Consider the following 57671-nt stretch of genomic DNA (forward strand, 5'->3'; position numbering starts at 1 on the left):
AGAATCTTTTGATCGGGTAAGAAGAAGATAATTTCCTCCTGCCTTTGTATTTTCAGTATCTATTAAATAGGATTCTACTAATGTTTCCCCTTCAACGTCCAACGTTCCTTTAGGTGTTGTAGTATTGATTCCTACTTGTGCATTTATACTTAAAGCAGCAAAACCCGTGAAGAGTATTGCAATAATATTTTTCATATAGTTTATGTTTTTATTGAATTAATGGAGCTGTTGCAGCACCAGTAGCTGCCCCACTAAGGCTTTGTGTTGAATTAAAATCTTTGGCATACGATCTGTCAAACACCAATAAGTTCAGTGTCCAGACACCTGTAGGGAAAGAATTATCAGGGGCGAATCCCTGGTAATCTGCTTTAAGCTTCCATGTTCCTCCTGACGAGTAGGCAAAGATCTGAGGCATTGGAGTAAGCCAGTCAGCAGAATACGTTCTTGTAGGCTGTGTAAATCCAAAAGAAGAGATTACTACCAAAAACTTGCTGGAATTGATCTTTGTGTCAAATTGATTTACCCAATCTTTGTCTGTAGGATCACAGGTAATTTTGAACTGAATAAGATTAATAGGTGCCGGTGAGTTAGGTACAAAAGAATCATTGTACGCAGTAATTTTGTTTTCCGGTGCTGGAGACTTGATAATGAAAGTGTAATTCTCGTCCGCTTTCAATTTTTCCAGGGGTTGTTTAAAAACAATTCCTGATGTCTTCATTGTACCGTTCACGGTAAGCTCCTTTTCTGGCGTCGCAGTATTGATACCAACCTGCGCACTCACGAGCACAGATGTGCTCACCAGAGTGATCATCGAAATAATTTTTGTCATAGGGTTATGTGTTTATATAAAAAGCTTGTGTTTTTGAATAACTGATCCGAATTTTATATTTATTTAATAACATAAATTAACCATACCTCTGTTACCAGTGCATGAAATAAAAAATATATAAAATTTTATGGAATAGTTAACAGCTTGGTTGCAAGAAGTATGCCATCTGAAGGTGAATTAAGCAATTAAAAAAAACTCAATACTTAAAAAGAAAATATTATCACTAAATGGTGATAATTAAATTAAAGCAAAGTACACTATAGAAGTAACCAAGAGAGGTATGAAAATTGAAAATCAACAAAATAATATTAATAAACTTAAAAAAACTCTAACAACAGGGAAAAAATATAAAAACTAAGTTTCAATATTTCATTATGAATTAATAGTATTATAGAACTACTTAAAATTCATCACCAAAGAAAATTGAAAGAGAATATATATGAAAAAAGACCGCTTAAAAAGCAGTCTTTTTATATTTTATAAGTAATGTATTATACTTTTTCTACTTGCATGTAGCTTAATTCCATTGGAGTTTTTCTACCGAAGATCAATACAGAAACTTCAATTTTCTTTTTGTCTTCAAGAATCTTCTCAACTGTACCATTGAATCCGTTGAAAGGTCCGTCGATTACTTTAACGTTTTCACCTACTACATAAGGAATTTCAACATCGCTTGCAAATTCAGAAAGTTCATCCATTCTTCCAAGCATTCTGTTAACCTCTGATTTTCTCATTGGAACAGGATCTCCTCCTTTTGTTAAACTCAAGAAAGAAATAACTCCTGGGATATTTTTAATAACGTGAGGAATCTCTCCCATCAGGTCAGCTTCAATCATCAAGTAGCCAGGATAGTAAGGTCTCTCTTTAGGAACTTTTTTACCGTTTCTAATTTGGATCACCTTTTCCATAGGAATAACCACTTGAGTAACGTACTGCTCAAACCCTAGACGTTTGATTTCTGTCTCAATATAGTTTTTCACTTTATTTTCCTGTCCGCTGATTGCTTTCAGCACATACCATTTCAATTCGCTCATTATGGAAAATACTTAATTATTAATTGAACAAGTTGATTAGCATTCCTATTATGTTGCTGATTGCTTTTGAAAACAATTCATCAACTCCAAAGGTAAATAAAGCCAGAATAACTGTCGCAATAGTCACTACAATTGTAGAAGACTGAAGGTCAGCCCATTTTGGCCATTCAACTTTATGTCTGAATTCGTTATAAGAACCTTTTAAAAAATCGACAAATGAACTCATAATTTATATTTGCACGGGCACAAGGATTCGAACCCTGATCAACGGTTTTGGAGACCGGTATCCTACCATTGGACGATGCCCGTAGTTAAAAAAAGCTCCGTAAAGAGTGTTCCTTACGGAAGCTTTTTTATATTGTTTTAGATGTGGATTAGTCGATGATTTCAGTTACCTGACCTGCACCTACTGTTCTACCACCTTCTCTGATCGCGAATCTAAGACCCTCGTTAAGAGCGATTGGCTGAAGTAATTCAACAGTGATTGTTAAGTTATCACCAGGCATTACCATTTCTACACCTTCTGGTAAGAAGATCTCACCTGTAACGTCAGTAGTTCTAACGTAGAACTGAGGACGGTACTTGTTGTGGAATGGAGTGTGACGTCCACCTTCTTCTTTAGAAAGGATATAAACCTCAGCTTTGAATTTTTTGTGTGGCTTAACTGAATCTTTCTTAGCGATAACCATACCTCTCTTGATGTCAGTTTTTTCAATACCTCTCAACAATAGACCTACGTTATCACCAGCTTCACCTCTGTCTAGGATTTTTCTGAACATCTCAACTCCTGTAATAGTAGAAGTTAATTTTTCATCACCCATACCTACGATATCAACTGGATCACCAGTGTTGATAACACCAGCCTCGATTCTACCAGTTGCTACAGTACCTCTACCTGTAATAGAGAATACGTCTTCGATTGGCATCAAGAATGGCTTATCCTGATCTCTAACAGGCTGCTCGATCCATGTATCAACTGCATCCATTAATTCTTCAACAGTCTTAACCCACTTCTCGTCTCCGTTAAGAGCACCAAGAGCAGATCCTTGGATCACTGGAGAGTTATCTCCGTCATATTCGTAAGTAGATAATAAATCTCTAAGTTCAAGTTCAACAAGCTCTAAAAGCTCAGCATCATCCACCATATCAACTTTGTTCATGAAAACAACGATTCTTGGTACGTTTACCTGACGGCAAAGTAGGATGTGCTCTCTAGTTTGAGGCATTGGTCCATCAGTTGCAGCACATACTAAGATCGCTCCATCCATCTGAGCAGCACCAGTTACCATGTTCTTAACATAGTCGGCGTGACCTGGACAGTCAACGTGTGCATAGTGTCTGTTTTCAGTTTCGTACTCGATGTGAGCTGTATTAATAGTGATACCTCTTTCTTTTTCTTCTGGAGCAGAGTCAATAGCAGAGAAGTCTTTTTTCTCAGCAAGACCTTTGTTCGCTAATACACTACTGATAGCTGCAGTAAGTGTAGTTTTACCATGGTCAACGTGACCAATAGTACCAATGTTCAAGTGTGGTTTGTTACGATTAAACGTTTCCTTTGCCATGATTTAAAATTATTTATTTATTGTTTTTCAAATTTTCGGTGTGCAAATATAATGAATTTTTAAATACCAAAAACTTTTTATTAAAAAAACTTTCAATATTCTCATCCAGTGAAGGACAAACCTTATATTTAACGTATTGAGACTGCAAATTTACACATTTTTCCGAATAGAAAAAATCCTTAGAAACGTTTTATTAAAAATATAAACTATCTCGTTAATTATGAATAGGATATACAGAAAAAAAAAATATTGATCATTACCTGTATACATAAATCCTAGTGCAATATTTTCTCGTACATATAAAGATAACAACTAAAATTAATATTATGAGAAAACTATTACACATGTATTTAGCCTTGTTTGCTATTACAACATTATTTTCATGTGATCATTCAGATGAAAACACTATGTCAGAAAATATACCTCAAGGCCCGGATCTTATGGTGTATGGAATAACAGCAATGAACGAACTTGTTTATTTTAATGCCAACAACCCCAAAATGTTTACATCAAAAACAGCTGTAACCGGTGTTGCCTCAGGAGAAAAATTATTAAGTATAGACTTCAGACCTGCAACAGGGGAATTATATGCATTATCCAATGCCAGCAAATTATATATCATCAATACCTCCAATGCTTCGGCAAGACCGATAAGCTCAACAGCATTTACGCCTATGATCTCCGGAACAATAGCTTCTATTGATTTCAATCCTACCGTTGACAGAATTCGTCTGGTGAGTAATTCGGGACAAAATCTGCGTTTACATCCGGAAACCGGAGCTGTTGCTGTTACTGATATTCCTATTAATGGAACAGGAAGCGCTTCAATAACAGGATTAGCCTATACCAACAGTAAAGCAGGAGCTGCTACGACTATTTTATATGATATTGATCCGATGCTGGGAAAATTATATAAACAGGATCCACCCAACAATGGAACTTTGGTAGAGATTGGAAGTCTTGGCACTACTTATACAGGACAGGTTGCCTTCGACATCAAATATGATAACAGTACTGCTCTCTTGGCTTTCAATGATAAACTGCATATTCTGGATCTGAATAATGGAAAAGCAACTTCCATAGGATCTCTCCAGCAGGGAATAATCGATATTGCCATTCCTACAGAACCGGTAGCGTATGCCATTGACAATTCGAATAATCTTCAGATTTTCAACCCGAATAGTCCAATGCCTGTTTCCAAGACTGTAACAGGATTACAAAGTGGTGAAAATATTTTGGGAATAGATTTCCGTCCTGCCAACGGACAATTGTATGCTTTGGGCAGTTCAAGCAGAATTTATACAATTAACTTGGGAACAGGTGCTGCTACTGCTGTGGGGACCACTCCTTTTACCACTCTGCTTTCAGGAACTGATTTTGGATTTGACTTTAACCCAACTGTTGACAGAATAAGAGTAGTAAGCAATACTGGACAAAATCTCCGACTCAATCCAAACGATGGAACAATTGCTGCTGCAGATCTCGCATTAAATCCGGGAAGTCCAATGATAAGTGCAGCTGCCTATACCAACAATTTTGCAGGGGCTACTACAACAACCCTGTTTGTCATTGATCATAATACGGATAAATTATATCAGCAAAATCCACCCAATAACGGAACTCTAGTTGAGACAGGATCTTTAGGAATCAATATTACAAATGCTAATGGTTTTGATATTGGAAGTATGAGCCAGAAAGCCTACTTAATGGCATCGGTAGGTTCATCTACAAAAATTTATACTGTTAATACAACAACAGGAGCAGCTACTTCTGTTGCTGATTACCCCAATACTGTAAAAGCTTTTGCAGTGGGGTTAGGATTTTAAACTCATCCTTTTTTTATTTCAATAATGGAGAAGCGCGGAAAACAAAGTTTTCCGCGCTTCTAACTAATATATAAATGAAAGATTAATTAAATCTGACTGAGCTTTTTTGTTCTGTTGAAGATCCAGAAGATAATTGGGAAAATAAGCAGGGTAAGCACAGTGGCGGTAATCAGTCCTCCGATAATGACAATGGCCAATGGTTTCTGAGACTCCGATCCGATTCCTGTAGACAAGGCTGCCGGCATCAGTCCGATGGAAGCCATAAGCGCTGTCATAATGACGGGTCTTGTTCTGGATTTCACTCCATTTAAGATGGCGGTGTCTATATCCATTCCGTCTTTAACATTCTGATGAAACTCTGTGATGAGAATAACCCCGTTCTGAATACAAATTCCCAGAAGAGCAATCATCCCTACTCCGGCAGAAATTCCAAAATTAATTCCGGTAACATGCAAAGCAATAATTCCTCCAATCAAAGCAAAAGGTACGTTTGCTAATACCAGAAGAGAATCTTTCATATTCCCAAACAGAATAAACAACAGGAAGAAAATCATCAGAATACTCACGGGTACTACCTGTGCTAACCTGTGCGAGGCACGCTGCTGGTTTTCAAACTGCCCTGTCCATCCTACAGAATAACCATCAGGAAGGTCAATAGTTTCCACTTTTTTCTGGGCATCCGCAATGGTGCTTCCCAAATCTCTGTCACGAATGGAGAATTTAACTCCGATATATCGTTTGATATTATCTCTGTAAATAAATGCAGCTCCGTTATCTTTAACAATGGTACTTATTTCTTTTAACGGAATTTTTGCTCCATCCTGTGTAGGAACCATCAAAGCAGCAATATCATTTTCATTGGTTCTGTATTCCTGAGAATAACGAAGACGGATCGGGAATTTTCTTTCCCCGTCAAACATTTCAGAAGCTGTTTTTCCTCCAAATGCCATTTCCAGCACAGCTTGTGCATCCGCAGGCATTACTCCGTAAGCAGCCATTTTATCTCTATCTAAAACTACACTTACTTCAGGTTGGCCGATATTTTTAATAATTCCCGGGTCTTTTACTCCTTTCACATCTTTAATCTTCAGTAAGACTTCATGGGCTAATTTATCCAGAGTTTCCAGGTTATCACCATAGATTTTGATTCCGTTTTCAGCTTTAAAACCTGCTACAGCTTCTGCTACGTTATCCGAAATCGGCTGAGAATAGTTGAAGGTAATTCCCTGATAACTTCTAAGTTTTTTGTCTATTTCATTGATCAGTTCGTCATAAGTAATCTTACGTTTCCATTCTTCTCTTGGCTTAAGATTCACCGCAAACTGTACAAAACCAAATCCGTTGGGGTCGGTTCCGTCATTACTTCTTCCGGTCTGCGCAAGAACATCTGTTACTTCGGAGAAGCTCATAATATCCTTCTTTAAAAGGTCAGCAGTTTTCAAAGATTCTTTTAGTGATGAGCTCATCGGCATTTCTGCAGTGATCCATAATGAACCTTCATTCAACTGGGGTAAGAATTCTGTTCCTAAAAATTTACCGGAAAACAGAGTGACTGCCAGGAAAGAGATCGCCACGATCATACTCATTTTTTTGTGCCTGAATGTTAAATTAAAGCCTTTCAAAACGATTCTGTCCCAGAAATTAACAAATGGATTATTTTTTTCTCTTACATTTTTATTTAAAAGGATATGAGAAAGAACAGGAACTAATGTTAAGGTAAATATCAACGCTCCCATTAATGCAAATCCTAATGTAAATGCCAGAGGAGAGAACATTTTTCCTTCTACTTTCTGAAATGAGAAAATAGGAATCAGAGAGGTGATGATAATTAATTTCGAAAAGAAGATTGCTTTTCCTAATCCGGTTCCGGTCTGCTTGATCCAGCCTCCTTTTGCGAGTTTATTAAACTTCTCCATTCCGTACCGCTTCGCTTTATGATCGAGCATTACGAAGAGACCTTCCACCATGACGACGGCTCCGTCTATGATAATCCCGAAGTCTACAGCACCTAACGAAAGTAGATTGGCACTCATCCCGGCCAGTTTTAAACATAAAAAAGCAAATAGCAAGGACAGAGGAATGATGATGGAAACAATCAGGGTTGTTCTCCAGTCCGCCATAAAGATTAAAACGATTACCGTTACCAAGACAATTCCTTCAATAAGATTATGCATTACGGTATGTGTAGTAAAATCCATCAGATTGTCACGGTCATAGAAAGTGACCATTTTCACATCTTTCGGAAGTACTTTTTCGTTAAGTTCTTTAATCTTTGCTTTCACTCCTACCAGAACTTCCCTTGGATTTTCTCCTTTTCTCATCACAACGATTCCTTCTACTGTATCGTCATGATGATTCAAAGCAGCCTGTCCTACTCTAGGCATAGAGCTTTCATGAACTTCTGCTACATTTTTTACCAAAACAGGGTTTCCACTGTCATTCTGAATGGTAATATTTCCGATATCTGCTACAGATTTCACCAAACCAATCCCTCTTACCACATAGGCCTGACCATTTTTTTCAATAACATCACCTCCTACATTCAGGTTACTCTTTGTTACTGCATCATATACCTGAAGAGGTGTCAGATTGTATTTATCCAATGCTCTAGGATCAATACTGAGTTCAAAAACTTTATCCTGTCCTCCGAAAACGTTGATATCTGCTACACCGGGAACTCCTCTTAGAGCACGGTCTATCACCCAATTTTGCAGGGTAAGCAGTGTTCGGGAGTCTTTTGTTTTACTTTCCAGCGTATATCTGAAAATCTCACCGGTTGGCCCGTAGGGTGGCTGTACTTCAGGGTCTACCTCATCAGGAAGGCTAATGGTTCTTAACTGGTTATTGACCTGATTTCTGGCAAAAGTATCATCCACCCCGTCGTCAAACAGAATTTTAACAATGGAAAGTCCAAACATGGTCGTACTTCTCACACTTGTTTTTTTCTGAACCGGGCTCATCGCCAACTCGATGGGTGTCGTGACAAAACGTTCTACTTCTTCTGCACTACGTCCATTCCATTGGGTGATGATTACAATCTGGGTATTGGTTACATCCGGAAAAGCCTCAATAGGCATATTTTTGAAACTTATAAAACCGGAGATGGCTAAAATCGCTACCCAGATAAAGGTAAATGCTTTATTTTTTAATGAAAAAGCGATTATATTTTTTATGAATTTATTCATGATAGATACATTGATGACCTAAAAAAGCCGTTAAAGAAAAATGCAAACATTCTTAATGGTTTAATAAGACTAGCTGTTCAGCGAGCGGTATATCAGCAGCTGATTGTTGGTAATCACTTCTTCTCCTTCTTTAAGACCGTCTGCTATATAGGTGACATCACCCACCTGCTTTAATACTTTGATTTCTCTGATCTTTACATCTGTTCTGGATTTAAAAATCACCACAAAGTTTTTATTATCATCAAAAATCACAGCTTTGGACGGAACAGCTAACGTAGTATTGTTTTCAAGGCTGGAAACTTTTATCGTAGCTTTACTGTCCGGGATCAAAAGTCCGTTGGCGTTGTCCAATACTACTCTTGCCTGCATGGCGTTAGTCTGCGGATCAATTATCTTGAATATTTTGTCAATTTTTCCATCAAAAACTTTGTCCGGATAAGAAAGCGTGGAAACCTGAGCTCTCATTCCAAGGCTGATTTTATCAATATCGGATTCATTAACGTTCATAATCGCCCATACATTGGTAGTATTGGCCACATCAAAAATATTATCACTTCTGTCACTTCTCAGCTGCATATCTTTATTAATACTTTTCTGAACAATATAACCGCTGATAGGTGCTACCACACTGTATATATTTCCGGTCTTCACATTATAAACCGTACTTACCGCAGCAGCTCTCTGCAATTGGTCTTCAGCTTTTTGTAACTGACTTTTAGCTTCCAGAACATCTCTTTCTGTATTAAGCTTTCCTTCGTAGAGCTCTTTGGCAACACGGAGGTTATTTTTGGCCACTACAAGATCTGTTTTTGCATCGCTTACATCCTTTTGAATCTCTGCAAGCTCTGTACTTCTGATGGTTGCCAGTACCTGTCCTTTTTTCACATAGTCACCCAACTCTACATTGACACTCATCACATTTCCTCCCACTAAAGGATAAACATCTATGTAACTGTTTTTGTCTGCTGAGATTTTTCCGTAAAAGCTGTATTCATCTTCTATATTCTTTTTTTCAACTTTTGCCAGGGAAATAGAATTCAGCATCGTATTACTGAGTTCAAATCCTTTTTTTGCGTGAACATTTTTCTCTTCCTCTTTTTTAGAACAGGCCATTAATGAAAGGACCATCAATGCGGGGATAATATATGTTTTCATCATTTTAATAGAAGATTTTCGTTTGTACTAATTGATTAAGCTGTTCTGCAGACTGCATGATTTCATTTTTCATATCATAGAGCTGAAGAGCTGTCTCCCTGTAGCTGTCCATAAAGTCTGTAAATTCAATCAGACTGACATTTCCTTTTCTGAAATTGGTTAACATTCCGTTGTAAACAAGCTCCATATTCTGAAGGTCTGTCGTTTTCACATCCAGAAGTTGGTCGTATTGTACTTTCCAGGTTTTATAGGCAGACTGAACTTTAGTTTCCAGAGTCAGTTTTTGAAAGTCTGCATTTTTCTGATTCTGCTGAATGGCATAGTTTGCTTTTACTACATTTCCCTGATTGGCTTTCCATAGCGGTAAAGGAATTCCCAGGGTCAGATTCGCTTCGTTATTGAAGGTTCCTCCTGCCTGATCCCATGCAGCACCTACTGTAACGTCCGGTACATTCAATGATTTCTGCCACTGTGCATACAACTTACTGTTATCAATAAGTTTCAAATTATATCGGTAATCTGCATTATTTTCCAGGGCTTTGTTTTTCAGTTCTTCTTCATCACCGAAAGGCTGTGCCGCCAAAGCTTCTTTAGCTTCGGTTTCAGACATCGTAGGCTCTATTTCTTCGGTAACCCCTGTCAGAACTTTCAGATTCTGTTCAAAATCAAGGATATTTTTATTGATCTCCAGTTTATCATGATTCAGCTGGATTACAATACTCTGCAGCCTTACTGCGTCTTTAAGGGAAACATTTCCTTTTGCCGACTGTACACGATAGGCATTTAAAAGATCATTCATATAACCCAACTGCCTGTTGGTATTCTCAAGCTTTAGTTTTTCGTAATAAAGATTGAAATAGGTAGAACGGAGCTGAGATCTTAAATCTACCAGCAATTGTGAAAACTGAAGTTGAGCAAGCTCTTTATTGGACTTGGCAAAAGCAATTTCATTTTTCTTTTTACCACCCATGTAAATCAATTGAGTAATACCCGCTCCTTTAGAATGTCCTACATCAAAAAACTTTTTGTCTTGAGGATTATAAGCGTTGAATTGCCCGCTTAATTGTGGTAACTCCCAGATTTTAGCCTGCAGAATATCCGCATCAGCCATATTGATGTTGTATTGTTCGGCGAGCAGCTGGAGGTTGTTCTTCTGAAAAGCTTCTTCGCAATCCAAAAGAGACATCTGCTGTTGTGCCGCCATGAATGAGGAAACGGCGAGGCACAGCACTGCAATTCTGTTCATTATTTTTCTTTTTAAATTACAAAATTGCTTTGATGCTATTAAAAGAAACTTAAAGGACGCTTAAAAAAATATTAAAATAGGCTTGAACAGGCTGTTTCTACAACAACCCACAACGTGAAACCAGTTGATTTTTCTCCAACTATTGAATTTTTATTAAAAAATTTAATCAGAAGTTTAACAAAAAGCAAACTGTTTTCGTATCAGTTGCTTTTCATTTTATTTTTTAAAAAATAGTGTAAACTTATTCATATACTCTTCAGGTGAAGAGTATATAATATCTGCATCATGATATTCCAGAATCCTTTTGACAATTCTAAGACCTAATCCTGACCCTGCTATATTCTGTGCATTATTTCCTCTCGTGAAAGCTTCAAACAGTTTAGTCTGTTCATCTTCTGAAATAGTATTACCATGGGAAATAACTTCTATGGAAAGATTATCATTGGTTTCAGTAATCAGAACATTCACTTCTGTATTATCTGAGTACACCGCTGCATTTTTAAACAAGTTGATAAATACAATTACCATTAGCGACTGAATTCCTTTTATAGTCAGAAAAGCATTTTCAGAACTTTCTTCATTAATCAGAAAATCCAGCTTAAGTTGTGGATAGCTTTTCTCCACTGCTTCAAAAGCTTCAAAAATAACTTCATCGATTCTTACTTCCTCATAGATGCTCTGGATATTTTCTTTATCGAATTTTGTCAGCAGTAAAAGGGAATTTGTCAGATCAGACAGCTGGTATACATCCCTCTGAATTTGCTTTAAAGATGATAGTGTTTCCGGAGAATGCTCTTCAAACTTAATAAGGTTTTCCAGCTGAAACGCCATTCTTGTAATAGGAGTTCTGATCTCATGCGAAGCACTGGCAGTAAAATCTTTTTGTGACTGAAATACATCATCCAGCCTTCCAATCATGGTATTAAAAGATTTGGCAAGAACACTTACTTCATCATTGGATTGTTCTACCGGAATCTGTGTGGTGAGTTTATGAGCCGTAACTTCAGAGATTTCTTTGTTCAGGTCTTCCAGAGGACGGAGGAACTTTTCCACAAAATAATAGCTGAAGAAACCAATAAGCATGGTGCTCATCACATAAGCTGTAATCAAAAGATATTTAAGATACCCCAATTTGGATTTCCCATTGGTATCAAAAGCACTTGTAAGGATATAATAATTTTCACCGTTGATATTCCTAAGTGCTGCATAGATTTCCGGAACAGTTTTTTCTGTATAGATAATCTTCTTTTTATCCAGCTCCTTAAGCATCGCACTATCCCAAATGACATTTCGGTCTTTAATTGTACTGTAGATCAATTCTTTTTTTTCATTGAAAATTAAAATCTTTTCATTCAAAAGAATGTTATCTGAATTTTCATTAAAAAAAACGGGGGCTTCCTCTTCAAAGTCTTTGGATTTTGAGATGAAATGAGAAGTAAACTCAAGTCTCTGCCTGAATCTTTCTTTAAACTCGTCTCTTCTGAAATCATTAAAGGACAAATAAATGACCGCCATCACCATTCCAAATAATAATGAAAAGGCAATACTTATCGTTAAAGCAATCTTTCTTTTTAAAGACATTTATAATGGGCTTAGATAGTATCCGAAACCGGAACGGGTGTGGATCAGTTTTATTTTAAAATCTTTATCGATCTTCTTCCTCAGGAAATTGATATAAACTTCTACGGTGTTAGTATTCGTGTTAAAATTATGTTCCCACACATGTTCTGTGATCTGTTGCTTGGAAACGGTTCTTCCTTGTGCTTCTGCAAGATAAACCAGAAGTTGGAATTCTTTTAATGTAAGAGCTATTTCATTACCTCCACGATAGACTTTCTGTTCGGTTTTATTGATAATAAGGTCATCAATTCTTAAAATATCCTGATCAGAACTATCAGAAGGCGCTTTTCTCCTTAGCAATGAATTGATTCTTAGCAGAAGTTCCTCAAACTGGAATGGCTTTACAAGATAATCATCAGCCAGCCTGGTGAAGGCATCTTTTTTATCAGAGATATCTCCATAGGCAGAGATAATAATGATCGGAGTATTTTTGTCAAAAGAACGGATCGTTTGACAGACATCCAGTCCATTTATTTTAGGAACATTAATGTCTAGTAAGTACAGATCATAAGTACTATTTTTTATCTGACGAAGAAAAGTCTCTCCGTCATAGATCTTATCACAGTTAAAATTATTTGATTCTAAAAATCTGCACAATTCTGCAGACAGAATGAGATCATCTTCCAATAAAAGAATATTCATCAAAAATTTATTTTACACGAATTTAAAGAAAATTTTATGATTGTGATTCTAAAGGTGAGGGAAAAGTTTTCATGATAGCACTATCAGCAAGAAACGCATCTAAAACAAGATTGAAGAAGGAAATAATTTTAGGATTTATCTAAGCAGATGTTTAACTGTAAAATGATCAGATAATAAAATTAAATTCTTTTGGGCATAAAAAAATCCCGAAGAAATTCGGGAAAATCAAGAGCCAACTACGGGACTTGAACCCGTGACCTCTTCCTTACCAAGGAAGCACTCTACCGCTGAGCTAAGTCGGCATCAACTAAAAAAATCACACTAAGTAGCATGATTTTTTGTTGAGCGGAAGACGGGGGTCGAACCCGCGACATTCAGCTTGGAAGGCTGACGCTCTACCAACTGAGCTACTTCCGCAATTTTGTTTCCAAAATTATTGGTAAACGCTGTGCAAAACTAAGAAAATTTATTTAATCTTGCAAGTTTTTTTATAATATAAAATGTGGGGAGAGCAGGATTCGAACCTACGAAGCCGAAGCAACTGAGTTACAGTCAGTCCCATTTAGCCACTCTGGAATCTCCCCAGATATTTTATATTAAAATGAGCCTCCAGAGGGATTCGAACCCACGACCCCGAGATTACAAATCACGTGCTCTGGCCAACTGAGCTATGGAGGCATTTTAATAAAAGACTGAAACTGATCGAGAAACTCTACTCTACACATTTCAGTGTTAAAAAAAATCACTTTTATGGTGTGACTTTTTTGAGCGGAAGACGGGGGTCGAACCCGCGACATTCAGCTTGGAAGGCTGACGCTCTACCAACTGAGCTACTTCCGCAATTTTGTTTCCAAAACTATTGGTAAACGCTGTGCAAAACTAAGAAAACTTATTTAATCTTGCAAGTTTTTTTTATAAAAATATAAAGTGGGGAGAGCAGGATTCGAACCTACGAAGCCGAAGCAACTGAGTTACAGTCAGTCCCATTTAGCCACTCTGGAATCTCCCCAAAAGTTTATATTTTATGAGCCTCCAGAGGGATTCGAACCCACGACCCCGAGATTACAAATCACGTGCTCTGGCCAACTGAGCTATGGAGGCAAATATAAAAAAGAATTCAAAAGATCGCTGTTCCTTTTTTGCGAGTGCAAATATAGAACGGATTTTTTGAATTCTCAAATATTTTATAAACTTTTTTTAACTTTTTTTTCTATGCCATTTCTTTTTTCTTGATTAATAGCTTTTTAGCAGTATCAACACAAAGGTCCAAACTTTCTTCAAAACTTGTAGATGTCTTCTTTACTACGATATCGTCTCCCGGAACCGCCAAAATAATCTCGGCTGTTTTATTTGCTTTATCAGCATTATTTTCTACTTTCAAAAATACCTTACACTCCTGAATTTTGTCATAGAAGGTATCCAATTTGCTAACTTTTTTGTCGATGTGTGACTCTAGTGGTTCGTGTGGTGTTAAACCGATTGATTGAACTGAAATCTTCATAATTCTTCTTTTTTTGATGCTCGAGGGTGAGCCTGATTAAACACTTTTTTCAATTGTTCAATATTAGCATTCGTATAGACTTGAGTACTGGCAAGACTGGAATGCCCTAATATTTTTTTCACTTTGGAGATCTCCGCCCCATTATCCAAAACGTGAGTAGCAAAGCTATGCCGAAGGATGTGAGGACTTTTTTTTTCTTTCGTTGTTATAAGACTAAGGTACTTATTAACTACCACATAAACAAATTTTTCGTTGAGTTTTTTCCCCTTCTTATTGACAAAAAAATATGATTTAAATTCTGTCTGCGGATTTCTTATTTCAAGATAACTTTTAAGAAGTCCGGACAGTTCATTGGAAATAGGAATTACCCTTTCTTTATTCCCCTTTCCTATTACTTTTAATTCATTTTCATATAAGTCAACATTCTCAAATATCAGGCCACAAAGTTCCGCTTTACGCATTCCTGTCTGATAAAGAACTTCCATAATGCATTTTTCAAGTACATCATGTGCCTGTTCGAAAATCCTTTCATTAAGGTCTTCCATTTCCTCTTTAGATATAGGAATCTGTTTTTCAGGGTAAAACTTCAGGGAAGAGATCCCTTCGGTGGGAGAAACTGTAATCTCCCCTATTTTTAAAAGAAAAAGATAAAAACTGCGGAGAGAAGATAATTTTCTGTTGATACTTCTTTTTGAAATCTCATTTTCACTCAGTTCAACAATAAAGTTTCGGATAATCTTTTTGTCCGCCTTGGCTAAATTGTCGGAAGATTCTGTTCGGAGGAAGAAATGGGAAAAGTCTTCAAGATCTTTTTTGTAGCTTGTGATGGTATGAGGAGAATATCTTTTTTCGAATTGTAAGTATTCTAAAAACTTTTCCAGCATCATAGGTATAAAAATAAAAATTCACTCCTCAAATATAAGAATTTAAGAAGTGAATTAATATATGGTTAAGAAAAAATCTTAAGCCTGCTCTTCTTTGCTAAGCGCTCTTTGTTTGTAAGCCGCTTTTAGTCTAGCTTGTCTCAAAGTTACAGAAGGCTTAATAAACTGTTGTCTAGATCTTAATTGACGAACAGTTCCTGTTTTATCAAATTTTCTCTTGTATTTTTTTAAAGCTCTGTCGATGGATTCACCATCTTTTACTGGAATTATTAACATATTTTACATCTCATTTTGGATTGCAAAACTAGACAATTTTTATGAGAACACAAAATATATTGCAACAAACAATCACTACTCCAGCTTAAGACTGTTTAAAAACCTCGTATTAAAGGCGGTTGACAAACAATAATATTTTATCCACAATAACTAGATATTCAATTCTTAATAGCTTCAGGTTACTCATTTTCTTTCCTAATTTCTATTAAAAACATCTACATTAATGAAATGTAAACAAAAAGCATTATCTTTGCATTCACTTTATTCATGGGGTTGACTGGTTTCGACAGCAAGACCAATGGGTAAGTAAGCATGCAGAGAACCGTAGCGCGATCTCTATAATCCCTTGCTACAAAATTTTAACTGGCAACGAAGAGTTCGCTCTTGCAGCTTAATATCGAAGTATAGTAGATCAAGCGTTTTCCCGAAGATTTCAGTAGGGAAGCAAGATATTCCACAAATGCTCTGTTCTGCGGCGTTTGATCCTGGGATATAGGAATGCGGAAATAAGGCTTTAGAAGCTTTGACTAAAGCTCGAAAAATTCAGAAGATAAGCTGGTAGTTGGGTGTCTATCCTCTGCTTCCAGTCGAAAATCAATGGTAGAATAAGCATGTAGAAAGCTTATGTATTGCTTGTTTGGACGAGGGTTCGAATCCCTCCAACTCCACTTTTAAAACTAAAGAGAATTTGTAAATTATTGAATTTTAAATAATTACATTTTCTCTTTTTTGTTTTTGTACCCAAAGTTGTACCCGAATTTTTTAAATGTACTTTTTAAATCTGTTTGAATTTAATAAAACCTATTTGAATTTTAAAACATACAAAGGGCTATTGTATAACACTACAAATATACTACGATTTAAAATAATGTCCGTTACTTTCAAAATAATCATACATCAAACTTTTTGCTGTAGCTTCCCAATCAATATAAATATAATTTGGTAGGCTTTCAGGAATATTTTCTTCTAAGATATATTGAGCAAATGTTTCATCGTCTGAGAACTCACCCATATAATAGTTTATCACACCGTTATAAATGCTTTGAAAATCCATTTTTCCAATACAATCAAGGTAAGCCTCGAAAATTTCAAGATCATAGCCAGAATAGTTTATTTGCTCTGCTATTTCAAATATCTCATTAGATAAATAACTTTCTTCGATTAATCCTAACTTTTCAAATAAAGAACAGTTTTCATAATCTTGGAGCATGAACTCTGGGTCGTGCTCGTCTTGGTGAAGTTCTTTCATTGCTTCTAATAGTTCGTCATAATCTGAATAATCCGAAAGATTGAGCCATCTCCCAAATAATGAGCTTTCATTATACTTTTTGTAGGTTCCTACGTAGATACTAGCAGTATCAAGACAATTTTGTAAATTTGTCATGTCGATAATTTTTAGTGTAATTAAAATTTATTGATGTTGCCTATCGTGTTCGTAGCACTTTAGGCATTTTTTATATATTATTGTGAGAATCTATATAGAAAAAAGAACTTGAAATAGTTCTTAGATATATTAATAAAGTCAACATTCATGCCAATTGACAGAGATTTTAACTTTAAAATTAAAGTTTTTAAAATATTTTTAAACTAAGACCGCCACTAACAAAAACTGTCAAAAAAATATCAATAAAAATATATCTTAAAGACTATAACTATTAGAAAATGTAAGTGGAAAATAAAAACAGATCCACAAAAACCAAATAAAACAAAACTTACTGTTGAAAAAAGGTCTGATAGTTGGTAGGGGGAGATAAAATTTCTTTGACTTGGTGACGGGGGTATTGACATAGAAGGTATAATCTATTCACTCAAAATATTTTACTGGTATTAAATTTTTATAAATTCTACTATAAAGGATTATTTGATTTTTTGAGTGAGCTTTGATGGGGGTATTTTTGTAGGCAGGGATTCACCATTGTATTTTTTCACCCAAATAAAAATAGAATATAATTTTAACTGATCAATTCATCTTAAAAAATCTATTTAAAATAATTGTTTAAGCAATATTTTAGCAAACCGCAAGAAGATTAGGTTGCATCATATATTTGTTTCCAATAAAAAAAATATAATATGTCAATAAAAAGAAACAAAGCTAGAAAATCTAAGTTAGATTTAGTTGCATCCATGATTGAGGGAAGAAACATTAAGTGGTCACATAGAAATGCTGGTAATTATTTCATATTTGAGATACATGATATAGAAATCCATGTTTCACACGATGAAATCAAAATGATTAAAGATGGGAAAGTAATTTCATATTTTGATGATCGTTTTGATAATGTTTTAGACAAATTAGAAAAGCCTCTTAATTGAGGCTCTACTATTTGATTTAATTGATTCAGAATAAAACTTTATTAAACGAGATTATTTATTATTTCCATTCCAGTATACTCGAAGAATTCTACATTATCTTCAGTAGAAATTTGAAAGGTCAATGTTAGATTTTCACTAATAAATTCCTCTTTTAGCTCAATCTCTCCAATTCTTCTATAAGTTTTTGGTAGTATGGGTATTCTTTCAGTATTAACTGTAAAGGTTTCTGCTCCAAGTGCTATTTCTCTTTCTATAACATTAGAAAAAGGTATTTGAAAATCCTTATCATTTGGCGTTTTGGGTTTTATAATAAATTTTGATGATTCCTTTTTACCACTCACGAAACAATCAAGATATTGTATTATTTTGTTCCCTGTATTTTCAACATAAATTCCTACTACAATTTTTTGCGTTAACATTTTTAACAAGAGTTTCTTTGGAGTATTAGCTTTAAATACTAAATTAACCTGCGTTCTAGATGTTCGGTTAATAATATCTTTTATCTCCCAATCATCCATTGCAATAGATTGAAAATTGTATCTTCTGTAATATCTTTTATCACTCATTTGATGTGCTGTATTACCTTTGGGAATTTCAACTACATAAACGAGTTTATTTTTATCTTTTTCTTCTACTTGAATAGGGGTTATAACAACATTGTGAATCTTAGGTGAAATAGTACTATTAATAATTTGCTCTAACCATTCTTTTGTATATTCATTGCCATTAATTGGATCGATTCTTTCAGGGAGGTGTTTTTTATTAAGATCATCAAATTCTTTTATACCATAAATTATTACTCCTCCATCGGAATTTGCAAAAGCACTTACATCTTTAGAGATTTCATTTTTTTTATCATTCTTTTTTGAAATTGAGCCAGAAGCTTTGTAGTCAAGATGTAAATTTTCTTCAACTCCTTCTTTTATAAAAGTATTCAGCTTATCTAATGTCCACATAATTTTACAATACTAATATTAAATTTTATAAATAACAACTATTATAAATTCCTCAAAATATTTAATAATATGAATTACATTTTTGTGAGTAATAAACCTATTTTTTCAGTTCCTTCGTTAATATCTAAAAGTAATGTAAATTGACCTTTGTTCCAGAATCTACCATTCCACTCCAATCTTTTAAGTTCTTTTCTTTCAATATCCCAGTTAAATTCTCCATTTCCATTATCATCTACACCGAAAATTTTATAGCAATTATTTACAATTATCTCAGTTTCCCTATAAAAATTAAAAAAAGAGTAATTTGACCTTTGTTTGTATAAATAAATATAAGTAATATTATCTTCAAGCATTTGGTCTATTTTATTAAAATACCCCAGATAAATATGATTGGGTTTTATTTCTATGGTAACACGATTATATTTAAGTGATTTTTTTGTATTGGTTATAATTGCATTTTCTAAATCATTAGTCAAGAGAGAAATAAAATTAAAATAACTTTTTTCTGAACTGTCAATTACAAATGAGAATGAACTAATAAATTCATCAATATGCAATACAGCGGTATCGATTCCCAATAATTTATAAAGAGCTTTGGTTTTCTTTAAAAAGCCATTATCGTCTGAAACAACATAATCACAGTATGCGCCATAAAAACTATGTAAGCCATCGTTGAGGACATTTCTATATTTTACTGATTTGGAGGGCTCTTTGCTAATACCAAGTATATCTAGAGAAAAGTATGCATTATTAAAAAAATCATATCTGGAAACTTCTTTATCTCCATTCGGATTTAAATTATTATTTACAAATTCAACAAAACTCTTCTTCAAAACGGAATTTTTCATGTCATCATTAAAATCTAAGCTATTATAATCTAATGTGAATTTTCCATTATTGATATATTTATCAGTTATATTTCTTAATCCCTTGTATACACTTTTATCTTCTTCCATTAATTTATGTGTTTCTAAAAATTTTTGAGCCATTTCAAAAACATTCATCGGCTCTGAATTAAAAGGGACTATTTTTTTTAAGGGTTCTGATAATTCCTCAGATACTTCATCAAGTTTCATAAAATTGAAATCAAATTTGAAATTTTGCAAAAAATTCTTTGTTGTTTCAAACTGCTCAATTTGATCCTTACTTAAAAGACTGTAATCAATATCATCAAAAATAGTTGTAAAATCTATAATTTCTTCTTTAGTATTTTCAATCTCCGTAAATGCAGTTATTGGTTTAGCAAGATAACAGAATGCATCTTTACTAGAAGAATCATACTGAAGATAGTTATCATCAACAATCTTTTCCATGAACTCAAGTTCTTCATATTTTATGTCAGTTTTGTCATTTTTTAAATCCTGTAAATGAGCATGAGAATAACAATAAATATGATTGCTTTTTGAGCTTACTATTTTTTGTAACAAATTAATATATGGTACTTTTTCTCCTTTGAATAAATGACTGAAAATTTGTTTATCTAGATAAATTCTCATTTTTGTATTACATTTCTGTTATTTAGATATATGTGTTTATTGACAGGGCTTAAAAATATTATTTAGACAATCTTGTATCCTCATATTTTGATCGTTCAGTTTTCAGAGACACCAACCAATCTAAATACATTTCTTCTGGCATACTGCGATACCCTATTTTGTGAATATAGGTGTATTCTTTATTCATTGTATCAAACAATTCTTTAGCCTTTGGACTTGATAATGTAGCCTGAATATCTTTTGTATTCTGCTCTTTCATGAGTTTTTGGAATTGCTTTGTATGAGTTTCAGCTTGTAACAACAAAGCATTTGGCAAATAAGGATAAATTTGTATTGCTCTTTCAGCACATTTTAAAGCAAAACTTCCGTCATTCCCTGGGTAACTTCTATTGTATGCATTGCCTAAATCCGCCAGTAGTAGTGCAAGGCTTTCTTTGTTATTCAAGGCTTTCATAAACACACCATTTTTAATGGCATCCAAATGAATGAAGCCAGAAGCAGACAACCATGCATCAATTGGAAAAATACCGCTTGTAAGCTCTGTATTGTACCAACCAATAGATTTTATATTATGTTTGATATAAACATGGTTTGGAGCAAGGGCTAAATTGGCATCAACTCCCAATTCTTCTGCTAAAATCTTATAAAGATATGGCATCGAGTTACAGTTCCCTTTTTGAGTATCTAACAATTTTGATACAAAAAGATTTGATAGTTCTTTGTGTCCAAACACATCTTCAAAATCATAAGTGAATGGTTTGAGCTTTAATGTATCTTTTCCAAAAATAACAGGAGTAGACTGGCACATTACCGTATAAACAGCGGCATATTTACTTACCTTTTCTGTATCCTTTTCGTTGTAATTTAATTTTCTATTGACAATAAGTTTTTTGCAAAAGTTTGCTAGAAAACCAATTTTTCTATTTAAGTCCTCTGAATCTAATTTTCCTTGGTAATATGCATTTTCAACACTGATAACAGCCTCTTTAAAGCTATATGACTGTTTATCATTCAGCATATTGTCAATAGTTTGATAGGCGTCAGAATAAAAATGATTATTTTGGCTCTTTACAAATCCGAAGAACAGTAAAGTCAAAATTAAAAAAAATCTTTTCATCAGTTTTAGTTTTCTTTCTTAGAATTAATAGTATCGGTTTTAGATTTTTCTTTTTGGGAGTTTAATTTAAGATTATTGTTTTTAGACCTATCCTTGTCATTACTCCAAGATTCAACCTTAACTTTGTCTTTTTCGTGTTTTTTATTGTATTCTTCAACTCGCCTATTCCATGTATTTACTTGGTTCTTTTCCTTGAATAAATAAAAATTCCAGTAAATAAATCCCCAATATATAGCATAGGCTATTAATAAAATGGAACAGATTATTATAATTATTCGTTTGATTTTCTTATTCAGTAGCATTTTTAATTGGTGTTTGTCGTGGAAATAAATTTCTATATCTGCTTAATGAATGTCCATTTGTTATTGACCTTATATCAGCTTTAGTATCATTTTTATTAAATCTTTTAGCACCATTAACTGTATCCATTAAATTAAAGCCAATACCTCTCATATGATTTCCCCATATAAAATTCCCTGCATCCATGTGGTTATACGCTTGATAACCGTCACCTTGAAAGATGTATAACGGTCCTTTATCTTTTAAAATTTCAGTTTCAGGATTCCATGTAGTACCTTCACCTTGTTGCAAAAGAAAATCAGATAAATTATACATTGAGGGATCCATTTTACCTCCTAATGTTGATTCCCAAGTAGCAAAAACATATCTGCCGACAGCTCCTCTTTTATAAATATCTGAATCACCCTCAAAGAAAGACATCCAATCATTAGTTATTGAAAATACAAATTGATGATTTTTAAAATCATCCCCAAGTTTATTCATATTATATTTGATAGCTGCCACATCTGTTTTAGGATCATTAAATTGGTAAACGGTTTGTTGTTTCGTTTTGGAATTTTCTATTACTAATTGATCTGGTTTATCATTTTCATCTACTCTTACAAATTTTCCTTCTTCATTAAAGACATAATCATCTTCTAGCATACCAGTAGGATCTGCAAATCTAACAGGATTGTTGAAACCATACCTATAAGGTGTCCAGTCAGGATGTTCCTCGCTCAATGGATCAGGAGACATCCAACGCCCATGAGTGTCACCAATAGGCTGTGCATCAGGATCGGATAAATCGATTTCCCTTACTTCAATTATATTCCCTCTTTTTGTGTTATATCGTACAGAACCTATTACTACAATACTATCCGTATCGTGAAATTCCAAATACTTACCTTTGCTGAGAGTTGTAATCTTTGGATAAACACCATATTTAGCAAAAGGGTTTCCAATAGCAATATTCTTTCTTCGTCTTTCTGCTTCCTGTGGTGTCAATGAATCTTTAGTTTTTAACACTTCATCCATATAGGGACGGTTTCTTTCTTCTTTTGTCAGCTTGACAGGATTTATCCATTTTTTTTCTGTCTTAGACTTCTGTGTGGTTTGGGTTTTTTTCTTGATTTGAGCCTGTGTAAAGCCTGTTATTACTGCAAAAGCAATCAATAATATTCTTTTCATAGTCATTTGGTTTTATGATTGTTAAAATTATTAATTTTTTATAGTTTATTCGGATCAATTGGAATATATCTCGGTTTTTGTTCCTGCTTTTTCTTTTCCTGTGCTTTTTTAACAGCTTCTTGTTCCTGTCTTTCTTTTTGTTTTTGAAGCTGGAATGAGCGCATTCTTTCTGTCAATGCTTCGCTTTCCTGCTTATTCTTTTCGGTTTTCAGGCTTCCGAGCCATGATTCATAAGCAGATGCAGGCATTTCGGCATATCCTAAATTATCAATAGTATTAAACTGCTCGTTGATTTGATTTAATTGTTCAACAGCCTTTGGAAAATAACCGATTCTCTGTAAATCTCTTTTGTCTTCGGGATTAATCCCCAGTTTTTTCATCACATTGGTAAATCTTACCTGACTTACATTTGCTTTCTCCATATTCGGTGCTATTCCGTTAGGGTAAAGTTCCAATGCTTTGTCGATAACTTTGTTTACAAATTCATCATATCCAAACTTACTTACATATCCCCTCGCCAAATCAAAATAAGCCATTCCTAACAGCTCCTTTTTGGTAAGGTTTTCCAAATAGATTTTATTTTGTAAGGCTTCTGATTTGATATACCCTGATTCCAAAAATGCATTATCAGTAGGAAACATTCCATTAGTAAGTTCCATATTTCTCATGGTTCCTTCATCATCCACAAATCGAATATAAGAGTGATTGGGAGCTAATGATAAATAAGATTCTGTATTCATTGCTTCTGCTAACATCAGATAATACAGAGGCATTGAATGGCATTGTCCTGAACCCGTTTTAAGAAGTTTAGAAACAAACATTTTGGAATAGTCTTTTTGTCCCATATAGTCCTTAAAATCGTATTCAAAGGCTTTATGAGTTGTTCCGTTCAATTTTATATCCTTAGAAAAATACTCGAATAGCATCAGGTTTTTAGAAACATTGCTTTCCGTATCTTGTTTCCTTTCCTTCATTTTCTGCAACAGTTGTTTTGCTGTTCTTTGTATTCCTGCTTTGAATTTGTTTACATCCTGCTTGTTGTCATAAAAAGCATTTTCTACGGTGAAATTGACATCTGCTAGAGAGTAATTTTCAGAATCTATTGTTGTGAGCTTGTCAAAAGCATCGTAATAGGCTTTTGTTCCTGTTTTTCCTGATAGTGTAGGAAGTTCGTAAGACATATTTCTACCATTGTCTACCCACTGCCGGAATTGCATTTCCTGAACCTCTGCCATATCTTGCCCTATACCTCGCATTACAGCATCATTTTGTGATCTCACCTGTGATTCATAAACATTATGTTGTTGAGTTGTATTTGAGGATTTTTGATATGCACTCGGCATGGAGGAAGCATAATTTCTTTGGAAACTTCTGCTATTTGTTGGATTGCCATAGTTATTAGCGGAATAATTACCCAACCCACTTGCTTGTGGAGTAGGAAAGTTCGGAATTTGGCCAAAACTTATTATACCTGTAAGTAATAAGGGAAAAATATATATTTTTCTCATCTTGAATATTAATATTTTGTGTGTTTTGTGTTTCCTGCAATTTACATTTTTTCTACAAGTGATGAAAATAACATTCTGTATAAGTTTTTGACAAATATATTTCAGCATCACGTCAAAACTTGACGTGTTTTATTTTAAAAGTTGGGTTTTTAATAATTCCTCTAAGGGACTTTGAGGTTTGCTCGTAATGACAGTTTTTAGGTTTCTTTCAGACAGTTCAGCAAACTCGACTGTCTTTAGTATAGAAAATGCAACGTCTTTTAATCCTAACTTTCGGAGTGCTATCCGAATTTCTTTATCCGTAGGGAAAAGACTGTCATTTTGTTTTAAATGGATTTTGTGATTTTTCATGTTGTGGATTTAAAATATTGAACTTTTAATATTTGATAAACATTTTTGATAATTTTTTCTACCTCAATTTTCGGTAGGTTGGCTGATTTAGAATATTCGTTTGACTGATCTAATGAAATTTCCTGGTACGTTCTCAAAAGAGTTTGTATTGTTATGCCTCGGTCTTCCAGAATCCCTCTTATTTCCATTTCTCTTAAATCTGAAACAAGCGTTTGTTTTGCTGATTCGATTAGGGTTTCTTTCAACAATTCCTCCCTTTGACTGTACGAAAGTTGATTTTCTTTTGTTTCTGGAGCGACTGGAGTATTAAATTTTACTTTAGCTTTATTCTTTGAAGTAAGCCATATAAAAAACAATATCACACCGAGCATTAGAAACAGCATTGTCAAAATATTTATTAACCTGTCGATATCAAAACTGTTCTGATTTTTTGAATTTTGATATACTGAAACATTAGGCTTTTGTTCTATTGGCTTTACAGTTTGGGAGGCAGGGGCTTCATAAGCAATAGGAATTTTATTCGGAAACATTTCATCAATGACCTCTTGAACTTTGTCGGGTTCTTTTTCTATTGGGATTTTTTTCACCTGTTTGACAGTTTCTTTTATTTCAGGTCTAATATCCTCTGATATAGAAGGTTCTTTAATCTTTTTTGTCCAATCAGGGTAAAAACTTTGATCCTGTTGTTTAGGGACTTCGGGTGGGGGTGTATATTGATAAGCATTGGGATTGTAGCCATCAGCTTTAATTTGTTCATCTAATGTAACTGTCCCTGATTGTGCGTTGAATATAAGAATACTTCCTAATAGTATTAAAAAAGTTAAATTCTTTTTCATACAGATGGGTTTATGGGTTATTTTGAAGCTGTATCAAAGGGATTTTCAGAAGCTCCCATAAAAACCGTCCCCATTCTTTTGTACTTCATTGGCTTTCCTGCAACACAAACCAAATACATCCCATTTCCCTTTTGTTCTGATATTCTTAAAAAGATTACATCCTTCTCGTTACAATCATTTTCTACAGCAATATGTTTTCTCAAATCTTCAATAGTGGCATCACCTCGCTTTAACCAAGACTGAATTTTTTTGTCTGGTTTTGGTTCCTGATAGTCTTTAGGCAGATCACATTTACTGTTTTGTTCTGTTTGTTGTGCAAAAAATAGTGTTGGTAAGATTAAACCAATTGTGAATAATAGTTTTTTCATACGTGAAATACTTTAAATTCACCCAGTCCCAAAGTGAAAGGTTAGTTAAAAACAGAAAGCGTGGAACTAAGCCTTATAAGTCTCAGGCATCGCCAAACGCCCCACCTCAATAAGTTTAGCCCACGCCGTAACGTGAGCATTAACCTATTATTCTTTTGAGGTGTGTTTCTTAAATTTGGCGATTTTGAGACACTCAAATAATAGCTAACGCTTTATTTTTTCGATAAAATTTGAATTACAAAGATATTAATTTTTGTAATCTGTGCTTAATAAGCAAAAATTGTTCCTAAAATAAACTATTCATTATTCTTTTTTTTGTTTTAAAACTTCCAAAATAGGTACATCAATTATATCATTAGGTATAATAGGATTATCATCACTCATAATTGCAGCCCTTTCAAAATCATTAACCCCAATTTCCCATGCATTAATAATATTAAGTTCCGTCTTTAAAATACCTAATTCTGGGAAAGGTGTCATGTTAAGATCATTATCAACATGAGCTGGGACAAGAAGGTATTTTTTAAATCTTTCATAACCTGTAATCAACTTATCAATATTATCGCTATTATCAGGTGTCATTTTATGGAATTTTGAAGACTGAAAAATAAACTCCCCATCTTTAAACTCTTTTTTATCAATTTTTTTACTGATTAATACCTTATACCAATAAGGGTTTTCTTTATTTATACCCTTAATTATGGTTATAGATATTACATTATTTATATCACTTCTTCCATATTCTTTTATCCAATTTTCAAATATTTTTTTTGCTGCTTCTGCATTTTCGAAAGACAGTATAATCCCAAAAGGAATAGTTGACATTGCAAAACTTCCAAAAGCCCTCCATTCGGCTTTATCCCACAAATGCGAATCGATAACTGTTTCTGCTTTTATATTTTGATGAGTAATTTTATCTATGTTAGGCTTTTTTTCTTCTTCTTTTTCAATTGTGGTTTCTGATCTTACAATTTGAATTGGGTTGGATTTTCTTTTTAATATGTATTCTTGTGAATTATTTTTCCAATCTCTAAAAAAGTATTTCGGTTTTGAAGTTAGAATATTAGTTAAGAAATTTCGATGCTCTAAGATTAATGCTAATCTTTCTTGCACTTCATCATTTTTGTATAAATTTTCAAAGAATGTTTTATAGTCTTTAAAAACATAATTATTTCCAATTACTTGAATTACTAGCTCTTCTAATAATTTATGAATACTTTTTTTATCTAAACTATCCCTCTTTTTTATAGATACTTTGATGGTATCTTTAACTTCAGAATTAATTTTAAAATCTCTATCAATTTCATCGTAATAAATATTTATATATATCTTTTCTGCTAAAGGAAATATTCCATCAAAACTAGTTGCCAAAAAAGATTCCAAATAAGCTAATATAGTTTCACTTAATATTAGAAGTGAATAGTCATCAGATGCAATTATATTTATTTTTGCACCTAAAATTTTGGCAGATAATACAACTTCTTCTTTATCTAAAAAATTGGTTTCATATGCAATTTGTTCTTTAAAAGGTTGATTAGCTACTTTATTATAAAACTCCGAAAGCCTATCTTTAGTCAGGGATGTTTGTGATGAATCAAGTTCAATCAAATCCTCATTTCCTAATAAATATAAAGTAGTGTCACTACTTAACCATAATTCACTTTCATTTAATATGTCTGGCAAAAATTGTAATGAATTAAATTGTTCAAAAGAAATATTTGAAAGTCGTGTAGAAAGACAACCATCAATTAAGTTTTCAGTTGGCATTTCTTCAATTTCATCATCATTTTCATTTTGAAAATATTTTTTTAATACGCTAAATAATTCATACCAACATAATATTACAGGCAACCTTCCAATAATAATTTCATTTCTTAAAAGCTGTTCAACACCTCTTAGAAATCGTGGATGGATAGTTCCCGTTGTATACCAATTATTAGCATATAAATTAATAGCTGAAATTAAAGAATTATTAGCAGCCCAATATAGACCCAAATTTGAATATGCATTGCTTAAAAATAACAAACATAAATAAAATTCGTTTTGTGTTTCTTCCTTTGCAAGTTTTCTGACAGCTTTACCAAAAAAGATTAAACTGTCTTTATTAAGATTATTTTCAAGTTTTACTATTCCTCTATTCAAGTATCTTTTACCTGCAACTTTTTCTGAAACTCTTGAAGCTTCTATTTCTGCAATTACATCTGTTAAATCGTCAAATTCTTTATTTGCTGGAAGAACTTCGCTATATATATCAATGATTGTTTTCAATTGATCAAATGGTACATCCAGGTGATTTCTACTTTTTTCAAAATACTCTTTTAATTTTATTAAATCATTAGAAACATCATTTTGTTGAACAATATTATTTGAAATATTTATGAAACATATGTAGAATTTAGAAAGTAATGCAGATGATGGTTTATTTTCATTCACACTACATTCTTCTAACATTTCTAAAAACATTTTTTCAATAGAAAAAAAATCAATTTCAATAATCTCTTTTACCTCTTCTAAATTGGAGATTGTTTTAAGAATATTATATAAATTCAAATAAAGTTCAATATTATCAATATTAGGTTCTTTATGAACAAGTAATCTGAATTGAGAAAATTCTTTAAAAAAATCCAAATAATCATCATACCAATTAATAAGTGTCCAAGCCTTTTGATAATGTATTCTAATTATTTGTTGCGGATTATCCAGTTTATTGGCAAATTTCATTGCTCTTTCAAATTTACCCAACACTTCGGCTTTGGGTAACTCTAACATTCTCGACAAAGTTGCACTCTCTAGGCAGTCTTCAACTAACTGGAAATCTACTTCAAAGTATCTATCAGTCTTATTAATATTTTTCTCTAAGTCAGATAGCTCTTCAATTCTTTCTGCATCATTGGCTCCAATTACCTTTTCCTCTAAATAAACTGTAGATAAATTCAGACATTCTATAACATCATTTAGCAAATAATTAGAATAAACTTTTTCAATTATCCATTCTGCATCAAGTATAGTTAATTCAATATTATAATCTTTTTTTATTTGATCTTGTGTTTCTTTTTTATTCTTGCTAGATATTTTTTGGTTCGAAAAGAAATATATTTTGGTATACCCTCTATTTGTACCTATAATACTTTTTACGTCAGACTTAACTTTGGGCTTCCAATCTGTCTTAGCACTCATTGCAAATGCCCAATTCTCATTTTCATTCCACTTATTGTCACTAATAAACCATCTATCTGAAATAAAATTTGACACAGGATAGGTTTCAGAATCTGTTTTTCCATCCCCTCCACCTGTTGGTCCAACTTGGGGAATTAAATTGGGCGTTATCAACTTTTCCGCTAATCTCCTACAAAGAGTTTCAAAACTATCGTGTTTTTGATTTATAGAAATTTGGCTTATTTCATAGGCTAATTGTTCTCTGGGTAAGATTACTTTAGATTGAATTTTAGAGTCTGAAAAATACTCTGGTCTTCTTTTTCGATAATATTGTGAAGGAGTTGGAAATTTATTCATTTTATATGATTGCAAAAAATTGTAACTATTGCAAATTACAAATTATTACTAATGGAAAAAATTTATTTATCCCACACTTTTTTAGTCAAATTCGGAGCATACCCAATCTCACGAATAAAAATATCTCCAATCATTTTGCAAACAATATCCAAGTGTTGTTCTTTCACTATAATACAGTCATGTAGAGTAAATAGGGGGATTCTTCTTTTGAAAATATTATTGATTTCTCTTGCAATAATATTTACCATAAAATAAGATTCTAATTGAAAGGTTAGGTAAGAGAGTTTTTTATGCCAGTCAGACTTTTTGAAATCTCTGAATTTCTTTCGTTTATATTTTAAAAGTAAATTATTTATGGTAGGGAAATACCTTTTAAAGACAGTTTGTTCATTTTTGTAGCTTGTAGATTTGGCAAATAACATAGATAAAAATCTTTTTTTACTATATTTTCTTAAATCGTCCATATCACCGTCAAAGGGTCTGTTAAATTGTCTTTGAAAGTTTTCTTCAAAGTGTGGAAGCATTATAAAATCATTCATAAAATAATTGTACAGCTTATTATTTAATATCAAATCCTTGAAATGCTGTATCTCCTTATCAGAAGGCTTTACACAGCTTTTTACTAATATATAATGATATAAGAGATCTTTACTGTTAATCTTAGAGGTAAGATCTGTAGGCTGTGGGGTATTGTAGTTATACAATATATATGATAGTATAAATGGTACTGAAGAAGACAGATCGATTTCAGAGAGCCTTTCATTATCATATTTTAGGTGCTTTCTACATATTTTAGGAAACTGCGTTAAGGCGGTGTGCAATCTTCCATCAGTTTCAGGATTATGGTGAAATGTGTAATACCCATTTTTTAAATTCATTACCCGAACTGCATTTAAAAGATATTTTTGATAGTTCCCTGTTTTTTGATACTCTACATAAAGATCTTTTAAAGCTGATTTTTCGTCTAATGCAAATCTTTTAATATCAAAATAGCCAATGGTGAAATTAAACTTTTTTTTGATAATGTTTTTAACAGTTGGTTTATCATACTTCTTTATTTTATTAATAAATGACTGTCCTGAAAGTGGTATCAATTCCAGCTCACCACCCCCCCAATAGTATTCAGGGAGCCTATAAGAGAAACAGCTACCTTCTTTATAATTATTTCTCCAAAGGAATCTGCCTTCATTAGGTAAATTAAGATATAAATAATCCAGATGTAATTTTGAAGCTCTAAAAAAACTTTGATTAATAGCAGCACACATAGGTGCATAATGTTTTATCATAGAATCCATATCATTTTTATTATTTTCAGGGCTTCTATCATAGGGTTCATCCATATTTTGATAGGTAATATCTTCAATAAGTTTTGAAATAAAATAATAGATGTATTCTTTATTAAATTTAAAAGAAGGTGGAAACTTGGCAAGTCTTTGATCTAAATTTAGATTTTTTGGGACTAATATATAATGTTCATTCATTGTTTTACAGATTCGTTTAAAATAAGGACATAGCGATAGTCCATACAGCTTGTTAGCTATATTTTTTGAGGTTCGTATTGTTTTAAAATTTTAGTTGATTTTTGAGCTGTTATTTGTGATCTAAGCCCATTTGTAATAAAAAAGATGTACTTTTTAATTAACAGATGCATTGATAAGAGAACAGTTTTTAGAATTATGCCCCATACTAATAAAAACAACTGTCAAATTTGCTTTAAGGATTTAGGCGTGCTAAAACTTCATTTTTAGAGTAATAAACCCTTTTGCCAATTTTGGTATTTTTCAAAGTTCCGTCATTATTCCAATGAAAAAGTGTTGTTAAACTAACATCTAATAATTTAGCTGTTTCTTCACGAGTATAAAACTCTTTCTGATCTTTTGGAGCCTGATCTTGTTGCATTTTTTCTAATACTTTATAAACTATTTGCTCAAATTCATTCATTAGTTCGTCTTTTGAAATTGAAATTAATTGTATCATAATATTTATTTTATTTTTATTCATACCAACAAAAAAAAGAGACCTCAAAGGGTCTCCTATCTTGTATTTTATTTATTTTGTTAATTTAGGGCATAAAAAAAGACCTAACTCTTTCGAGCTGGTCTATCTATCTTAATTTTTTTATATAACTATCCGTTGTCTACTGTTTTGAATATTAAATACTTTTTAGATATTATCCAAAATCTGAGCTTGCGTAATACGTTTTTCATGAGGTGCAACCCCTCTTTGGTTTGTCAAACCTTACGACTTTTGACTATTTACACTTAGTAATAAGACAAAATTACCCTATCTACTTTATTTTTGAGGTTTTTGTCTTTCTCAAAAAATAAGTGACCAACACGTTTTTATTGAGGTGCGCTCCCTCTCTAGTGGCTTGTTCTAGTTTGGATTTTTCAGCCATAGCATTTAAACAATGCTAAATAAACATAATTTTCCCATGTCTCAAAATGAGTAACTACTGTCGTTTTTAATTAGGTGACTCCCCTTAACAGCATTTCAACTGTAATAGATTTATATATTTTCTCAATATGAGCTGACTGTTGCCGTTTTTATACAGGTGACACCCCTTATCACTATTTCAAGTGAAACAGAATTTTTTAAACATAGAAAATTACTGGACAAGGAACATCTATCTGATTTTCATTTTAAAAAAACTTTTTAAAAAAAATCAATCTTTTTTAAGTATTCAATTAATGTGCCAAAATTATTAATATCCTAAACTATCAAACATTTTTGCTGTTGATTTAGCTTTTTCGACATCTGTTTTGTTAATATATGCCAATAATTGCTTTTCTGTTGTATGTCCAGTAACATTAAGTAAATAAGCTGTTGCAATTTTTTCATAAAAATTTGATGCAAAACTTTTTCGCCCAATGTGCGAAGTAACCAACTCGTATTTAGGATAATCACCAAAAACCTTTCGGGTGATTTTAGGCTTTCCTTTACGTTCAATTGTCATCATCTTTCCATTGTAAATTATCTCATCAATTTCTGCAATTTTACATACTTCTTTTATATATAAATTAAATTTTACATCCGAAATTTTTCGAGGAAATTCACCATCCCTTTTATCTAAAACTTCTTGAACTTTTTTCAATAAGGGAATTTGCATTTTAGCACCTGTTTTTATTTGTGTAAATTCTAAGTATTTCCTTCCTTCACTATCTTGAACAATTATTGAAGAGGTGAATCTCATATAATCACTAACACGTTGCCCAGTATAACAGGAAATCAAAAGCCAATCCCTTGCATTATCCAAATAATCGTGAGGCATTTCAGTTTTTTCAATTTTATCAAGTTCTTCAAATGTCAAATAAATAGATTTCGGGTCGTTCCTTATTGATTTTTCAACTTCAAATTTCCAATTTCTAACATGTTTATGAACCTCAATATCAAAAGATTCTGCTACACTACATACCATTTTTAAAAACTTCAGATTTTTATATGTATTAGAAACTTTGTAAATTTCATTTTGACAATATTTTTCAAAATCAATTCTAAAAGTATTATCTAAATCTTTAAATTTCAAGCTCCTGAAAGTTTTCTTAATCGTATTTTTATCATCTATGTAACGTTGCAAGACTTGTTTTACTACACCTGCTTTTTTGATAGTAGCTTCCGTAATACTATCTTTTTTAAAAGAAATATAAATATCTATAAAGGGAACAACATCATCAGAATAATTTACTTTTTCCTCTTTTTGACTTTTAGGTTCAATAATAGATTTTAGCCACCCCTTCAAATCTAGTTCAGGCTTATCCTCCGCATAACTGGAAATAATATTTGCTTCTAATTGAGCTAAACGTATGTTAATAGTTTCCGTATCGTCTTTGTGATTTTTTTTAGATGGTATTTTGCACTTACCATCTTTCCAATCTTTCGGTTTACAGTTTAGGTATGGAACAGGTACACGAATATCAATATCCCTGTCTCTGAACTTTGCCCAAATTGTACTTTCCTTATCTGCTACTTTACCCCTAATAAAAAAACTTACTGATGCCATAATTAAATAATTCAAATTTAAAGTTGTACCCAAAGTTGTACCCAAAAAATTCAAATATAGTTTAATTTCAATAAATTCAAATTAATTAAATACACTTCAAACACTTTGATATAAAGCATTTATAAATTAACTAACAATTTAACAGATTCAAAAAAGTAGTCCCTCCAACTCCACTTTTAAAACTAAAGAGAAAATGTAACTTATTTATTTCTAAATAATTACATTTTCTCTTTTTTGTTTTTATTCCTGAATTTGTTCCCAAACATTTTATATTGTCTTCTGATTGACAGAATACAATTCAATTATAAATACCAATCTATTAGTAAATGCCGATGGGCAAAGAATCATAGCACATTCAAATCCGCAGAAAACATACAGAATCCTTGATTTCAAACTCAAATTAAACACACTAATCGGGAAAATTTAAAGAGAAAAAAAGACTTCAACCACACAATAAAATATTATACGACAGGTTTTGTCGCCTTGCAGATATAAATTTGTTTCAGAAATTATTTACAACACAAACAATCAATAAATTAGTAACTTTAAAAAAAATACTTTTTGATGAAAAAACTTAATCTTTTAATGCTTTTGGCATTAACCCTCCTCATGTTCGGCTGTAGAACTGAACTTTCAAATGATACTGAAACCAATACTTTTCAATCAGATTTCAGGAAAACTATTAAACTAAAAGAAGCTTTAGCTTTCAAAAATTATCTTACTGAGATAAAAAACAACCCTTCACACACTTACGGTAAAAGTGAAGATTTTTTATCTTCGCTATCTGATGAAGCAACTGTAACAGTAATTACACAAAATAATGTTACCTCTTACAGTACTGTAGTCAGACATTTAGACAGGTCTTCGGACGTTTTAGTATATAGTACTGATAATGAAAACAAAAGCATAGGTTTTATAGCAAAATACAAACCTGCAGACTTAACAAAAAACTATCAGATTGATAATTTCACGGGTACGGTTGAATATACAACTATGGACGATAGGCCAATGGGAGTCAAAGAACTTTCTAATGGCACACCACTTCCCGACAAAGTAACAGGAACAAAAACATCTGCGAATAAGATGGATTGCTCATTAAGCATTAGGCTTATAGAGGTAAATTGTAATGGTGATAATCATTCTCCATCTCAGTACGCACAATGTGTCGCAAGTGAAAAGCCTTATTATGTTGTGGAAATTACAGAGATTTGTCCAAGCGGAGGACAGCCTCCAAAAGGTTTTCCCAACATGGGAATGTATGATGGCGGCGGTGACAGCGGTGGCAGCACTACATCTAGCGAAATGTCAATACAAGATAGTTTCAATTATATGTTGAATGAAAGTGGTTTTGCAGAGCTTTCAGCAGATGAGTACACTTATATCCAAAACAATCAATACATAGGTGGTCAATTACTTTCTTATTTCTATAATAATTTAAATCAGAATAACACACAATTGCTACATTGGAGTATTAGATATTTTAAAAGTTTGGGAAATTTAGGTACAAACACAATTACTATATGGAAGGAATTTGAAACAAAGCTAAATTTTGCTCAACAATTTTTTGCAAATAATCCCAATGCAACCTGGGAACAATTTTATAACCAGTTTTTGGATACTCCTTGTGAGAGAACAAAAACAACACTAAATAAATCTAATATTCAACAAGGCATTTCCAATGTAAAAGCACAGGCACAGCAAACTCTCATTAATCCAAAAACAGGAGAAATAGGTTTTAAAGAGAAAAAAGACGGAACAGTGGTACCAGCAGATGTAAACTCATCTCACCAAGTAGTATTTAATGATACAACGAATGGATATGGAGGATACCACAATCATACAGCTACGGGAAAACATATGTTTTCACCTCATGATATTGTGGATACCTTATTTGGATTTGCAGCAGCACAAAGTGTAAATGATGGTGTAGGAAATGCATATTTTGGAATGATAGCAGCAGAATGGTGTAATACCTGCTCTGGTGGAAAAAAAGAAATACATTATGTGATACGTTATGTAGGTACAGGTACAGAATTACAAAAATTTGTATATTCACCTTCGAAAATGAAGCAATTTATAATTGATTATCAAAAGACAGCAGGTGATTTAAGTGACCCATACATTAATGGGACGACTTACGTTAATAGCTCAGGTGATTTGAATGAAAAAGGATTAGAAAAATTGTTTTTTGATACTTTGACAAATATAGGAATTGACAACAAAGTACTCCTTCAACGTGTAGAGCCTAACGGAACAGTATATAATTTAACAAAAGATAATAACGGTCTAATTACAGCAACTCCTTGCCAATAAAATTAACCTTTAAAATAATATAAAAAATGAAAACAATATATTTAAAAGTCTTAATCATATGTTTAATGATTAACACATTATCATGTTCTGCACAAACTCTTCCTTTAAATACTCCATTCGCTAACATTCCCAATGGTGCATATATAAAAGATACAAATAATGAATTAACTCCTTATATTGGCACTTACCAAGGTAGTTTCGATGGAAAAGAAATCACATTGTTTATTACTAAACAAGAAAATAAATTAGAGAAAAGTACTCAGAAAAACTATTACATGGATGCTTTAATAGTGAAATACATTGTTAAAAATTCTTCAGGAACAATTTTACAAGATACCCAAAATACTAGCTCAGACATTGAATTTTATAGTTTTAAAATAAGACCTGCAAAAAATGCTTTGGAGTTTATTTATACTGGTACAAATTGCCATGTTGGGTGGGGAAGTATTTATTTGAAAAAATTAAATGTGACTCAGCTGTCCTGGGAATATCGTCCAAATGATATTACAACAACAGAAAGTAAATGTCCTTCCACTTTAGACACAACTATTTATCTACCTGAAACAAAAGATTTGATTTTCACTAAACAATAAGGATAGAGACTGTCTTAATGGCAGTCTTTTTTACAATAATGAAATATGAAAACAATATATAACAAAATAGCAGTAATTCTAATGTTATTTTTCAGTCTTATATCTTGTAAAGCACAACAGATATTCCCATTATTAACGTCAATCGATAATATTCCTAATTTATCACACTTAAAGGACACAAATAATGAGCTTAAAGATTTCATAGGCACATATTTAGCTTCATATAATGGAAATCAATTCACGCTCTATATTTCTAAAGAAAATGATAAACTTTTCAACACTAGGGGAAAACAGATTTATAAAGATATTTTATCTATAAGATACATCATAAAAAATTCTTCTGGAGCTGTTCTACAAGATACACAAAATAAAGTTTTTCAACCAGATTTACTGCATACTATTTACAGTTTATGGGTAACAGAAAATGGCACTAAGATATCATTTAACTATGCTGGTACAAATTGTAGTGTAGGTTGGGGTAAAATAATATTAAAAAAAGTTAATACCACACAACTTTCTTGGGAATATCGTCCAAATGATATTACAACAACAGAAAGTAAATGTCCTTCAACTTTAGATACAACCATTTATCTTCCTGAAACAAAAGATTTGATTTTTACTAAACAATAATGATAAAGACTGTCCTTAATGACAGTCTTTTTACAATGATGAAATATGAAAACAATATATTCAAAAACCTTAATGATGTGTTTTATTATTAACATATTATTATGTTCTGCACAAACTCTCCCTCTAAACACACCATTACAAAACATTCCAAACAATGCTCATCTAAAAGACACAAATAATGAGTTGATACAAGATGTTGGAACTTACAAAGCTAATTTCAATGGAAAAGAAATTACATTATTTATAACTAAACAGGATGATAAATTAGAACAAAACTCTCAAAAAAGCTATTATATGGATGCTTTAATAGTAAAATATATTGTGAAAAATTCTGCTGGAGTTATTCTACAGGATACCATGAATAATAATCTAAGTAATATTGAATTTTATAGTTACTACACTCGCCCAAATCAAAACACTATTATATTTTATTATGGTGGTACAAATTGTCATGTTGGATGGGGAGATATTTATCTGAAAAAAGTAAATTCCAGTCAAATTTCTTGGGAATATAGACCTGATGATATTACAACAACAGAAAGTAAATGTTCTTCAACTTTAGATACAACCATTTATCTTCCTGAAACAAAAGATTTGATTTTCACTAAACAATAAGGATAGAGACTGTCTTAATGGCAGTCTTTTTTACAATGATGAAATATGAAAACAATATATAACAAAATAGCAGTAATTCTAATGTTATTTTTCAGTCTTATATCTTGTAAAGCACAACAGATATTCCCATTATTAACGTCAATCGATAAAATTCCTAATTTATCACACCTAAAGGATACAAATAATGAGCTTAAAGATTTCATAGGCTCATATTTAGCTTCATATAATGGAAATCAATTCACGCTCTATATTTCTAAAGAAAATGATAAGTTATTTGATTTTGGAGATAAACAAATTTATATAGATGCTCTCTCCATACGCTACACTGTTAAAAATCCCTTGGGGGTAATTCTTCAAGATACTAAAAATAAAGTATTTCAAGATGATTTATTGCACACAATCTATAGCCAATGGGTTACAGAAAATGGAACTACGGCATTATTTAACTACGCTGGTACAAACTGTCATGTTGGATGGGGTAAAATAATACTTAAAAAAGTTAACACCACACAACTTTCCTGGGAATATCGTCCAAATGATATTACAACAACAGAAAGTAAATGTCCTTCAACTTTAGATACAACCATTTATCTTCCTGAAACAAAAGATTTGATTTTTACTAAACAATAATTACGTTTAATACCTCTAACTAAAAAATGATTGGCTTTACTTATCTGTGGTAAAGCCAATCATTTTTATTTTAAGAAACTTTGAAAAGTTCATCATTACTCCATAGTGCTAAATGATTCAATTCATAGCAATATCTGACGTTCAAGCATATTTTCAAAAATTTCTCTAACTTATTACTGTCTTTCAAGAATTGCATACTGCTCTCTTAAATCAAGAACGGTAGATAACGGATAAACTTTCACTTAAATCAATACATTATTCTCTTAAAAAATTGATCAGTATAATTAAATATAAAGTTCTCCTTCTTCATTTATCATTTACACCAAATATAAACCACTGAAAACGAAAAGACTAAAGCTAAACAATCTAAAATGAAAGCTTCCGGTCCACAAAAAAGACTAAAAAAATGTTTTATCGTAAAGAATTTTATATATTTGCACCATCTAACAATTAAAAAAATAATTTACTATGTCAGACATTGCATCAAGAGTAAAAGCTATCATCGCTGATAAGCTTGACGTTGAAGAAACAGAAGTAACTCCTGAAGCTAGCTTCACTAACGATTTAGGAGCTGATTCACTAGATACAGTTGAGTTAATCATGGAATTTGAAAAAGAATTTAACATTCAGATCCCTGATGATCAAGCTGAAAAAATTACTACTGTAGGACACGCTATCGCTTACATCGAAGAAGTAGTAAATAAATAATATTCTTCAACAAAAAAGAAATTAAACAAAGTTTATGGAATTAAAAAGAGTAGTTGTAACCGGATTTGGAGCAATAACACCAATAGGAAATAATGCAAAAGAATACTGGGAAAATCTTGTGAAAGGTGAGAGCGGTGCCGCTCCGATTACTCTTTTTGATGCCACAAACTTTAAAACAAAGTTCGCTTGCGAGGTAAAAAATTTCGATCCGTTACAGCATTTCGATAAGAAAGAGGCTAAAAAAATGGACAGAAATACTCAATTGGGACTTGTTGCAGCAAGAGAAGCTGTAACGCATTCCGGAATTATTGAAGACAATGTAGATAAAAACAGAGTTGGTGTAATCTGGGGTTCTGGAATCGGAGGATTAGAGACCTTTGAAACTGAAGTGTTAGGATGGGCGAATACGGAAATTCCGAGATTTAACCCTTTCTTTATCCCAAAAATGATTGCGGATATCACTCCAGGGCATATCTCAATAGAATACGGTTTCCACGGACCAAACTATACTACTGTATCTGCATGTGCATCTTCAGCAAATGCTATAATTGATTCCAAAATGCTGATCCAATTAGGAAAAGCAGACGTGATTGTGTGCGGAGGCTCTGAAGCTGCCGTTACAGCAAGTGGTGTCGGTGGATTCAACGCAATGATGGCACTTTCTACAAGAAATGATGATCCTAAAACGGCTTCAAGACCTTTTGACAAAGACAGAGATGGATTTGTATTAGGGGAAGGCGCAGGTTGTATCGTTCTTGAAGAATATGAGCACGCTGTAAAACGTGGTGCTACAATTTATGCAGAATTACTGGGAGGAGGTCTGAGTGCTGATGCACATCACATGACTGCTCCACATCCTGAAGGCCTTGGTGCTTATCTGGTAATGAAAAGCTGTTTGGAAGACGCAGGCTTAACTGCTGATGAAGTAGATCATATCAACATGCATGGTACATCTACTCCATTAGGAGACATCGCAGAATCCAATGCAATTTCGAAATTATTAGGCGAGCACGCTTATGACATTCAGATTAATTCTACAAAATCAATGACTGGTCACCTTTTAGGTGCTGCAGGAGTTATTGAAGCTATCGCTGCATTGGGAACTATTATTCATGGTACTGTTCCTCCAACCATCAACCATTTTACTGATGATGAAAATATTGACAGCAGACTCAACTTTACGTTCAATACTGCTGTTAAGAAAGATGTAAAAGTAGCCATGAGCAATACTTTTGGATTTGGCGGGCACAACGCTTGCGTTCTATTTAAGAAAATCTAAATTCAATGAATGGAGTTACAGAAATACTTTTCTAAATTCCTTCTCAAAAAAAGAAAAAGACAATTAACGGAGAGAGAATATTTTCTCAGTACCGAGCTTAGAAAAGTTTTGGGTACTGAGGTACAGAATATAGCTCTTTACCGCGAAGCTTTTTCTTTGAAAAATTCTTCTAAAAATCAAGACAGTAATTACGAAAGACTTGAATTTTTGGGAGATTCTGTTTTGGGTACAATTATTTCTTGTCATTTGTTCCAGACTTATCCTCAAGCCAATGAGGGATATCTGACACAAATGAAATCTAAGATTGTTAATAGGAAAAACCTCAATAAATTAGGAGAAGATCTCAAGCTTACCAGCCTTTTGCAAAAGCAAAACAGCTCATCAGCTTTGGGAGAAAATATCTCTGGAAATTTGTTTGAAGCCTTAATCGGTGCCGTTTACTTAGACTTCCATTATGATGCCTGCAAAAGGATTATTTTGGAAAAATTGCTGACCCCTTCCGAGATCAACAAGCTTGAAAACAAAATTGTAAGTTATAAAGGTCTCCTGCTCGAATGGAGCCAAAAGAAGAAGGTTAATATAAAGTACGAAACCTGCGAGGAAATACAGGCTAATAAATCTATCGTATTTAGGTGTCATGTATGGCTGGGAGAAGAAAAAATAGCTAATGCAACAGAGACTTCCAAGAAGAAAGCAGAGGAAAAAGCAGCACAGAGAGCATTTTATATTTTAAACAAAAAAGAAAATATACTTGGAAATTCAAAAACTTTATGATCTTGATGATATAGAATTTGAAGATATTGCCATAGGATTGGTAAGATTAGCCAAAGATGTACCTGCTCACGAGTTTTTCTACAAAATAAATCAAAAAAACAACCTCACTTTTTCAAGAAAGAAAGATCTTGTTTTTCATGGGGGATATTATGATTATTTTTTCCCAAGATTTGAAGCCTACCACAAGTATACGAAGACTTGTTTTACCTTCATTTCCAATAAATCTTCTGAAAGTAAGCAAAAAAAAATTCAGACAGAACTCTTTACAGAAGAAGAAAACATTAAATTTTTATTAAATAATCAGGTAGATGTGGAATATATTCTGCATAGTTCGGAACAGTTTCCTGATTTTTCCGTAATTTTGCTCCCTGAAAATCTTGTGTTTCCAATTCAAGATTATACACTGAGTTCTGATGAGGAACTTTATCAAATTATCCAGTATTATGAATAAGTATTTAAAGAAGACAAAAATTATCGCAACACTAGGGCCTGCTTCATCGTCGAAGGAGGTAATGTTAGATTTAATGAAAGCGGGTGTTGATATTTTCAGAATAAATTTTTCCCATGCAGATTACGACTTAGTTCGAAAAAATATTGAAATAATTAGAGAGCTAAACAATGAGTATGGTTATTCTGTAGGAATCTTGGGAGACCTTCAGGGACCTAAGCTGAGAGTGGGAGTTGTAAAAGAGGGATCTTACCTGAACCCAGGTGATATTCTTACCTTCACCAATGAAAAAATGGAGGGAGATTCCACTAAGGTGTACATGACATACCAACAGTTTCCACAGGATGTAAAAGTAGGGGAAAGAATCCTTATTGATGACGGGAAACTAATGCTGGAGGTTATCGAAACCAATGAAAAAGATACTGTAAAAGCAAAAACTATTCAGGGAGGTCCGTTAAGTTCTAAAAAAGGAGTTAATCTACCTAATACGAATGTTTCACTTCCTGCATTGACAGAAAAAGATATTCAGGATGCTAATTTCATGCTTGACATGGAGGTAGACTGGATTGCTCTTTCTTTTGTTCGTCATGCACAAGACATCATTGATCTGAAAGAATTAATTGCGAAACATCCGAACGGTAAATTCAAGACTCCTATTATTGCGAAAATTGAAAAACCTGAAGGCGTTAAAAATATTGAGGAAATCCTTCTTGAATGTGATGGATTAATGGTTGCACGTGGAGACCTAGGTGTAGAGGTTCCAATGGAAGAAGTTCCTGCGATCCAGAAAAACCTGGTAGAAAAAGCAAGATTTTATTCCAAGCCGGTAATTATTGCCACTCAGATGATGGAAACCATGATCAATAGCTTAACACCTACAAGAGCGGAAGTAAATGATGTTGCGAACTCTGTATTGGATGGAGCTGATGCCGTAATGCTTTCCGGAGAAACTTCTGTAGGGAGATATCCGGTACAGGTTGTAGAAAACATGGCTAAAATTGTAAAGAATATCGAAACTACTCATTTTTACCAACACAAAAATGAGCCTATTGAGAAAGATTACAACTGTATCGATGAAAGATTCATTACAAACAGGGTTTGTCTTGCAGCAGTAAGAATTGCAAAAACAACCAATGTTTCTGTCATTGTAACCCTTACTCATTCAGGATATACAGCTTTCCAGCTCGCAGCACACAGACCAAACTCTCACATCATTGTATATAGTGGTAACAGAAGAGTTATTACCATGCTGAACCTTCTTTGGGGTGTACATGCCTATTACTATGATATGAAGAAGTCTACTGACGAAACGATCATTCAGGTAAATATGTTGACGCATAACTATGGTTATATCGAAACCGGAGACTTCGTAATCAATATCAATGCTACTCCATCATATGAGGGTGGAAAAACAAACACATTGAGATTAACTACAGTATAAGCAATAAGCAATAAGCAATAAGCAATAAGCAATAAGCAAAATTACTTTTTGCAAAAGCATAAAAAAATTCCCGGAAATGTATTTCCGGGAATTTTTATTTATAGTGTAACGCTTACTGTTAACTTATAAACGGTAATTTGTCATTCTGAACGAAACGGAGTGAAGTGAAGAATCTCTAAGACTCCTCGATTCCTCCGAATGACATTATACCTAATTTAGTTACCAACAATGGTTTTAGCGGTCACAAATTCTTTTAAAGCTAAAAAAGAAAGTTCGGTTCCATATCCTGAAGCTTTTGATCCTCCGAAAGGAAAACGTGGATCAGAACTTGTCATACGGTTGATATTGACTGTTCCAGATTCAAGGTTTTCAATGAAGAATAACTGACGGTCTTTATTTTTAGTCCAGACAGAATTAGAAAGTCCGAAAGGAATATCATTCGCCATCTGTAAAGCTTCTTCATCAGTTTTTGCAATCATAACCATACCAAGAGGTCCGAAAAGTTCTTCTTTTAAAATTGGATTTCCTTCCTGAACTCTGATTAAACCTGGTTTAAATTCATTTTCAGAAACTCTTTCCAGAGGAATGATAATTTCAGCACCGTTTTCCAATGCTCTGTTGAACTGCGCTTCCAATTCATCAGCAAGATCTGGTCTTGCCATCCCTGCCAGTTTAGTTTCTTTATCTAAAGGATCACCAATCTCATATTTCTTATATTCTTCAATGAATACAGGTAAGAATTTATCTTCAATCTTTTCATCGATGATAAATCTTTTTGCCGCAGTACAGGTTTGTCCGCAGTTTTGAAGTCTTGACTTTACTCCAGCTTTTGCTGCTTCTTCAAGATCTGCATCATCGAAAATAATGAAAGCATCACTTCCGCCTAATTCAAGTAAAGATTTCTTAATATTTAAACCAGCAATTGAAGCTACTTCACCTCCTGCTTTTCCGCTCCCTGTAAGACTTACACCTCTTACAGCATCATGTTCAAGGATTTCTTTTACAGCTTTATGCCCTACTTCAAGATTCTGAAAAATACCTTCAGGAAAGCCTGCTTCCAGAAGTACTTCTTCAATGGCATTTCCACTTCCGAAACAAATTGAAGCATGTTTCAAAACGATTGTATTTCCTGCTAAAATTGCAGGAGTAGCAAATCTCAGCACCTGCCAAAAAGGAAAGTTCCAGGGCATTACACCTAAGATTACCCCTTTCGGGGCATAATGAACTTCAGAATAAGCAAATTCTGAATCAACTTTTTCTGGCTTTAATATATTTTCAGCAGTGGCATAATAATTCATCATTAAAGCACACTTTTCCACTTCAGCAATAGATTCTGAAATGGGTTTATTCATTTCTGTAGTAATTATTTTCCCAAATTTCTCCGAATTATTCTTTAAAATTTCCGCTGCTTTTGCAATTAACCTCTGCCTTTCCTCAAACGGCACTTTTCTCCACACTGAAAACGCTTTATCAGCTTTAATAAGCTTGCTTTCAATTAATTGTTCCATAATATAAATTTCTGTTTTAAATTCAGCTAATGAATTTATGAGCGCTTTTATTTTAAAAGCACGGTGAAATTAGCAAATTCCATTCCTTAAGGGTCAATAAAATAATGATTTTCTCTATCGGAAGAATATAACTTTTTTACATCATTAGCCATTCATTCACAAGACATGCTGCCAGTCTTGCTGTTCTGTCCTGGATATCAAAAGAAGGGTTAACTTCTGCCACATCCAGTGCCACCAATTTTTTATTTTTTAAGATGTGTCTGTAAAAATGCATAAAGGCAGTATCTGCAAAGATACCATTATATGCTGAAGCCGAGACTCCGGGAGCAATAGATGCATTGAAGACGTCCATACAAATGGTAAGATAGACATAATCTACGCTATCCAGCAACTCATCAATGCGCTGATAGATAGATGTAAGATTTTCAAAAAATAATTCGTCTGCCAGGATATATTTCATCCCATATTGATGGGCCGTATCAAAAAGTTTCAACGTATTGGAGTTTCTCTGAATTCCAATATGCAAAGAATTGATAGGGCCTTCCTGAGCAATCTGCCAGAATCCGGTCCCTGAGCTTGGTCCTACTCCATTTTCCGGTTGTCGGTTATCAAAATGAGCATCGATATTAATAATGCCTATTTTTTGTTCCGGGAAAGCTGTTTTAACGCCTAGATAATGAGCATAAGTCACTTCATGACCTCCACCCAAAACAAGAGATTTCCCTCCTTTCAAAAGTACTTTTGAGATATTTTTGGCAAGATTATTCTGAGTATTTTCAAGATTACCATCCTCACAGGTAACATTCCCAAAGTCAAGCATTGAAAAGTCAGGAAGAATTACCGGAAAATTAGACATATTTTTTCGGATCACATCAGGAGCATCTTTCGCTCCCTGACGGCCTTTATTTCTTCTTACTCCTTCATCCACAGCAAAGCCATGCAGGGCAAAATCACCTGTAGAGATGTTGTCGTAATTACGTTCTTCTTTTACTCTTTGAAATAATCTGTGATAGAGAAGTTCTTCTCCATCCAATCTGCCTTGCCAAATATTATTCATTATTAAATAATTCCAATTTGTAGGTTGCTTTTTAAGTGCAATCAAATTCAACTATTTCTTTAATTGTTCGTTTTTGCCCGCCAAGATAACGAATGCACTTTTTATTATCTGTAAAATATAAAATATAGCTCTGAAAAAAAAATAAAAAGATAACAGAGTTGTTAATAGAAAAGATATAAAGATCAATCCAGAATAAAATATTCCTGAGACCTTCACTTCTTTTATTATCTCACCATTATTCCAAAGGGATCGCAAAAAAACAGTTATATTTAAAGATACTACAAGTAATACCAAATAAATTATAAAATTTTTAATTGCCTTCAAAACAATACTTTTATATTGGATTTCCATCAATATACACTTTCTCAGCCTTTAAACTCCCCTGATTATACAATACATTCTGGAAATTGTTGGTTTTAAAAGTGACAAAATCTGCTTTTTTCCCTGCTTCCAATAGTCCTCTATCTTCAAGGTTCAATGCATACGCAGCACGGAAGGTCATCCCTGCCAAAACTTCAGCTGTTGTAAGCTTTTGGAAGGTTGCTAAAATAGAAGCCTGGGTAATTAAATTCCCCATTGGAGCAGATCCCGGATTCCAGTCACTTGCAATAGCCACAATAGCTCCTGCATCTAATAATTTTCTTGCCGGAGTAAATTTCTCACCAAGGCCTAAACTTGCTCCCGGAAGCGCTGTTGCCACCGTATCAGATTCTGCCAGAAACTGAATATCTTCATCTATTGTTGCTTCCAAATGATCTGCTGATTTCGCTCCTACTTCTACCGCAATTCTTGAGCTTCCAGGGGTAAACTGATCGGCATGAACGGTAATTTCAAAGCCTAGTTTTTTTGCTTTAAGCAAGAAATCCTTACTTTCCTCAGGCTGAAAAGCAGACTTTTCAATAAAAATATCGACTCTGTTCGCTAACTCTTCTTCTTTTACTTTTGGTAAAATTTCGGTTATGATATATTTCAGATATTCGGGATTGCTTCCTTCAAAATCTCTGGGTTTTAAGTGGGCTGAAAGACAGGTTGGAACTAAAGTGGCTTTGGTTACATTCTGTGCTTTTTTAATAATTCTAAGCATCTTCAGCTCGTTGTCCACATCCAGACCATATCCGCTCTTCACTTCAATGGTGGTAATTCCCAGATCAACCAAAAAGTTGATTCTTTCTACTAAAGTTTTTAATAATTTTTCTTCTGAAGCATTTCTTGTATGCTGCACGGAACTCCAGATTCCACCACCACTTTCTGCAATCTCCAGATAGGTTTTCCCTGCATTACGCATGGCAAAGTCATTCGCCCGGTTTCCTCCGAAACAAATGTGGGTATGTGAATCTACAAAAGCAGGCAGAACAACCTGTTCTCCTTCAATGTGTTCAATTTCTATGGTAGGATTTTCTGTTTTTAATGTTTCAAAATTTCCAACTTTCTGGATCGTATTCTGATCTACTACAATTCCTCCGTCTACAATAATTTCCAGCTGCTCATCGGAAAGTTTTCCTCTTAAGGGTAAGTTAGCAAGCGTTACCACCTGCTTAAATGGTCCTATTAATTTCATTAGTTTAAAGTTAATGCGATGTTTAGATTCAAGCTGATTCATTTTTATATCAGTACTCTTTTTCTAAACATTCAAAATTTCATTAATTTTTATGAATAATTTCTCCTCTCAAAAATACTTAAAATATCCCAATTATTTAAATCTTAGCTATTCTCATTTTCAACCCTGGCATAAACCTCTCTATCAATCTCAACGTTTTCTCAATCTGCCCTTCAACCTTTGTCTAAATTTGCTATCTTTGAAGTAAATGAAATGAATTAATGCCAGATTTTTTACATCCAGATAAGGAAAACTACTCACGAGAGGAGCTGATGCAGGAAGAACAGATCCGTCCCCAAAGCTTTAAAGATTTTGCGGGGCAGAGAAAGACGCTGGAGAACCTTGAGGTTTTTGTTACCGCTGCGAAAAGACGTGGCGGAGCACTAGATCATGTTTTATTACATGGTCCACCGGGGCTTGGTAAAACGACTTTAGCCAATATTATCGCTAATGAACTTGGGGTAAACTGTAAGGTTACATCGGGCCCTGTATTGGATAAACCCGGAAGTTTAGCTGGTTTATTGACCAATCTGGAAGAAAATGATGTTCTTTTCATTGATGAAATTCACCGTCTTTCTCCTGTAGTAGAGGAATACCTGTATTCTGCAATGGAGGATTATAAGATTGACATCATGCTGGAAACAGGTCCTAATGCCAGAAGTGTACAGATAGGGCTGAATCCTTTTACTCTCGTAGGTGCTACGACAAGAAGTGGTATGCTTACAAAACCAATGCTTGCCCGATTTGGAATTCAAAGCAGACTGGAATATTATTCTATTGAACTTCTGTCTATGATTATTCAGAGAAGTGCAAGGGTTTTAGGAGTAGTTATTTATGAAGACGCAGCAATCGAAATTGCGAGAAGAAGCCGTGGAACGCCAAGAATTGCGAATGCATTATTAAGAAGAGTACGTGATTTCGCCGAGATCAAAGGAAATGGTGAAATTGAAATCAAGATTACAAAATATGCCCTGGATTCTCTTAATGTGGATGAATTTGGTCTGGATGAAATGGACAATAAGATCATGCGTGTCATGATTGAAAACTTCAAAGGAAAACCGGTTGGTATTTCCGCTCTGGCAACATCTATTGCTGAAAATCCGGAAACACTGGAAGAAGTATATGAACCGTTTTTGATTCAGGAAGGGTTTATTATCCGTACTCCAAGAGGGCGAGAAGTTACTGATAAAGCTTACAAACATTTGAATATTACAAGACCTAAAAACCCGGGAGAGCTATTTTAATTCAAAGTTTTGAGTTCAAAGTTTAAGGTTAATGAGAATTGATTAGTTTATGTTTATACCCAAATTATATAGAAGTGAAGATTTTGATGTGATGCGAAAGATTATCAAAGAAAATTCTTTTGCTTTACTGATTTCTTCCGTAGATAAGATACGGGCCACTCATTCTATGATGATGCTCAATGAAGATGATCCTGAAAATATTTATGTTGAAACTCATATTTCAAGAGCTAACCCTCAGGCGAAAACCTTAAAAAATGGTGATGAAGTTCTTTGTGATTTCTTAGGGGCTCATACTTATATTTCCAGCAGCTGGTATGATCATATCAATGTTTCCACCTGGAATTATGAGGCAGTACAGATTCACGGAAAAGTTGAAATAATGAATCATAATGAACTGTATGCTCATTTGGATAAATTAACGTCCAAATATGAAAGCTTTCAGCAATGCCCAATGATGGTGAAAGACATGGGAAAAGAATTTGTGGAAAAGGAAATGAAGGGCGCTTTTGGGATTAAAGTTATTCCAACCGAAATATTTATCAAACAAAAACTTTCTCAGAACAGAAAAGAGAATGATTTTAACAACATCATTACTCAACTTGAACAATCTGATGATAACGCGAGAAAAATTGCGGAGAAAATGAAATTAATAAAGAAATAATCAAAATATACATATGAAGTTATATCCAATACAATGTGGAAAATTTAAACTGGACGGCGGTGCTATGTTCGGAGTCGTCCCGAAGAGTCTGTGGGAAAAAACGAACCCTGCAGACGAAAAAAACCTGATCGAGCTGGGAACACGTTCTCTGCTTATTGAAGATGGAAAAAAACTGATCCTGGTAGACTGCGGTCTTGGTAACAAACAGGATGATAAATTCTTCGGTCACTACTCTCTTTGGGGAGATGATACTCTTGATAAAAATCTTAAAAAATATGGCTTTATAAAGGAGGATATTACGGACGTATTCCTTACCCACCTTCACTTCGATCACTGTGGTGGTGCTATCGAATGGAATGACGACAGAACCGGATACAGACCAGCCTTCAAAAATGCCAACTTCTGGACGAATGAAAATCACTGGCAATGGGCAACAGAACCCAATGCAAGAGAAAAAGCAAGCTTCCTGAAGGAAAATATTATGCCAATGCAGGAAAGTGGCCAGCTTAACTATTTACCTCTTCCTACTACCGGAAACTATGGTTTTGCTCCAGATCTTAAAATGGATGTTATTTTCGTAGACGGGCATACAGAAAAACAAATGCTTCCGGTAATCCAATACCAGGAAAAAACTGTTGTTTTTGCTGCAGACCTTATCCCTACGGCAGGACATATCAACCCTGTGTATGTGATGGGATATGATACCAGACCACTTTTAACAATGGAAGAGAAAGCAAAGTTCCTGAAGCAGTGTGTAGACAACGAGTATTTATTGTTCTTTGAGCATGATGCGCATAACGAGCTTGCAAGCCTTAAAATGACCGAAAAAGGGGTAAGACTTGATGAAACGTTTAGCTTTAATGATGTTTTTGGATATTAATTTTTAATCATGGAAGAATTACATTCAGAAACACAGCAGACAGAGCCGGAACCAGCACCCAAGATCATTGGTTTAACAGGAGGAATAGGTTCTGGAAAAACTACAGTAGCGCGCTTTATAGAGGAATTCGGTTTCCCGGTTTATTATTCCGATGACAGAGCTAAAGCCATTGTCAATGAGAGTGAAGAACTGAAAATAAAAATCAAGGAACTTCTTGGCGAAGAATCTTATGATGAAAATGGGTTATATGACAGAAAATTTGTGGCTGATCAAGTTTTTAATAACAGAGATCTGCTTCAGCAATTGAATGAGATCATCCACCCCGCTGTAAGAATTGATTTTGAAAACTGGGTTAAGAAACAAACCAAATATTTAGTTTTTAAAGAAACAGCTTTATTGTTTGAATTGAAACTTAACAGACAATGTTATAAATCTCTTTTAGTAACTGCTGAGGATAATATCAGAATTAAAAGAGTAATGGACAGGGATAACAAAACCTATCGCGAGGTAGAAGCTGTCATGGAAAAACAGATGCCTGAAAGGGATAAAATAAAAATGGCAGATTGTATCATTTACAATAATACCAATCTGGAAGAACTAAAAGAACAGACTGAAAAAGTAGTTTTCAGTATTGAATAAATAAGAACTCGTTAGAAGCTTTTCTAACGAGTTCTTTTCTGCAAAAAATAATTTCTGAGGGATTATTCCAATAAGATATTTTAATAAAAAATAAGCCTCCATTTCTGGAGGCTTATTCTATTTGAAATTTAAATGACTTATTCTTTGATAAATTTCTTTTGGGTAGTATTACCGTTATCGTCGATATCAATAACATAAACACCGTTAATCAATCTGCTTACATTGATCTGGTTGTTTAGTAAGATACCGTCAGCAATTACCTGCCCAGCAGCATTGTAGATCTTATATTTAGCTCTCTTGCTAACATTTTTCACAAACAATACTGAGCTTACCGGGTTAGGATAAATCATAACACTTGTCTGATCAATTGGATTAGCAACAGTCGGTTTAGAGATTCTCACTGTATAATCCTCTACTTCTCCGTTTTTGAAGTCAGCACAGTTTACAGGGATACCGTCTCTAGACATTGCTACTCTCATCACTACATACTTATAGTCTGTCATACTTACAAAAGCATCTGCAGGTACATTGAATTTTCCTGAAACAGGGCTGTTTGAATTTGGTGAAGAAGTAAATACTCTTTCATTGATATCAAACTCTCCGTTTCTGTTGAAGTCAATCCAAACTGCGATTCCTTCGTTGTAAGTATTCCCTGTCCATTTCTTCTCGATGATGATCTCATTGTCAGTTGACCCCTGGATCATCTCAATGAATGTTTTAGGAACTCCTGTATAATCTGTATAAGTAGATGCTCCGGATTCATTCTCCATTGTTTTCTTACCGGTAGGCTTCACAGTAACTTTAGAGATATGCTCTCCTGTAGAGTTTTCTGCTTTCATCTTACAGTAGATTACTGTAGGAGTTGTAAAGTAGTAAGGAGGAGTATAGTTTCCTGGCGTACCATTACAGATATTCACTACCTGCATTTCATATTTCGTTAATTCTGTAAGACCTGTCAATACAAGGTTATTAACTAATGACGGTACTTCTGTCCAGCTTGGAATACCTACTTTTCTATATCTAAGAACATACGTTGCTCCCGGGAACGAATCCCACTGGATTGCCGCTGATGTAGGAAGCAATTGAGTAATTGTTAATCCTGGAGGCGGAATCTGGCATATTCTTTCTGTAGTAAATACTTTAGGGTTTGAATATGGGTTCAGCGTTGTTTCACCATTACACTGGTTAGCAATCTGTACTTCATAAGTTGTATATGGCTCTAGAGGAGTTACACTTCCTAATACATAAGTATTGGCTGGAGCTGCTGGTAAACTTATAGTAGCCCATGTAGTAGTACCTACTTTTCTCCATCTCATTGTATACGTAGAGCTTGCTGCAAGCGGAGACCACGTAATTAATGCTGTTGTTGGAGTTATGTTACTTACTGTTACATTTGGAGGAGTAGGATCACATCTTGTAGTGAATGTCTTGATTGGAGTTGCTGTTCCAACGATATCTCCACAAATTGCTGCTACCTCCACTTCATAAGTAGTAGCTGGTGTCAATCCGCTAATTACTAACGGAAGGTTCCCCAATTGTGCTGAAGCATATACTTGCGTCCAAGCTGTTGTTCCCTGAACTCTGTATCTCACCACATAGCTCACTCCTGCTCCAGTGATGGTAACAGTAGCTGTTGTATGCGTTGTTGTAAATGTTGGTGCATTAGGAGTTGCATTGCTACAAGGTCTGATTCTTACTCTATAGTCTTCCACTTCTCCATCTACTGCATTCTGACACATGGTAGGAGCACTTGTACGTTTCAGTACAACTCTCATAGTAGTTGTCAATGGTCCAGTGTAAGCAGTTGAAGGAACAGCAAAAGTAGCTGTAACCGGAGTCGTTGTATTAGCTGGAGAAATTAAAATTCTCTCGGCATCTGTAAACTGTCCGTTTCTATCAAAGTCAATCCAAGCTGTTACAGCATCGTTACCTGTTGCGCCTGTCCAACCTTTTGCAACAGAGATTTTGTTATTTTGAGAATTTACATCTAAAGTAACAAGAGTTTCAGCTGTAGTATAGCTTGTATAGTTTGTCTGTACTGAAGTATTATTCATTGGTGGAACTCCAAGATTCGAAGAGGTAACTGTTACATTCGAGATATGGTCATTCGTTCCGGTACCTGTCATTGGACAGTAAGACAATGGAGGTGTTGTAAATGCTACTGATGATGAGTAAGAACCTGTGGAACCGTTACAAGTTGTAGAAACCTGAACTTCATAATTGGTTTGCTCTGTAAGACCAGTAATTCCATAGAAGTTCTGACCAGCAGGAACTGTAGCTGTTTGCCAAGCTCCACTTGGAGCAACTCTCCATCTTATATTATATGTAGCACCCGCAGTAGCAACCCATGATACCGTTGCTGTAGTAGCGCCAATATTATTCACTGTAATATTTGTTGGAGCAGCTGTTGAACAAGGCTGAGCATCTACAAATTTCACTGCATAATCTTCTACTTCTCCCTGGCTGAATGTACCACAAGGATTAGCATTATCAAAATATCTCATTACTACACGCATACGGGTAGGAAGAGTTCCTGTATATACGTTACCACTTGCCACCGTAGGTACTGCGAAAGTAGCCGTTACAGGGGTAGTTGTGTTATAGGTAGTATTAAGAATTCTTTCACTGGTTTCAAATGTTCCGTTTCTGTTAAAATCTACCCATGCTGAAACTCCATAAGATGTAGGAGAACCTGGCCAGTATTTGTTTACAGAAATTTTATTATTTGCTGAACCTCTTTCAAAGATCACTACTCTTGTAGCATCTGTTGTATAATCTTTATAATTGTCAGATCCGGAATTACTCAACATAATAGGAGTATTCGTAGGAGTAACAGTTACATTATTAATATATCCGCTTGTAGCAGTATTACTTGTAGGACCTGCTGTACAATAAGTAAGAGCTGGTGTTGTAAAGGTAACACTTGGTGAGAATGCACCTGTTGTTCCTCCACAAACAGTAGCAACCTGTACTTCATAGGTAGTCTGCTCCAGTAATCCGGTAAGCATTTGATTACTGATTAATGGGGTATTTACAGCAATCTGCTGCCAAGCACCAGAAGGAGAAACTCTGTATCTTACTATATAAGTAGCTCCTGTAGCTGATGTCCAAGTAACATTAGCTGAAGAAGGAGTTATGCTATTTACTGTGATATTAGATGGTGGTGCTGTAGTACAAGGTGATAAATCTATAAATTTTACTGCATAGTCTTCAGTTTCACCATAAGAGTATGTTCCACAAGCGTTAATAGGGCTGTATTCGTTTAATACAACACGCATTTTTGTAGTCAGGTTTCCAGTGTAAACACCACCTGCAGCATTTGGTACTGTAAATGTAGCTGTAACTGGAGTTGTTGTATTACTTGGTGAAGTAAGTACTCTTTCATTTGCTTCAAAAACACCATTACGGTTAAAGTCAATCCAAACTCCCGTTAAGAAGCTATATTGATACCCTGGCCAAGTTTTTGAAACAGAAACTGTAGCAGTACCACCTCTTACTAAAGTAACTACTCTCGTAGGATCTGTACTGTAATCTGTATAACCACTTTGATCAGAGTTACTGTTCATTGATGGAGCTCCTTGTGCATTAACAGAAACCTGATTGATATATCCGTCAATAAATGTACTAGTAGCACCAGAAGCACAATATGTAAGAGCCGGTGTTGTAAAGTTTACGCTGGAAGAGAATGCTCCCTGAGAGCCTCCACAGACAGTTGCTACCTGAACTTCATATTGAGTTTGCTCAGTTAATCCGGTAATCAGCTGATTCCCAATCAAAGGAGTTGTAACGTTAATCGTTGTCCAGGCTCCACCTGATACAGGTCTGTATCTTACAACATAAGTAGCTCCTGCAGAAAGATACCAAGCTACGTTAGCTGAAGTTGTTGTAAGGTTTGAAACTGTAATATTAGTAGGCGGTGCTGCTGAACACGCTGGCAACTGGTGACTTTCCAGCTGGATTCTTGGAATATCTGCAAGTCTGTCTTTTGCAGAAGGAGGTGCAGCAGGATCCGGGTTCGTTCCATCTTCATAATAGATGATACCTCGGTTTGCCCCTGCATTATAAGATCCCCAAGCGGTACCTGGTGAAGATGCGTAACCTGGAGTTTTTTCATTTACAGCAACCACAAGATTGTCTGTTCCATTCCATAAAAATGGTGTAGCTAATTGAAGCGTTACCCAGTTTCCATTCGTTAAGTTAGGTAAATCTCCGGCATACACCTGAGTCAGAGAACTTAGCGGCACCCAGTTTGTATTGGATGTAAAGGCAGCCTGGGTAGTATTTCCCATGTATACCACCCAATCCTTATATACAGCCTGAGAGGTTGCAACAGTAGTGGAATAAAACTTTATAGCTGTGATATAGTTCGACGTACCAATGGCAGTCGTAAGTTCCGCAGCCGTATAGATCTGCTGGGAATAACTATACCCATAGTAGGAACGTATGGGGAGATACACAGAGGTACCCGTTCCTGTCCCGATCTGTCCTGCCTGAGCCGAGACTTTGGATACAAAGCCTGTACAAATCAAACAGAGAAACAGAATTAAAGAGGTAAAGAATTTCTTCATAATGTTTTCATTATAATATTAATCACACAAATCTAATCATTTTTTATTATTAATTTATAAGTGCATTTATGTTTTTTTTATAAAAAAATAACAAATTCATCACTTATGCTCTAAATAAAGAAATCCCCGGGAGTTCCCGGGGATTTACTAATATTTAAAGGTTATCTTTATTTTTTGATAAATTTAGATTTGAATTGTTCAATTCCTTTATCATCTATTGTAATAATGTAACCACCTTTAACTAAAGCTGAAACATTAACCTTTCCATTATTAATATTTCCTCTATCGACTAATTGTCCGGCAGCACTATAGATTTTATAAGTTGCTTTATCTGAAACTTTAGTAATGTTTAGAACATCAGTTGCAGGGTTTGGATAAATCTGAATACCATTATTTTTAACAGCACTTTCAGAAGTAGCAAGATTACCTGTAATAACTACGTTATAATCTTCAACCTCACCATCGAAAAGTTCTCCACAAACATAATCTGAAGGTAATGATAAACCAATGTTACCACCTCCAGTTCCAGCACCTACATAGAATGCTACAACTCTCATTCTTAACGGCTGTCCTTCTACTGCATTCGCTGGAATTGTAACGTTTCCGCTTACTACAGTTGATGGCTGCGTTAATGTTACAGGATAATTCAATACTCTTTCTGAATCACTGAAAACACCATCCTTGTTAAAGTCTATAAATGCAGCTACCGTATCATAATCAGCACTACCGGAGTTTCCTACGGTAACAGAAATAGGATAAGTAGTTCCTTTTACAAGGTTAACTTGAAGTGCTGTATTTGTTGCATAGTTTGTATATGTACTATTTGCCGAAGTATTATTTACATTCGCAAGTGTCACATTGGCAATGTACTCATAGTCTGAACTTGTTGAAGCAGCTGCGCAGTAAGCAAGTGCAGGTGTACTGAAGTTTACAGATGCAGAATATGTTCCTACTGTAGTACCACAAACTAAAGCTACCTGAACTTCATACGTTGTACCATCAATTAAATTACTTAGGTTGATTGAAGGAACTGCTGTATCAGCTTCAGTCCATACAGTTGTACCTACTTTTCTGTAACGTACTTTATAAGTTGCGCCTGTATAAGACATCCAAGATACACTTCCTGAAGACACCGTAATGTTGCTTACAACAACGTTAGTTGGTGCAGCACTGCTACAAGCAGATAGGGGTGCAATACTTACAGGTCCTACTGCATAGAAAACATTTCCTATTGAAGAAACTCTTACTTTAATAGTCTGACCGTTCAATGAAGAAGGGAAAGTAAAGTTTTCAGATCCGTCATTAGGTGTTGATGCTGATAATACCGTCCAGGTTGTTCCGTTATCTGTAGTATAATCAATTTTTACATTAGCAACATTATAAGGAGCTGCATTAGTATTGGCAACAATCCATTGAACCGGAGTTGGAGTATTCACATCAGCATATTGGTTAGCTAATCTGAAAGGACCATTATCTCCTACAACGATAGTCTGAACTTTAAAAGCAGATTGCTGTTCAGCTACATTGGAATTATTATCTCTTACAGTTAATGCAAAATTTGTAGTTCTTGCCGTAGTAGATACAGCTTCCCAAGTATTGTTTGCGTTATTTAATACTCCATTCATTACAGACGTAAATTTCGGGAAGTATCTTGTTGGGCTTGCGTTTGGAGCAGCAGATCTGAATGAGGCTCCTGATGTTGTATTTCCTAAGTTATATTTATCAATGGAAACTAAAGCATCATCTACCTCTTCCCAAGAATATGTCATTGGGTCATTTTCAGGATCTGTAGCACTACCCGTCAAGGCAAAAGCAGTACCTTTTGGTATAGTATATGTTGGCAGGTCAGTAATTACCGGTGGGTTATTGGTAATTGTAGTTTCTACGTCACATGTTTTTGCAATTAAGTTAGCTTGTACCTGACCGATACTTGCTTTATGGAAATAAGGATCAGAGTTTTGCTGAACATCTGTATCTGGACCAGTAATACCTGCATATCCCATAATGGTAGTTCCTGAACCTGGCTCCATATTTACCCCGCTTCCTTCAAGATTATGAGAGAAAGTATGGTTAGCTCCTAATTGGTGACCCATCTCATGGGCTACATAGTCAATATCGAAGCTATCCCCTGATGGAATTCCATTCGCAGGAGAAGTAAATCCTGAACCTTTTCCTTTAGGAACTGAAGTTGTAGGATTAATACATACACATCCGATACATCCGGCGTTTCCTCCACCTCCAGATTTACCGAATAAGTGTCCGATATCATAGTTAGTATTTCCTACATTATTTGTCAAAGCTGTTTGCAGCTGTGCATTCCATGCGCCTTGTGCTCCGGTTGCAGCAGCGGCATATGGATCTGTAGCAGGATCAATATAAATTACATTGGGAAAGTTTT

Annotated in this window: 48 protein-coding genes, 8 tRNA genes and 1 other RNA gene (2 of these 57 cut by a window edge); 17 read left to right on the forward strand and 40 right to left on the reverse strand. The window is 34.2% G+C overall.

Annotated elements, in window-relative coordinates:
* From BUE84_RS20285 to tuf, 6 genes are all read right to left on the reverse strand, one after another.
* On the reverse strand, nucleotides 1–195 hold the start of the coding sequence (locus tag BUE84_RS20285) for a hypothetical protein (RefSeq protein ID WP_079243264.1). It extends 453 nt beyond the left edge of the window; the window shows 195 of its 648 coding nt (coding positions 1–195); the start codon lies at nucleotides 193–195; its stop codon lies beyond the left edge, outside the window.
* 13 nt (nucleotides 196–208) lie between these two features.
* On the reverse strand, nucleotides 209–829 hold the full coding sequence (locus BUE84_RS20290) for a hypothetical protein (RefSeq protein ID WP_079243265.1): 621 nt from the start codon (nucleotides 827–829) through the stop codon (nucleotides 209–211).
* A 491-nt stretch (nucleotides 830–1320) separates the two neighbouring features.
* Nucleotides 1321–1863 (reverse strand): transcription termination/antitermination protein NusG, encoded by a 543-nt coding sequence (gene nusG / locus BUE84_RS20295; RefSeq protein ID WP_002976412.1) that lies wholly within the window; start codon nucleotides 1861–1863, stop codon nucleotides 1321–1323.
* Nucleotides 1864–1882: 19 nt separating this feature from the next.
* Nucleotides 1883–2089, reverse strand: a complete 207-nt coding sequence (gene secE, locus BUE84_RS20300) for a preprotein translocase subunit SecE (RefSeq protein ID WP_002976410.1) — start codon at nucleotides 2087–2089, stop codon at nucleotides 1883–1885.
* A gap of 12 nt (nucleotides 2090–2101) precedes the next feature.
* Nucleotides 2102–2172 (reverse strand) — tRNA-Trp (locus BUE84_RS20305).
* A gap of 65 nt (nucleotides 2173–2237) precedes the next feature.
* Nucleotides 2238–3425, reverse strand: coding sequence for an elongation factor Tu (gene tuf / locus BUE84_RS20310; RefSeq protein ID WP_034693176.1), 1188 nt, complete (start codon nucleotides 3423–3425; stop codon nucleotides 2238–2240).
* 326 nt (nucleotides 3426–3751) lie between these two features.
* Here tuf and BUE84_RS20315 point away from each other — a divergent pair, with 326 nt between their 5' ends.
* Nucleotides 3752–5251, forward strand: coding sequence for a DUF4394 domain-containing protein (locus tag BUE84_RS20315; protein WP_079243266.1), 1500 nt, complete (start codon nucleotides 3752–3754; stop codon nucleotides 5249–5251).
* Between the two features lie 86 nt (nucleotides 5252–5337).
* Here the strand turns inward: BUE84_RS20315 and BUE84_RS20320 are convergent, their stop codons facing one another.
* From BUE84_RS20320 to rpsU, 15 genes are all read right to left on the reverse strand, one after another.
* Entirely contained in the window at nucleotides 5338–8436 is a 3099-nt protein-coding gene (locus tag BUE84_RS20320) for an efflux RND transporter permease subunit (protein WP_079243267.1), read from the reverse strand.
* 69 nt (nucleotides 8437–8505) lie between these two features.
* Entirely contained in the window at nucleotides 8506–9591 is a 1086-nt protein-coding gene (locus BUE84_RS20325; protein ID WP_079243991.1) for an efflux RND transporter periplasmic adaptor subunit, read from the reverse strand.
* Nucleotides 9592–9595: 4 nt separating this feature from the next.
* Nucleotides 9596–10837 carry a TolC family protein gene (locus tag BUE84_RS20330; RefSeq protein ID WP_079243268.1) on the reverse strand — a complete coding sequence of 414 codons (1242 nt, stop codon included), beginning with the start codon at nucleotides 10835–10837 and terminating at the stop codon, nucleotides 9596–9598.
* A gap of 216 nt (nucleotides 10838–11053) precedes the next feature.
* Nucleotides 11054–12418, reverse strand: coding sequence for an ATP-binding protein (locus BUE84_RS20335; RefSeq protein WP_079243269.1), 1365 nt, complete (start codon nucleotides 12416–12418; stop codon nucleotides 11054–11056).
* Complete coding sequence (locus BUE84_RS20340) at nucleotides 12419–13099, reverse strand: response regulator transcription factor (protein ID WP_034693163.1); 681 nt, start codon at nucleotides 13097–13099, stop codon at nucleotides 12419–12421.
* A gap of 230 nt (nucleotides 13100–13329) precedes the next feature.
* Nucleotides 13330–13401: transfer RNA gene (locus BUE84_RS20345), tRNA-Thr, on the reverse strand.
* A 42-nt stretch (nucleotides 13402–13443) separates the two neighbouring features.
* Nucleotides 13444–13516, reverse strand: a tRNA-Gly gene (locus BUE84_RS20350).
* 86 nt (nucleotides 13517–13602) lie between these two features.
* Nucleotides 13603–13683, reverse strand: a tRNA-Tyr gene (locus BUE84_RS20355).
* 20 nt (nucleotides 13684–13703) lie between these two features.
* Nucleotides 13704–13777 (reverse strand) — tRNA-Thr (locus tag BUE84_RS20360).
* 89 nt (nucleotides 13778–13866) lie between these two features.
* A tRNA-Gly gene (locus BUE84_RS20365) sits at nucleotides 13867–13939 on the reverse strand.
* Between the two features lie 88 nt (nucleotides 13940–14027).
* Nucleotides 14028–14108: transfer RNA gene (locus BUE84_RS20370), tRNA-Tyr, on the reverse strand.
* A gap of 18 nt (nucleotides 14109–14126) precedes the next feature.
* Nucleotides 14127–14200: transfer RNA gene (locus BUE84_RS20375), tRNA-Thr, on the reverse strand.
* A 109-nt stretch (nucleotides 14201–14309) separates the two neighbouring features.
* Nucleotides 14310–14600 (reverse strand): HPF/RaiA family ribosome-associated protein, encoded by a 291-nt coding sequence (locus BUE84_RS20380; protein ID WP_047435429.1) that lies wholly within the window; start codon nucleotides 14598–14600, stop codon nucleotides 14310–14312.
* Entirely contained in the window at nucleotides 14597–15484 is an 888-nt protein-coding gene (locus tag BUE84_RS20385; RefSeq protein ID WP_079243992.1) for a tyrosine-type recombinase/integrase, read from the reverse strand. Before BUE84_RS20385 ends, BUE84_RS20380 begins: the two co-directional genes overlap by 4 nt.
* 78 nt (nucleotides 15485–15562) lie before the next feature.
* Nucleotides 15563–15760, reverse strand: coding sequence for a 30S ribosomal protein S21 (gene rpsU / locus BUE84_RS20390; protein ID WP_034693154.1), 198 nt, complete (start codon nucleotides 15758–15760; stop codon nucleotides 15563–15565).
* A 269-nt stretch (nucleotides 15761–16029) separates the two neighbouring features.
* Between rpsU and ssrA the strand changes: the two genes are divergently transcribed.
* Nucleotides 16030–16431, forward strand: a transfer-messenger RNA (tmRNA) gene (gene ssrA / locus BUE84_RS20395).
* Between the two features lie 182 nt (nucleotides 16432–16613).
* Here ssrA and BUE84_RS20400 read toward each other — a convergent pair.
* A complete protein-coding gene (locus BUE84_RS20400) occupies nucleotides 16614–17144 on the reverse strand; it encodes an antirestriction protein ArdA (protein WP_079243270.1) in 531 nt (176 codons plus the stop codon).
* Between the two features lie 686 nt (nucleotides 17145–17830).
* On the opposite strand from BUE84_RS20400, the gene BUE84_RS20405 reads away from it, so the two are divergent.
* Entirely contained in the window at nucleotides 17831–18073 is a 243-nt protein-coding gene (locus tag BUE84_RS20405) for a hypothetical protein (RefSeq protein WP_079243271.1), read from the forward strand.
* Nucleotides 18074–18114: 41 nt separating this feature from the next.
* Here BUE84_RS20405 and BUE84_RS20410 read toward each other — a convergent pair whose 3' ends face one another.
* The 13 genes from BUE84_RS20410 to BUE84_RS20470 all read right to left on the reverse strand — a co-directional run bounded on the left by BUE84_RS20410 (nucleotide 18115) and on the right by BUE84_RS20470 (nucleotide 33688).
* On the reverse strand, nucleotides 18115–19029 hold the full coding sequence (locus BUE84_RS20410; protein ID WP_079243272.1) for a helix-turn-helix domain-containing protein: 915 nt from the start codon (nucleotides 19027–19029) through the stop codon (nucleotides 18115–18117).
* Between the two features lie 74 nt (nucleotides 19030–19103).
* Nucleotides 19104–20525: a hypothetical protein gene (locus tag BUE84_RS20415; RefSeq protein WP_079243273.1), complete on the reverse strand. Its 1422-nt coding sequence runs from the start codon at nucleotides 20523–20525 to the stop codon at nucleotides 19104–19106.
* Between the two features lie 58 nt (nucleotides 20526–20583).
* On the reverse strand, nucleotides 20584–21642 hold the full coding sequence (locus BUE84_RS20420; RefSeq protein WP_079243274.1) for a hypothetical protein: 1059 nt from the start codon (nucleotides 21640–21642) through the stop codon (nucleotides 20584–20586).
* Nucleotides 21643–21647: 5 nt separating this feature from the next.
* Nucleotides 21648–21944 (reverse strand): hypothetical protein, encoded by a 297-nt coding sequence (locus BUE84_RS20425; RefSeq protein WP_079243275.1) that lies wholly within the window; start codon nucleotides 21942–21944, stop codon nucleotides 21648–21650.
* A complete protein-coding gene (locus BUE84_RS24645; protein WP_185117000.1) occupies nucleotides 21931–23112 on the reverse strand; it encodes a hypothetical protein in 1182 nt (393 codons plus the stop codon). The genes BUE84_RS20425 and BUE84_RS24645 overlap by 14 nt, the downstream gene beginning before the upstream one ends.
* Before the next feature lie 38 nt (nucleotides 23113–23150).
* Nucleotides 23151–24620, reverse strand: a complete 1470-nt coding sequence (locus BUE84_RS20435) for a hypothetical protein (RefSeq protein ID WP_145953313.1) — start codon at nucleotides 24618–24620, stop codon at nucleotides 23151–23153.
* Nucleotides 24621–24749: 129 nt separating this feature from the next.
* Nucleotides 24750–24971: a hypothetical protein gene (locus BUE84_RS20440; protein WP_079243277.1), complete on the reverse strand. Its 222-nt coding sequence runs from the start codon at nucleotides 24969–24971 to the stop codon at nucleotides 24750–24752.
* The gene (locus BUE84_RS20445; RefSeq protein ID WP_079243278.1) at nucleotides 24968–25807 is read right to left on the reverse strand and encodes a hypothetical protein; all 840 of its coding nucleotides are present in this window, start codon (nucleotides 25805–25807) and stop codon (nucleotides 24968–24970) included. The genes BUE84_RS20440 and BUE84_RS20445 overlap by 4 nt, the downstream gene beginning before the upstream one ends.
* 17 nt (nucleotides 25808–25824) lie before the next feature.
* A complete protein-coding gene (locus BUE84_RS20450; RefSeq protein ID WP_079243279.1) occupies nucleotides 25825–26175 on the reverse strand; it encodes a hypothetical protein in 351 nt (116 codons plus the stop codon).
* A gap of 303 nt (nucleotides 26176–26478) precedes the next feature.
* Nucleotides 26479–29688, reverse strand: coding sequence for a hypothetical protein (locus BUE84_RS20455; RefSeq protein WP_079243280.1), 3210 nt, complete (start codon nucleotides 29686–29688; stop codon nucleotides 26479–26481).
* Between the two features lie 62 nt (nucleotides 29689–29750).
* A complete protein-coding gene (locus tag BUE84_RS20460) occupies nucleotides 29751–31169 on the reverse strand; it encodes a hypothetical protein (protein ID WP_079243281.1) in 1419 nt (472 codons plus the stop codon).
* Between the two features lie 232 nt (nucleotides 31170–31401).
* Nucleotides 31402–31665: a helix-turn-helix domain-containing protein gene (locus tag BUE84_RS20465; RefSeq protein ID WP_089689600.1), complete on the reverse strand. Its 264-nt coding sequence runs from the start codon at nucleotides 31663–31665 to the stop codon at nucleotides 31402–31404.
* A gap of 727 nt (nucleotides 31666–32392) precedes the next feature.
* Nucleotides 32393–33688 carry a hypothetical protein gene (locus tag BUE84_RS20470; protein WP_079243283.1) on the reverse strand — a complete coding sequence of 432 codons (1296 nt, stop codon included), beginning with the start codon at nucleotides 33686–33688 and terminating at the stop codon, nucleotides 32393–32395.
* A 564-nt stretch (nucleotides 33689–34252) separates the two neighbouring features.
* Between BUE84_RS20470 and BUE84_RS20475 the strand changes: the two genes are divergently transcribed.
* From BUE84_RS20475 to pyk, 10 genes are all read left to right on the forward strand, one after another.
* Nucleotides 34253–36001, forward strand: coding sequence for a hypothetical protein (locus tag BUE84_RS20475; RefSeq protein ID WP_079243284.1), 1749 nt, complete (start codon nucleotides 34253–34255; stop codon nucleotides 35999–36001).
* Between the two features lie 26 nt (nucleotides 36002–36027).
* Complete coding sequence (locus BUE84_RS20480) at nucleotides 36028–36594, forward strand: DUF6705 family protein (RefSeq protein ID WP_145953314.1); 567 nt, start codon at nucleotides 36028–36030, stop codon at nucleotides 36592–36594.
* 45 nt (nucleotides 36595–36639) lie between these two features.
* The gene (locus BUE84_RS20485) at nucleotides 36640–37224 is read left to right on the forward strand and encodes a DUF6705 family protein (RefSeq protein WP_079243286.1); all 585 of its coding nucleotides are present in this window, start codon (nucleotides 36640–36642) and stop codon (nucleotides 37222–37224) included.
* A gap of 45 nt (nucleotides 37225–37269) precedes the next feature.
* Nucleotides 37270–37839: a hypothetical protein gene (locus tag BUE84_RS20490; protein WP_079243287.1), complete on the forward strand. Its 570-nt coding sequence runs from the start codon at nucleotides 37270–37272 to the stop codon at nucleotides 37837–37839.
* A 45-nt stretch (nucleotides 37840–37884) separates the two neighbouring features.
* Nucleotides 37885–38469, forward strand: coding sequence for a DUF6705 family protein (locus BUE84_RS20495; RefSeq protein WP_079243288.1), 585 nt, complete (start codon nucleotides 37885–37887; stop codon nucleotides 38467–38469).
* A gap of 468 nt (nucleotides 38470–38937) precedes the next feature.
* The gene (locus BUE84_RS20500; RefSeq protein ID WP_002976354.1) at nucleotides 38938–39177 is read left to right on the forward strand and encodes an acyl carrier protein; all 240 of its coding nucleotides are present in this window, start codon (nucleotides 38938–38940) and stop codon (nucleotides 39175–39177) included.
* A gap of 34 nt (nucleotides 39178–39211) precedes the next feature.
* Nucleotides 39212–40456 carry a beta-ketoacyl-ACP synthase II gene (gene fabF, locus BUE84_RS20505; protein WP_047435444.1) on the forward strand — a complete coding sequence of 415 codons (1245 nt, stop codon included), beginning with the start codon at nucleotides 39212–39214 and terminating at the stop codon, nucleotides 40454–40456.
* A gap of 9 nt (nucleotides 40457–40465) precedes the next feature.
* Nucleotides 40466–41230 carry a ribonuclease III gene (gene rnc, locus BUE84_RS20510; protein ID WP_079243289.1) on the forward strand — a complete coding sequence of 255 codons (765 nt, stop codon included), beginning with the start codon at nucleotides 40466–40468 and terminating at the stop codon, nucleotides 41228–41230.
* On the forward strand, nucleotides 41208–41681 hold the full coding sequence (locus BUE84_RS20515; RefSeq protein WP_079243290.1) for an IPExxxVDY family protein: 474 nt from the start codon (nucleotides 41208–41210) through the stop codon (nucleotides 41679–41681). Before rnc ends, BUE84_RS20515 begins: the two co-directional genes overlap by 23 nt.
* On the forward strand, nucleotides 41674–43119 hold the full coding sequence (gene pyk / locus BUE84_RS20520) for a pyruvate kinase (RefSeq protein WP_079243291.1): 1446 nt from the start codon (nucleotides 41674–41676) through the stop codon (nucleotides 43117–43119). The genes BUE84_RS20515 and pyk overlap by 8 nt, the downstream gene beginning before the upstream one ends.
* Nucleotides 43120–43334: 215 nt before the next feature.
* Here the strand turns inward: pyk and BUE84_RS20525 are convergent, their stop codons facing one another.
* The 3 genes from BUE84_RS20525 to hutI form a co-directional block, all read right to left on the reverse strand.
* Nucleotides 43335–44627, reverse strand: coding sequence for an aldehyde dehydrogenase family protein (locus BUE84_RS20525; RefSeq protein WP_079243292.1), 1293 nt, complete (start codon nucleotides 44625–44627; stop codon nucleotides 43335–43337).
* A 136-nt stretch (nucleotides 44628–44763) separates the two neighbouring features.
* Nucleotides 44764–45684, reverse strand: a complete 921-nt coding sequence (gene hutG, locus BUE84_RS20530; protein ID WP_079243293.1) for a formimidoylglutamase — start codon at nucleotides 45682–45684, stop codon at nucleotides 44764–44766.
* Nucleotides 45685–46018: 334 nt separating this feature from the next.
* The gene (gene hutI, locus BUE84_RS20540; protein ID WP_079243993.1) at nucleotides 46019–47242 is read right to left on the reverse strand and encodes an imidazolonepropionase; all 1224 of its coding nucleotides are present in this window, start codon (nucleotides 47240–47242) and stop codon (nucleotides 46019–46021) included.
* A 260-nt stretch (nucleotides 47243–47502) separates the two neighbouring features.
* Between hutI and ruvB the strand changes: the two genes are divergently transcribed.
* The 4 genes from ruvB to coaE are packed head-to-tail and all read left to right on the forward strand — an operon-like array spanning nucleotide 47503 to nucleotide 50705.
* Complete coding sequence (gene ruvB / locus BUE84_RS20545; protein ID WP_062675795.1) at nucleotides 47503–48525, forward strand: Holliday junction branch migration DNA helicase RuvB; 1023 nt, start codon at nucleotides 47503–47505, stop codon at nucleotides 48523–48525.
* 49 nt (nucleotides 48526–48574) lie between these two features.
* On the forward strand, nucleotides 48575–49186 hold the full coding sequence (locus BUE84_RS20550) for an FMN-binding negative transcriptional regulator (RefSeq protein WP_079243295.1): 612 nt from the start codon (nucleotides 48575–48577) through the stop codon (nucleotides 49184–49186).
* Nucleotides 49187–49199: 13 nt separating this feature from the next.
* On the forward strand, nucleotides 49200–50066 hold the full coding sequence (locus BUE84_RS20555; protein ID WP_079243296.1) for an MBL fold metallo-hydrolase: 867 nt from the start codon (nucleotides 49200–49202) through the stop codon (nucleotides 50064–50066).
* A gap of 9 nt (nucleotides 50067–50075) precedes the next feature.
* Nucleotides 50076–50705, forward strand: a complete 630-nt coding sequence (coaE, locus tag BUE84_RS20560; protein WP_079243297.1) for a dephospho-CoA kinase — start codon at nucleotides 50076–50078, stop codon at nucleotides 50703–50705.
* Between the two features lie 137 nt (nucleotides 50706–50842).
* On the opposite strand, the gene BUE84_RS20565 is transcribed toward coaE, so the two are convergent.
* Complete coding sequence (locus BUE84_RS20565) at nucleotides 50843–55273, reverse strand: GEVED domain-containing protein (protein ID WP_079243298.1); 4431 nt, start codon at nucleotides 55271–55273, stop codon at nucleotides 50843–50845.
* Between the two features lie 167 nt (nucleotides 55274–55440).
* Nucleotides 55441–57671, reverse strand: the 3' portion of a protein-coding gene (locus BUE84_RS20570; protein WP_079243299.1) for a reprolysin-like metallopeptidase. Its footprint extends 802 nt past the window's final position; 2231 of the gene's 3033 nt are visible here — the last part of the coding sequence; the start codon falls outside the window, past its right edge; its stop codon occupies nucleotides 55441–55443.

It is taken from the genome of Chryseobacterium indologenes, assembly GCF_002025665.1.
Taxonomy (GTDB): domain Bacteria; phylum Bacteroidota; class Bacteroidia; order Flavobacteriales; family Weeksellaceae; genus Chryseobacterium; species Chryseobacterium metallicongregator.

Coding starts and splice junctions, on each gene's coding strand:
- tuf (WP_034693176.1), bottom strand. CDS start 3,425: ATGGCAAAGGAAACGTTTAATCGTAACAAACCACACTTGAACATTGGT.
- hutI (WP_079243993.1), bottom strand. CDS start 47,242: ATGAAATTAATAGGACCATTTAAGCAGGTGGTAACGCTTGCTAACTTA.
- BUE84_RS20290 (WP_079243265.1), bottom strand. CDS start 829: ATGACAAAAATTATTTCGATGATCACTCTGGTGAGCACATCTGTGCTC.
- rnc (WP_079243289.1), top strand. CDS start 40,466: ATGGAGTTACAGAAATACTTTTCTAAATTCCTTCTCAAAAAAAGAAAA.
- rpsU (WP_034693154.1), bottom strand. CDS start 15,760: ATGTTAATAATTCCAGTAAAAGATGGTGAATCCATCGACAGAGCTTTA.
- BUE84_RS20445 (WP_079243278.1), bottom strand. CDS start 25,807: ATGAAAAAGAATTTAACTTTTTTAATACTATTAGGAAGTATTCTTATA.
- BUE84_RS20435 (WP_145953313.1), bottom strand. CDS start 24,620: ATGAGAAAAATATATATTTTTCCCTTATTACTTACAGGTATAATAAGT.
- BUE84_RS20465 (WP_089689600.1), bottom strand. CDS start 31,665: ATGATACAATTAATTTCAATTTCAAAAGACGAACTAATGAATGAATTT.
- BUE84_RS20470 (WP_079243283.1), bottom strand. CDS start 33,688: ATGGCATCAGTAAGTTTTTTTATTAGGGGTAAAGTAGCAGATAAGGAA.
- BUE84_RS20420 (WP_079243274.1), bottom strand. CDS start 21,642: ATGAAAAGATTTTTTTTAATTTTGACTTTACTGTTCTTCGGATTTGTA.
- BUE84_RS20475 (WP_079243284.1), top strand. CDS start 34,253: ATGAAAAAACTTAATCTTTTAATGCTTTTGGCATTAACCCTCCTCATG.
- secE (WP_002976410.1), bottom strand. CDS start 2,089: ATGAGTTCATTTGTCGATTTTTTAAAAGGTTCTTATAACGAATTCAGA.
- BUE84_RS20330 (WP_079243268.1), bottom strand. CDS start 10,837: ATGAACAGAATTGCAGTGCTGTGCCTCGCCGTTTCCTCATTCATGGCG.
- ruvB (WP_062675795.1), top strand. CDS start 47,503: ATGCCAGATTTTTTACATCCAGATAAGGAAAACTACTCACGAGAGGAG.
- pyk (WP_079243291.1), top strand. CDS start 41,674: ATGAATAAGTATTTAAAGAAGACAAAAATTATCGCAACACTAGGGCCT.
- BUE84_RS20340 (WP_034693163.1), bottom strand. CDS start 13,099: ATGAATATTCTTTTATTGGAAGATGATCTCATTCTGTCTGCAGAATTG.
- BUE84_RS20480 (WP_145953314.1), top strand. CDS start 36,028: ATGAAAACAATATATTTAAAAGTCTTAATCATATGTTTAATGATTAAC.
- hutG (WP_079243293.1), bottom strand. CDS start 45,684: ATGAATAATATTTGGCAAGGCAGATTGGATGGAGAAGAACTTCTCTAT.
- BUE84_RS20485 (WP_079243286.1), top strand. CDS start 36,640: ATGAAAACAATATATAACAAAATAGCAGTAATTCTAATGTTATTTTTC.
- BUE84_RS20460 (WP_079243281.1), bottom strand. CDS start 31,169: ATGAATGAACATTATATATTAGTCCCAAAAAATCTAAATTTAGATCAA.
- coaE (WP_079243297.1), top strand. CDS start 50,076: ATGGAAGAATTACATTCAGAAACACAGCAGACAGAGCCGGAACCAGCA.
- BUE84_RS20415 (WP_079243273.1), bottom strand. CDS start 20,525: ATGAGAATTTATCTAGATAAACAAATTTTCAGTCATTTATTCAAAGGA.
- BUE84_RS20500 (WP_002976354.1), top strand. CDS start 38,938: ATGTCAGACATTGCATCAAGAGTAAAAGCTATCATCGCTGATAAGCTT.
- BUE84_RS20325 (WP_079243991.1), bottom strand. CDS start 9,591: ATGAAAACATATATTATCCCCGCATTGATGGTCCTTTCATTAATGGCC.
- BUE84_RS20380 (WP_047435429.1), bottom strand. CDS start 14,600: ATGAAGATTTCAGTTCAATCAATCGGTTTAACACCACACGAACCACTA.
- BUE84_RS20410 (WP_079243272.1), bottom strand. CDS start 19,029: ATGTGGACATTAGATAAGCTGAATACTTTTATAAAAGAAGGAGTTGAA.
- BUE84_RS20495 (WP_079243288.1), top strand. CDS start 37,885: ATGAAAACAATATATAACAAAATAGCAGTAATTCTAATGTTATTTTTC.
- BUE84_RS20440 (WP_079243277.1), bottom strand. CDS start 24,971: ATGAAAAATCACAAAATCCATTTAAAACAAAATGACAGTCTTTTCCCT.
- BUE84_RS20565 (WP_079243298.1), bottom strand. CDS start 55,273: ATGAAGAAATTCTTTACCTCTTTAATTCTGTTTCTCTGTTTGATTTGT.
- BUE84_RS20335 (WP_079243269.1), bottom strand. CDS start 12,418: ATGTCTTTAAAAAGAAAGATTGCTTTAACGATAAGTATTGCCTTTTCA.
- BUE84_RS24645 (WP_185117000.1), bottom strand. CDS start 23,112: ATGAAAAGAATATTATTGATTGCTTTTGCAGTAATAACAGGCTTTACA.
- BUE84_RS20400 (WP_079243270.1), bottom strand. CDS start 17,144: ATGACAAATTTACAAAATTGTCTTGATACTGCTAGTATCTACGTAGGA.
- BUE84_RS20455 (WP_079243280.1), bottom strand. CDS start 29,688: ATGAATAAATTTCCAACTCCTTCACAATATTATCGAAAAAGAAGACCA.
- BUE84_RS20450 (WP_079243279.1), bottom strand. CDS start 26,175: ATGAAAAAACTATTATTCACAATTGGTTTAATCTTACCAACACTATTT.
- nusG (WP_002976412.1), bottom strand. CDS start 1,863: ATGAGCGAATTGAAATGGTATGTGCTGAAAGCAATCAGCGGACAGGAA.
- BUE84_RS20320 (WP_079243267.1), bottom strand. CDS start 8,436: ATGAATAAATTCATAAAAAATATAATCGCTTTTTCATTAAAAAATAAA.
- BUE84_RS20425 (WP_079243275.1), bottom strand. CDS start 21,944: ATGCTACTGAATAAGAAAATCAAACGAATAATTATAATAATCTGTTCC.
- BUE84_RS20405 (WP_079243271.1), top strand. CDS start 17,831: ATGTCAATAAAAAGAAACAAAGCTAGAAAATCTAAGTTAGATTTAGTT.
- BUE84_RS20550 (WP_079243295.1), top strand. CDS start 48,575: ATGTTTATACCCAAATTATATAGAAGTGAAGATTTTGATGTGATGCGA.
- BUE84_RS20555 (WP_079243296.1), top strand. CDS start 49,200: ATGAAGTTATATCCAATACAATGTGGAAAATTTAAACTGGACGGCGGT.
- fabF (WP_047435444.1), top strand. CDS start 39,212: ATGGAATTAAAAAGAGTAGTTGTAACCGGATTTGGAGCAATAACACCA.
- BUE84_RS20315 (WP_079243266.1), top strand. CDS start 3,752: ATGAGAAAACTATTACACATGTATTTAGCCTTGTTTGCTATTACAACA.
- BUE84_RS20385 (WP_079243992.1), bottom strand. CDS start 15,484: ATGCTGGAAAAGTTTTTAGAATACTTACAATTCGAAAAAAGATATTCT.
- BUE84_RS20490 (WP_079243287.1), top strand. CDS start 37,270: ATGAAAACAATATATTCAAAAACCTTAATGATGTGTTTTATTATTAAC.
- BUE84_RS20525 (WP_079243292.1), bottom strand. CDS start 44,627: ATGGAACAATTAATTGAAAGCAAGCTTATTAAAGCTGATAAAGCGTTT.